Genomic DNA, 56643 nt, shown 5'->3' on the forward strand with positions numbered 1-56643 from the left:
CCTCCTCGGACACCTTGAATCAGCCAACAGCCTCCCGCGCAACCTTATTGAGTACGGACCCTAGCCCGAAAGGCTTCCCGCGCGCCCGATTGCTGCTAGGGCGGCTCACGATGACCGCCACTTACGATGCCATAGTGCTGGGCGCCGGCGCCGCCGGGCTGATGTGCGCCGCGCAAGGCGCGCAGCGCGGGCGGCGCGTGCTGGTGCTGGACCATGCCGACGAGCCGGGGCGCAAGATCCTGATCTCGGGCGGCGGGCGGTGCAATTTCACCAACCTCCACACCGCGCCCGAACGGTTCCTTTCGGCCAATCCGCATTTCGCCCGCTCGGCGCTCAGCCGCTATGGGCCGCAGGATTTCCTGGCCCTGGTCGAGGCCCACGGGATCGCCTGGCACGAGAAGACGCTGGGGCAATTGTTCTGCGATGGCTCTGCCCGCCAGATCGTCGACCTCCTGCTGGCAGAGTGCGACAAGGGGGCGGTCACCCTGCGCTGCGGCGAGACGATCCGCGCGGTCAGCCATGCCGATGGCCGCTTCACCGTCCGCACCGACAGCGGCGAGGCCAGCGCCCCCGCGCTGGTGCTGGCGACCGGCGGCCCGTCCATTCCCAAGCTCGGCGCGACGGGCCTGGCTTATGATCTCGCCCGCCAGTTCGGCCTCAAGGTCGTCGAACCGCGCCCGGCGCTGGTCCCGCTGACCCTCTCCGGCGAGGATGCGCTGTTCCGCGAGCTTTCAGGCGTGGCGACCGAGGTGGTGGCGGGCTGCGGCAAGGCTGCCTTCCGCGAGGCGGCTCTGTTCACGCACCGCGGGCTTTCCGGGCCGGCGATCCTCCAGGTCTCGTCGCACTGGCGGCGCGGCGAGGAGGTGGCGGTGGATTTCCTCCCCGATGCCGCGCCCGGGTGGCTGCTGGCGGCCAAGCAGGAGCGGCCGCGCACCAGCCTTCAGGCGGTGCTGCGCGGCCTGCTGCCCACGCGGCTGGCCGATGCCCTGGCCGAGCGCCTGGGCCTGTCCGGGGTGCTGGGCGAAACCACCGACAAGGCCTTGCGCGCGGCCGAGGCGCGGCTGGCGGGCTGGACCTTCCGCCCCACCGGCAGCGAAGGTTTCGCCAAGGCGGAAGTGACGGTCGGCGGGATCAGCACGGCCGAACTGTCCTCCAAGACCATGGAGGCGCGCAAGATGCCGGGGCTTTACGTGATCGGCGAGGCGGTCGACGTGACCGGTTGGCTGGGCGGCTACAACTTCCAGTGGGCCTGGGCCAGCGGCTGGGCGGCGGGGCAGGCGGTCTAGGTGGGGGAGCCAGCGGCCCTGTCCGGAACGGCAGCTTGCGGCCGCAATTCCGGACAATCAGCCCTCCTGACCCGTCGTCGCCCCGTGCTTGACACCGGGCTTGGCTTTTCTTGCGTCCCGACGTTTGGCATGACGCGCAAATGAAGAAGGGCGGCTGGGTCTATATCATGGCGAACCGCTATCGCGGTGGAATGTACGTCGGGGGCACGGCCAATCTGATCCGGCGGGAGTGGCAACACCGCGAAGGACAAGGCTCGATCCATGTCGCCGACTTCTTCAAACAGCGGCTGGTCTATGCTGAACGCCACGAGGACATCGAGCGAGCGATTACCCGCGAGAAGCTGGTCAAGAAGTGGCGCAGGGAATGGAAGTTTGCCCTGATTGAGGCGGACAACCCGGAATGGCTGGACCTGTGGGAGCAGTGGCATCCCGTTGGTCAGGTGTCTGATCCCGGCGCCGCAAGGTAGCCAAGCCCCGTGTTGAGCACGGGGCGACGATAGGTTTTGATTTGACCGGACCGGGTATCGCTTACGCGCCCGCCGTTCTCGCCCCCCCCTAACGAAAAAGGCGCCCCGGTTTCCCGGAGCGCCCCTTTCTTCTAGCCGGTCCCGCAGGATCAGGCCGAGTAGTACATATCGAACTCGACGGCCGACGGCGTGGTTTCCCAGCGCAGCACTTCCGGCCACTTCAGTTCGATGTAGCTCTCGATCTGGTCCTTGGTGAACACGCCGCCCTCGAGCAGGAAGGCGTGGTCGGCTTCGAGCGAGTCCAGGGCTTCGCGCAGCGAACCGCAGACGGTCGGCACGGCGGCGAGTTCGGCCGGCGGCAGGTCGTAGAGGTTCTTGTCCATGGCTTCGCCCGGGTGGATCTTGTTCTTGATCCCGTCGAGGCCGGCCATGAGCAGGGCGGCATAGCACAGGTAGGGGTTGGCCATCGCGTCGGGGAAGCGGAATTCCACGCGCTTGGCCTTCGAACCGGCGCCATAGGGGATGCGGCACGAGGCCGAACGGTTGCGGGCCGAATAGGCCAGCAGCACCGGGGCTTCATAGCCCGGCACCAGGCGCTTGTAGCTGTTGGTGGTCGGGTTGGTGAAGGCGTTCAGCGCCTTGGCGTGCTTGATCACGCCGCCGATGAAGTAGAGGCACATATCGGACAGGCCGGCATAGCCATTGCCGGCGAACAGCGGGTTGCCCTTGTCCCAGATCGAGATGTGGGTGTGCATCCCCGAGCCGTTGTCCTTCATGATCGGCTTGGGCATGAAGGTCGCGGTCTTGCCATAGGCCTGGGCGACCTGGTGGACGACATACTTGTAGACCTGCATCCGGTCGGCGGTCTGCACCAGGGTGCCGAAGGTCAGGCCAAGCTCGTGCTGGGCCGAGGCCACTTCGTGGTGGTGCTTGTCGCAGGGCAGGCCCATCTCGATCATGGTCGAAACCATCTCGCCGCGGATGTCGACGCAGCTATCAACCGGGGCGACCGGGAAGTAGCCGCCCTTGGCGCGCGGACGGTGAGCCAGGTTTCCGGCTTCGTATTCGCGGTTCGAGTTGGTCGGCAGCTCGATGTCGTCGATCTTGAAGCCGTTGCCGTCGTAGCCGTCATAGAAGCGCACGTCGTCGAACAGGAAGAACTCGGCTTCCGGGCCGACATAGACGGTGTCGCCAAAGCCGCCGGCGCGGACATAGGCCTCGGCGCGCTTGGCGCACGAACGCGGATCGCGGCCATAGAGCTCGCCGGTCGACGGCTCGACGATGTCGCAGTTGATGATCAGCATCGGCGTGGCCGAGAACGGATCGACGTAGATCGCATCGAGGTCGGGCTTGAGGATCATGTCCGATTCGTTGATGGCCTTCCAGCCTTCGATCGACGAACCGTCGAACATCAGGCCGTCTTCCAGTTCACCCTCGGTGAGGATGCCGGCGACCATCGTCAGGTGCTGCCACTTGCCCTTCGGGTCGGTGAAGCGCAGGTCGACCCACTCGATTTCCTCGTCCTTGATGCGCTTCAGGACGTCGCTAGCCTTGGTCATTCGTGATCCCTCTTTCTCGGATTTTTTCCGCCGCCCGGGATGGCCCGGTGCGGCGCGAAACTGGTTGGTAATTCAGCCCCTCGATGCCGGGCCGACCCGCGGGTCAGATGGCGGCATCGTCCCGTTCGCCCGTGCGGATACGCAGCGCGCTCTCCACGGGCATGACGAAGATCTTGCCGTCGCCGATGCGGCCGGTCTGCGCGGCGGCGGCGATAGCCTCGACCGTGCGATCAGCCAGGGCGTCGCTGACGACGACCTCGAGCTTCACCTTGGGCAGGAAGTCGACGACATATTCGGCGCCGCGATAAAGCTCGGTGTGGCCCTTCTGGCGGCCAAAGCCCTTGGCTTCGGTGACGGTGATGCCGGAGACGCCGATTTCGTGGAGCGCTTCCTTCACCTCGTCGAGCTTGAACGGCTTGATGATCGCCTCGATCTTTTTCACGTCAGTCAGACCCCTGCGCGTCGTCCCGGTTGGCGCCCGCGCAGCTTGCGTGGGGCCTTGCGGGCCGGATGTCCAAATCGCCTTTGCCCGATGATTATCAAGAATCGTGCCAAGGCGTCCCCTGCTGCCTAGGCCAAGGTTGCGGCCGCGAAAAGACCGGAATCGAACGATTCGCACCATGCTGCACAAGTGGGACGAATTACGGGCAGGGGGATAGTCAAGGCAGTTGCCGCATATTTGTGCAGAACTGCCTGAGTTTTGGGCAGGATGCCGTTTCAGCCGGGCAGGGTCAGCCCGGCGGTCTCGGGCAGGTCGGCCATCAGGTTGAGGCATTGCACCGCCGCCCCGCTGGCGCCCTTGCCGAGATTGTCGAGCACGGCGACGAGGCGCGCCTGGGTGCCGTCCTTGGCGCCGAACACGTGAAGATCGATCCCGTCCCAGGCCGGGGTGGACCGGCGCAGGAGCAGCTCGTCCGGGCTCTCGTCGCGCACGCGGACCAGCGCCGAACCGGCATAGTACCGGGCCAGCGCGGCGCGCAGGGCATCGGGCGTGGCGGCGCCGGGGATGGCGGCCAGCGGCAGCGGCACTTCGACCACCATGCCGCGATGCGCCGGGATCACCGCCGGGGCGAAGACCGGCGGGTGATCAAGCCCGGCATAGCGCTGCATCTCGGGCACGTGCTTGTGGCCCATGGCCAGGCCATAGGCGCGAAAGGCGATGTCGGGATCGGCCTCGAACCGTTCGATCAGCGCCTTGCCGCCGCCTGAATAGCCGGAAACCGCGTTGACCGTGTAGGGCCAGGATGCCGGCAGCAGCCCGTCGCGCACCAGCGGGGCGAGCAGCGCGATGAAGCCGGTGGGATAGCACCCCGGATTGGCCACCCGCATGGCCCCGGCCACGGCCTCGCGGCCGATGATCTCGGGCAGGCCATAGGTCCAGCCCGGCGCCACGCGGTGGGCGGTCGAGGCATCGATCACGCGGGTGCGATCGTTGGCGATCATGCCGACGGCAGCCCGGGCGGCATCGTCTGGCAGGCACAGGATCACGAAATCGGCGGCGTTGAGCGCCTCGCTGCGCGCGGCATCGTCCTTGCGGCGATCCTCGGGCAGGGTGATCAGGCTGAATTCGGCCCGGCCGGCGAGCCGCTCCTTGATTTCGAGGCCGGTCGTGCCGACCGCGCCATCGATGAATACCTGGTGGGTCATGGGCGCCAGCTTACGGCAGCGGGTGGAGCGCGGCCAGCGGAACGTAGCCCACCGGGCCATCCTCGCCAACCTGGCCCCAGGCCCAGGCGTTGGGCGCCACGCCGGCCATGTCGAGCACGTTGAAGACCGTGCCGGTGGCCAGTTGCCCGATCACGTCGGATTCGGCCCGGCCGGCCGCATGGAGCGCAGCGCCGTTGCCGTTTACCGCATGGGCGATCGGCACGACATAGTGCGGCACGAACACCTTGCCGGCGAGGCGGATGTGGGCAAGGTCGCCGCGCACGGGCAGGTGCGCCGCGTCGAGCTTCACGCTCGGCCCGGCGAGGGCGAAACTTGCCCCCGGCGCGATGATCGCAGCCAGTTCGGATGACCCGTCGTGCGGCAACTCTTTGGAGACCCCTTAATCTTCGAAGGCGCGCGCTTAGACAATCGCGCGGCGAAGGGCAAGGCGACAGGCCGTCGGCTTGCCGCAGCCGGGGGTGGCGTGGCCGTTCCCGGCGCGGCCTCAGGCGCCGTAGCGCGCTTTCAGCATATGCCAGGCCGCGCGCAGGCCCAGCGCGTCGCCGCCCTTGGGCCGGCCGGGCTTTCCCGCCGGCCGCCAGGCATAGGTGTCGAAATGCGCCCAGTCGGTGCCCGCCGGCACGAAGCGATCGAGGAATAGCGCGCCCACCGAGGCGCCGGCAAAGCCATTGGTGGAATTGTTGCCCAGATCGGCCACGTCGCTCTTGAGGTATTCGCGGTAGCCGTCCCACAGCGGCAGCCGCCAGCACGGATCGTCGCAGGCCGCGCCGGCCTCGATCAGGGCGTGGGCGGTGGCATCCTCGCGCGCGAACAGGGCCGGGAGATCAGGGCCGACCGCGACTCGCGCCGCGCCGGTCAGCGTGGCGAAATCGATCACCAGGGCAGGAGCCTTCTCGCCGGCCCGGGCCAGCGCATCGCCCAGCACCAGCCGCCCCTCGGCATCGGTATTGCCCACCTCGACCGTGATTCCCGCTCGGCTCCGCAAGACGTCGCCGGGGCGGAACGCATTGCCCGAAACCGCGTTCTCGGCCGCCGCCACCAGGCAGTGGAGGCGCACCGCCAAGCCATGTTCCATCACCAGCCGGGCGAGGGCGAGGGCGTGGGCGCCGCCGCCCATGTCCTTCTTCATCAGCAGCATCGCGCCCGACGGCTTGATATCGAGCCCGCCCGAATCGAAGCAGATCCCCTTGCCGACGATCGCCACGCGCGGGTGGGCTGGATCGCCCCATTCCAGCTCGATCATCCGCGGGGCATGGGCGCGCCCGGCGGCACGGCCGACCATGTGGACCATCGGATAGTCCTGTTCGAGCGCATCGCCCTTGGTCACGTGGAGTTCGGCCCCGTGCCGTCCGCCATGGGCCTTGGCCAGGGCGGCGGCGACCGCTTCCAGTTCCGCCGGCCCCATGTCTTCGGCGGGCGTGTTGACCAGATCGCGCACCAGTTCGACCGCGCCGGCCTCGCGCAGGGCTGGATCGATCGCCCTGGCGTCCTTGGTCAGCAGGATTCGCGGCTCCTCGTCCTTCGCCTCGCTGCGATAGCGGTCGAACCGGTATTGCCCGCTGACCCAGCCGAACAGCGCGCGGCCCGTTTCGTGCTCCGCCAGTCGATAGGTTCCGCCGGGCAGGACATCGGCCAGCCTGGCGAGGCACCACGAGGAAAGCGCCGACGGATCGGCTACGCCCGCCACCGCGAACCAGCCATCGCCATCGGGCACGATCGCGTGTTCGTAGCCGGCGCCCTCGAACTTCTGCGCGGCGATCGCGGCGCGCTGGCCGGCGGAAAGGCGCTTCGTCCACTCGGCCAGGCTGTCCTTGGTCACCAGATGGATGGCAATGGCATTCTGGCCACGGTCGGCCTGGATCAGGGCGTGTCTGTCGGTCATGTTCCATCAATCTTGGCGCGCGATAAGGCACGGGTCGAGAGGAAATGACGATGAAGCCCACGCTGGCCCTACTGGCCGCCCTGATCTCCATGCCGGCCCTGGCCGCCAGCCCCGGCGAATGGACAGCCCCGGCCAACCGGCTTTATGCCTTTGACTACACCATTCCCCCGCCGGTCGCGGCCATTCCCGCGCTTCGCGCCCGGCTGGAGGCGGACCGGGCGCGGCAATTGGCCAGGGTTCGCCGCGAGGCCGCCGCCGATGCGGCCGAAGCGCGGCGCGGCGGCTTTCCGGTCCGCAAGCACGATTACAGCCAGACCTGGCAGGTTGTCGCCAGCCTGCCGGGCTGGCTCAGCCTGTCCGCCGCCTATGACACCTATTCCGGCGGCGCTCACGGGATGCGCTGGTCGGGGGCGATGCTGTGGGATCGCAAGGCGTCCCGCCCCCGCAATCCGCTGGACCTGTTCACTTCGCGCGCGGCCCTTTCGGCGGCGATCCGCAAGGACTTCTGCGCCGCGCTGGATCGCCAGCGGGCGGAGCGGCGCGGTGAACCGGTGAAGCCCGGCGGCACGGCGCCTTTCGAGGAATGCATCGATCCGGTGAAGCAGACAGTCCTGCTCGGTTCGCGCTCGCACCGCCTGTTCGACCGGATCGGCATCCTGGTCGCGCCCTACGAAGCCGGCCCCTATGCCGAAGGCAGCTACGAGGTGACCGTGCCGGTGAGCGCGGCCGTGCTGGCGGCGGTCCGGCTTCAATTCCGGGCCAGCTTTGCGGCGGGCAATTAAACCTGCCTCGCAAAAGCGGGCGGCCTTCGCTATGGAAGCGGGATGAATCAATACCAGACTGTCACCGGTGACGAGACCCTGCTGCGCGACGGCACGATCAAGCTGCATGGCCCCGCGGCCTTTGAAGGGATGCGCCGGGCCGGGCGGCTCGCGGCGGAAATCCTCGACGCGCTGGCCCCGCTGGTAAAGCCGGGCGTGACCACCGGGGCGATTGACGACCTGGTGCGCCAGATGACGCTGGATGGCGGCGCGGTGCCGGCAACGCTGGGCTATCGCGGCTATGCCCATTCGTGCTGCACCTCGATCAACAACGTGATCTGCCACGGTATTCCGGGCGACAAGGTCCTGCGCGACGGGGATATCGTCAACATCGACGTGACCCCGCTGCTCGATGGCTGGCATGGCGATTCGAGCCGGATGTTCCTGGTGGGCGACGTTCCGCTCAAGGCCCGCCGGCTGGTGGACGTCACCTACGAGTGCCTGATGATCGGGATCGAGCAGGCCAGGCCGGGCAGGCGGCTGGGCGATATCGGCGCGGCGATCCAGGCCCATGCCGAGGGCAACCGCTACGGCGTGGTGCGCGAATTCTGCGGCCATGGCCTTGGCCGGCTGTTCCACGATGCCCCCGAAGTGATCCACGCCGCGCGGCCCGGCACCGGCCCGGAACTGCGGCCCGGAATGTTCTTCACCATCGAGCCGATGATCAACCTCGGCAAGCCGGGCGTGAAGATGCTGGACGACGGCTGGACCGCGGTCACCCGCGACCGTTCGCTCTCGGCCCAGTTCGAGCATTCCATCGGCATCACCGAAGACGGCTGCGAAATTTTCACGCTCAGCCCCAAGGGCTTGCACAAGCCGCCGTATTGAATTGCAGGTTGCAGGCGCTAGCTACCGAGTGCCTTGCGAATAGCTCGCGGAATTCGCAGTCGCGCGAGAATCATGTTTATTCCGTAGAGCCACGCAAAAGCGAATGTTCCGATTTTTGCTCCATACGCCAAACTAGAACCGGCTGACGCGAACGCGAAAAATACACACGCGCCCAGCAGACAGAATAGAAAATCGGTGAGGCTGCTTAGGTCATATTGAACAATCTTGCCCGCTCCCCTGTCGTCGATCTGGAACCTTCCTTGGTCGTACACCGCCATTGCCAAGCCCCGGTTGCTGGGGCCAAACCAGAAGCGCCAAGAATCGCCAAACTCTATGAAGTCTTCTCCTGCGCTTGAGATGACTTTCATTTGTCCAGAAAGCAGCGATTCTATCTGCGTGAGTGCATCTTCATTGGTCGTTTCTGGTTCAAGTTCAACTGAGCCGCGCAGGTGCCAGATTGAATTCCACATCTGATTATCCCCTTGCAGCGCGAACCGCAGCGCCGCCGGCAAAGGGCGCCATCGCCAGCAGCACCAGGCTGACCGCCCCGGTCAGCGCCACGCCGGTTTCGCCGCCGGGCGCCAGGCTGCCCGCGCCGAAGACCAGCAGCGGCACGGCCAGCGGGATCACCAGCAGGCCGGCCAGCGCCGCCCCGCCGCGCAGGCCCGCCGTCAAGGCCGCCACGGTAACGCCAACCGCCGCCAGCCCCGGCGTTCCCGCCAGCAAGCCCAGCTCCAGCACCCGCACCGTCGCCCCGTCCAGCCCCAGCAGGGCGGCAGCGGGCAAGGCGGCCAGCATCAGCAGCGGGCCGAAGCTCAGCCAGTGGGCCAGCACGCGCACGGCCACGATCCATTCCTCGCCGATCCCGCGCAAGGCCCACTGGTCGAACAGGCCCAGTTCCACGTCGGGTTCGATCAGCCGGTCAAGCGGGAGGATCGCGGCGAGCAGCGCGGCGACCCAGATCACCCCGCCGCCGGTGCGCGCGAGCAATCTGGGATCTGGGCCGACACCGAAGGGAAACAGCGTGGCGACCGCCAGGAAGAACACCAGCGGCAGCATGGCCCCGCCGCGCCGTCCACCCAGCAGGAGCAGCGCGAGATCGCGGCGCAGGAGCGTGCCGAGCTGCCGGATCACGCGGCAAAGTCCGCGATGGCCAGCCGCATGGCGCCGGGCAGCGCGATCGGCTGGTGCGAGGCGACGACGGCCAGGCCGCCGGCGGCGCAATGCTCGGCCACCAGCCCTTCGATCAGGGTGACGGCGGCCGAATCGAGGCCGTTGAGCGGCTCGTCCAGCAGCCAGACCGGCGCGCCCTGCGCGATCAGCCGGGCCATGGCGGCGCGCTTCTTCTGGCCGGTGGACAGGAAGCGCACCGGCACGTCGCCCAGATCGGCCAGGCCGAGCCGCGCGACCGCAGCGGCCGCCGCCTCGGGCGCAGGGCCATCCATCCGCTGCCAGAAGGCAAGCGCGCGGGCGAGCGGCAGGTGGGGATCGAGCGCGGGGCGTTCATCCACCAGGCCGGCGCCGCCGTGCAGCTCCACTTCGCCGGCAAAGGCCGGAAGCAGGCCGGCCAGCACGCGGATCAGGCTGGACTTGCCCACCCCGTTGGGGCCGGTGACATGAAGCGCCTCGCCCGCGCCGAGCGCCAGCGACAGCCGGGCGAACAGCACGCGCTCGCCCCGGCGGCAGGCGATGTTCGTCGCGCGGATGTGGCCCTGGTCCATGGGCGCGCGGTCTAGGGCAAGCGCGTCCCCGCGCCAAGGCGAAGGTCGCGGATCTCCCCCCATTGCGGCGGCCGCGAATGTTGCTATGGAGCCCAGCATACGTATGCGCCCGCCGGGAATCGGCCTCGGCGCGTTGGGCTCAAGATCATCAGGGAAAAGGGCAAGAACCTCATGCAGACTTCCGAAATGACCGCCAAGATGGCCGCCGGCCAGGGTTTCATCGCCGCGCTTGACCAGTCGGGCGGCTCCACCCCCAAGGCGCTCGCCGGCTATGGCGTCACGGAAGATGCCTGGGGCACCGAAGAGGAAATGTTCGGCCTGATCCACGAAATGCGCTGCCGGATCATCCGGTCTTCCGCCTTCAGCGGCAACAAGGTGATCGGCGCGATCCTGTTCGAGCGCACGATGGACGGCACGGTGGATGGCAAGAGCGTTCCCGCAGCCCTGATCGAGCGGGGCGTGGTGCCCTTCATCAAGATCGACAAGGGCCTGGAAGACGAAGCCAATGGCGTCCAGCTGATGAAGCCGATGCCCGAGCTTGATGCCCTGCTCACCAAGGCCAGTGCGCTGGGCGTCTATGGCACCAAGGAGCGTTCGGTGATCAATTCGGCCAATGCCGAAGGGATCGCCGCCGTGGTGAAGCAGCAGTTCGCGGTCGGCAAGCAGGTCCTGGCCCACGGGATGATGCCGATCATCGAGCCGGAAGTGAACATCAAGAGCGAAACCCGCGCCGAGTGCGATGCGATCCTGCTCACCGAAATCCTCAAGAACCTGGATGAACTGCCCGAAGGCCAGCAGGTCATGCTCAAGCTGTCGCTCCCCGTGGTGGCCGGCACCTTCGATCCGCTGGTCAAGCACCCCAAGGTGCTGCGCGTGGTCGCGCTGTCGGGCGGCTACAAGCGCCCCGAAGCCTGCGTGGAACTGGCAAAGAACGCCGGGATCATCGCCAGCTTCAGCCGCGCCCTGCTGGAAGACCTGCGCGCGCACATGAGCGACGATGAATTCGACGCCTCGCTGGCCGGCGCGATCGACGAGATCCACGCCGGATCGACCAGGAAGACGGCCGCCATCGCCGCCTGATTCGATCCCTCGCCCCTCCCGGATCAGGAAGGGCGCCATTTACCCCCTCCCGGGTCGGGAGGGGGTAGGGGAGGGCCGCCACCTCTCGACCGGAACGCAAGATGCCGGGCAGGGCCACCTGTCCGGCGTCTTGCGTTGGGGCTTGTCGCCCGGTCTGTGCCGTTCCGGGATGGTGGGCAAATCGGGGCGGCGCGGCTCTGGAACAAAGTTAGCGCCGCGTTAATTCTTTCCGGCATGAGTACCGCGACCTTCGGCACCGCCCGCCATCCGTTCCGCGCCACGCTGCCCTTGCGGACCCTGCGCCGCCTGCCGCGCCACGAACCGGAAGTGCAGGCGCGGATCGATGCCTTCCGGCCGCCGGAAGCGGATGCGGAGGCGCCGCCGCGCCGTTCGGGCCTGACCGCGCAGGACGTGAAGGACTTCCTGATCGCCTATGTCGCCTGCTTCATGGCGGTGAGTGCCTTCCTGAGCTGATCGCGGCTATCGGGTCGCCGCGCAGTGGCGGCATTCCGCACGGTAGAGCCGCCAGCCCAGCCAGGCCGAGACCAGGCACAGCATCGCGCTCAGCAGCAATTGGCGCACGATGCCCATGCCAGCCGCGCTCAGCCCCATGGCCAGCAGCGCGCCGCCGACCATCGCCACGGAATTGACGATGTTGTTGGCCGCCACGGTCCGCGCGGTCTGGTCCTTGTCGACGCAGGTGGTCATGAAGGCATAGAGCGGGACCACGAACATCCCGCCGCACACCGCGATCCCGAGCAGGCTGGCGAGGAGCGGCACGGCGAGCGGGTGAAGGAGGAACTGCGCCGCATCCATCAGCCGGCCGCCGGGCGGCGTGGTCCAGCGCGCGCAGACCGCCCAGAACGCCACCACGCACAGGGCCATGGCCAGCACGGCGGGCGGGGCATAGCGCGCCGAGACCGTGCCCTTGAGCAGGGCATTGATCGAGACCGAGCCGAGCGCCACCCCGATCGAGAAGACCACCAGGAACAGGCTGGCCACTTCCTTGCTGGCCATCAGCACGTTCTTGGCCAGCGGCGGGAACTGGATGAACAGGATCGTGCCCACCGCCCAGAAGAAGCTGATCGCGCCGATGGCAAGGAACACCCGGCGATCGTGGGCGGTCTGGCGAATGAGGGTGATCGAGGCGCGGATGAAGTGGAAATCGAGCGGCACGACCTCGCCCTGGGCCGGGGCGGGGGGCACGAAGCGCGCGGTCACCCAGCCAGCCAGCGCGGTGATCACCACGCCGACCGCGGCCCATTCCACCGGGATCCAGCCCGCCAGGATCGTTCCGGCAAGGATTGCCACATAGGTTCCGGCCTCGACCAGCCCGGTGCCGGCCAGCACCTCGTCGGCCCTGAGGTGCTGGGGCAGGATCGCGTACTTGATCGGGCCGAAGAAGGTGGAATGCAGGCCCATCGCGAATAGCGCGGCCAGCATCAGCGGGATTGCCAGGGTGCCCACCGCCACGCCCTTCCAGGCCAGCAGCAGGCCGGCGGCGCCGATCATCATGATCCCGATCTCGGCCAGCTTCACCAGCCGGATGATCCGCGCCTTGTCGCGCATATCGGCAAGCTGGCCGGACAGGGCGGAGAAGACCACGAAGGGAATGATGAACAGCGCCGAGGCCACCCCGCTGAACGCGGCTTCCGCGCTCTCGGAATTGTAGAGGCTGTACACCACGTAGAGGACCATGGCGTTCTTGAAGAGGTTGTCGTTGAAGGCACCGAGCAGTTGGGTGACGAACAGCGGCAGAAAGCGGCGCCGCCGCAGCAGGTGGGTCGAGGTTGTCATGCATTCCTTCGGCGGCAGCCAGTCCCGGCGCGGACCCTAGCGGGACTTGGCTCATGGGCAAGACATTTGCGTGACGGTTGCTGGCGCCATGCAAGGCCGTTGCACCCGGATCGAATCCAAGCCCCCTCGACAGGCGCCGTGCCTTGCGGCTAGCCATGCGGCCGATGCTGACCCTGCCCAACCTGCTCACCCTGTCGCGGATCGTTACCGTGCCCGTGCTGGTCGCGCTGCTGTGGTGGCCGCGCTGGGAAGCCGGCTATCTCGCCGCTTTCGCGGTCTACTGCCTGATGGGCATCACCGACTATTTCGACGGCTATCTGGCCCGCGCGCAAGGCGCGGTGAGCAAGCTGGGCGTGTTCCTCGATCCCATCGCCGACAAGATCATGGTGGCCGCGGTGATCCTCGTGCTCAGCGCCCAGGGCGTGCTGACCGGGCCTTACGTGGGCGATCTCCACGTGATCGCCGGCCTCATCATCCTGATCCGCGAGATCGCGGTTTCGGGCCTGCGCGAATTCCTTGGCGGCATCCAGGTGTCGATCCCGGTCAGCCGGCTGGCCAAGTGGAAGACCACCCTGCAACTGATCTGCCTGGGCGCGCTGATCCTGGGCCGGGGTACGCCGTGGTGGACGGTGAACCTGGGCGGGCTGGCCATCAACCTGCCGCACACCGTGGGCCTGACCACGCTGTGGGCCGCCGCCGGGCTGACCGTGATCACCGGCTGGGATTACCTGCGGGTCGGCCTCAAGCACATGGATTGAGGGCGCGGGATTGAGGGCGCGGGTAATTCGTGTTGCACCTGCGAAGACCTGTCGCCAATCGCGCAACTTGCTGCTAGGGGGCAGCGCAGACGGTCCTGTCGTCCGGTTGGTGGGCGCGCTTTTCCGTCGTGCCCCGTTGCGCCGCGTGGATGCGGCCGCAAACCCCGAAAACCGCCGCCTGCGTCAAGCGGGCCAGTGACGAGTCCTGTTCCCATGCCGTTTACCCAGCTTCCCCGCGCCCTTGCCGGCGCGCTTGCCGACCGTGGCTATGCCCAGCCCACCGCCGTCCAGGCCGCCGTTCTCGAACCCGGGGCCGTGGGCCGCGACCTGCTGGTTTCGGCCCAGACCGGCTCGGGCAAGACCGTGGCCTTCGGCCTCGCCTTCGCCGCCGACCTGCTGGGCGATGCCGACCGGCTTGGCCAGCCCGGCGCCCCGCTGGCGCTGGTGATCGCCCCCACCCGCGAACTGGCCCTGCAGGTCGCCACCGAACTGGCCTGGCTCTATGCCCCGGCCGGCGCGCGCATCGCCACCTGCGTGGGCGGCATGAATCCCACGGTCGAACGCCGGGCACTGTATCAGGGCACCCATATCGTGGTGGGCACGCCAGGGCGCCTGCGCGATCACCTCGAACGCGGCGCGCTTGACCTTTCGGCCCTGCGCTGCGCCGTGCTCGACGAGGCCGACGAGATGCTCGACATGGGCTTCCGCGAGGAGCTCGAGGAAATCCTCGACGCCACCCCGGATGGCCGCCGCTCGCTGCTGTTCTCGGCCACCATGCCCCGCCCGATCGCCGCGCTTGCCAAGCGTTACCAGCGCGATGCGCTGCGGATCGAGACGGTGGGCGAGGAGCGCGGCCATGGCGACATCGCCTACCAGGCGGTGGCCGTTGCCCCGGCCGAGATCGAGAATGCCGTGGTCAACCTGCTGCGCTTCCACGAGGCGCAGACCGCGATCCTGTTCTGCGCCACGCGCGACAATGTGCGCCACCTGCACGCCACCCTGACCGAGCGCGGCTTCACGGCCGTGGCGCTTTCGGGCGAGCACAGCCAGAACGAGCGCAACCACGCCCTCCAGGCGCTGCGCGATGGCCGCGCCCGCATTTGCGTGGCGACCGACGTGGCCGCGCGCGGGATCGACATCCCCTCGCTCAGCCTCGTCGTCCATGTCGAGGTGCCGCGCGATGCCGAAGTGCTCCAGCACCGCTCGGGCCGCACCGGCCGCGCGGGCCGCAAGGGCACGGCCGTGCTGGTCGTCCCCTATCCGCGCCGCCGCCGGGTCGAGATGATGCTTCGCAGCGCGCAGGTGGAGGCGCAATGGGTGCCGGTGCCCACCGCCGAGGCCATTCGCGCGCAGGACAACGAGCGCCTGCTGGAGGAACTGCTCAAGCCGATCGAGCCGATCGAGGCCGACGAGGCGCTGGCCGCGACCCTGCTGGAGAAGCGTTCGCCCCAGGACCTCGCCCTGGCGCTGGTCCAGGCCTATCGCGCCAAGCTGCCCGAGCCGGAAGACCTGGCCGAGCAGGATCCGCGCGCGGCCCCGGTGCGGCGCGAAGGCTTCGATGACGTGCAGTGGTTCCGCATGGACATCGGCCGCCGCCAGAACGCCGATCCGCGCTGGCTGTTGCCGCTGCTGTGCCGGCGTGGGCACATCACCCGCAACGAGATCGGCGCGATCCGCATCGGCCAGTTCGAAACCTATTTCCAGGTGCCCAGCGCCATTGCCCGCAAGTTTGCCGACGCGGTCAAGCGCACCGGGGTTGTCGATGCCGAGGACGAACGCGGCATCCGCATCGAGGCTTCGGCCGAAGCCCCGCGCGAGGTGGCCAAGGGCCGGCGGCGTGAAAATGCGGGCGGCGGCGGGGCCGGCGGACCGGGCGGGGCGCCCTATGCCAGTTCCTCGCAGGGTGGCCACGGCCACGGCGCGCCGCGCCCGCACCGCAAGGGTCCGCCGCGCGGGCCGAAGCCGCCGCGGGGTTGAGCGCAAGCTCGTCAACCAGCACCCCGTCGCCCCGGGCCTGACCCGGGGCCGGGCTGCCTTTTGCGACGTTGCGAAAGAAAGCTGGACCCCGGATCAAGTCCGGGGTGACGGGTATTCTGGCTGGCTTGGCGTGTGGCGCTATCCCGCCCGCAGTTCTTCCGCCAGCATCCGGAATTCCTCGCCGCGCGGGCTGTTGCGGCGCCAGACCAGCGCGATCTCGCGGTTGGCCATGGGGCTGGAGAGCGGGCGGGCGACCACGTCGGTGCCGTTGAGGATGCCGGCGTCCACCGCCATTTCGGGGAGCATGGTCAGCCCCAGGCCATTGTCGACCATCTGCACCAGGGTGTGCAGCGAGGTGCCGATCATCGTGGCCGAGGCGCGCAGTTCCGGGCGGTTGCAGGCGGCCAGCGCGTGTTCCTTCAGGCAGTGCCCGTCTTCCAGCAACAGCAGGCGGTGTTCGTCGATCAGCTCGGGCAGGATTTCGTCGGGGAGGCCGCGCGGCCAGAGACCGTCATCCTCCTTGGGGAAGGCGACGAACAGGGCATCGAGCTCGATGGTTTCCTTCTCCACCTCGCCGGTGGGGTAGGGCAGGGCCAGCAGCACGCAATCGGCCCGGCCGTGCTGGAGTGATTCCATCGCCGCCGCGCTGGTTTCCTCGCGCAGGTAGAGCTTGAGGCTGGGGCGCTCGCGGCGCAGGCGCGGGAGCATCCGGGGCAGCAGGAACGGCGCGATCGTGGGGATCACGCTCATCCGCATCTCGCCGGCCAACGGCTGGCCGCTGGACTGGACAAGGTCCGACAGTTCCTCGGCCTCGCGCAGGATGCGATGGGCCTTGGCGACCACCGCATTGCCCAGGGGCGTGAAGCGCACGGTGCGTTTGGTGCGTTCCACCAGGGTCACGCCGAGCAGGGTTTCCAGGTCGCGCAGCCCTGCCGAGAGCGTGGACTGCGAAACGAAGCTGGCCTCCGCCGCGCGGCCGAAGTGCCCATGCTCGTGCAGCGCCACCAGATACTGGAGTTGCTTGAGCGTGGGCTGGAAGACGCTCATTCCTCGATCGAGACCGCGATCCCCGGGCCGCGGTGTTCGTCGGCCGGGTCGGCATCGACTTCGGCCGCATCATCGGCGGCCCTTCTTGCGCCCATTTCCTCGTGGATTTCGTCGATGTGGGTCATCTTGAGGCGTCCGCCGAGCACGGCGAAGGCCAACTTTCCCTCCACCAGCTCCAGCGCGTCGCGGCCGAATTGCTCGAAGCGCCAGCCTTCGAGCAGGGCCAGGTTCTTGCGGACCCCGGCGGCGAGCAGTTCGAGGTCGTCGCTGCGGGCCAGCAGGCGGGAGGCGACGTCGATCTCGCGGGCGCGGATCTTGAGCAGCAGCTTGAGCAGATCGGCCACCAGCGCGCCTTCCTTGCCGAGCGGGGCGCCGCGCGGGGTGCGGGGTGGCAGTTCCTCGTCGGTCAGGGGCTTGGCATTGGCCAGCGTGGCCATCATGCGGCGGCCGATCTCGTTTTCCTTCCAGCCGGCGGACAGGCCGCGCACCTTGCCGAGATCGGCCTGGGCCTTGGGCGGGTGGCTGGCGATATCGGCCAGCGTTTCATCGCGGGCGATGCGGCCGCGCGGGATGTTCTTGTCCTGGGCTTCATATTCGCGCCAGGCGGCCAGCGCCCTCAGGCGGCCGAGCATGGCGGGATTGCGGCCGGAGGCGCGGATGCGTTCCCACGCCTTGTTGGGATCGTTGCGGTAATTCTCGGGATCGGCGAGCTTTTCCATCTCGGCATCGAGCCATTCGCCGCGCCCGGTCTTGATCAGGCGCTTGAGCAGGCGGGGGAAGATTTTCGCCAAGTGGGTGACGTCGCCGATGGCATATTCAAGCTGGCGGGCATCGAGCGGCCGGCGCGACCAGTCGGTAAAGCGGGCACCCTTGTCGATCGAGAAGCCGAGCCACGATTCGACCAGGTTGGAATAGCCGATCTGCTCCGACTGGCTGACCGCCATCATCGCGATCTGGGTGTCGAAGATCGGGTGCGGGGTCTTTCCGGTCAGGTTGTAGATGATTTCCACGTCCTGTCCGCCGGCGTGGAACACCTTGAGCACGTCCTCATTGTCGACCAGCAGGTCGAGCAGGGGGGACAGGTCGAGGCCGGACGCCATCGGATCGACCGCGGCGGCTTCATGCTCGTCGGCGATCTGGATCAGGCACAGCTCGGGCCAATAGGTACTCTCGCGCATGAACTCGGTGTCCACGCAGATGAAATCGGCCTTGGCCAGCCGATCGCACAGCTCGGCGAGGGCATCGGTGGTGGTGATCAGCGGATGTATCTTCATCGGACTTTTCTGTAGAGGGCCACTGTGGGCCTGTGAGCGAGCCCGTGCGGACCCTCGGCTTGACAAAAGGGCGGCCATCGCCTGTTAGCCGCCCCTGATCCGTCCCCCTGCCCGAACGCGGGCCGAATGGAAAGAGTTGTCATGAATCGAGTTGGGCATCCCTACCGATCCCACACCTGCGGCGCCCTGTCCAAGGCGAACGAAGGCGAGACGGTCCGGCTTTCGGGCTGGGTGCACCGCAAGCGCGACCATGGCGGCGTGCTATTCGTGGACCTGCGCGATCACTATGGCATCACCCAGGTCGTCGCCGATGCCGACAGCGCGGCCCTGCCGCTGCTGGAATCGGTGCGCGTGGAAAGCGTGGTCACGATCAACGGCACGGTCAAGGCGCGCGGGGCGGGGACGGTGAACCCCAACCTGCCGACCGGCGCGATCGAGGTCTTCGCCCGCGAGGCCGAGGTGCTGAGCCGCGCCGAGGAACTGCCGATGCCGGTGGCCGGCGAGCAGGACTATCCCGAGGACATCCGCCTGCGCTACCGCTTTTTGGACCTGCGCCGCGAGACGCTGCACGCCAACATCGTCAAGCGCACCAAGGTGATTTCCGATATGCGCCGGCGCATGGAAGCGGCCGGCTTCACCGAATATTCGACCCCGATCCTCACCGCCTCCAGCCCGGAAGGCGCGCGCGATTTCCTCGTGCCCAGCCGCATCCATGCCGGCAAGTTCTATGCGCTGCCCCAAGCGCCGCAGCAGTACAAGCAGCTGCTGATGGTGGCCGGCTTCGACCGCTACTTCCAGATCGCCCCCTGCTTCCGCGACGAGGACCCCCGCGCCGACCGCCTGCCCGGCGAATTCTACCAGCTCGATCTCGAAATGAGCTTCGTCACCCAGGAGGAAATCTGGGAAACGATGGAGCCGGTGATCGGCGGCGTGTTCGAGGCCTTCGCCGATGGCAAGAAGGTCACGCCGAGCGGCAGCTTCCCGCGCATTCCCTATTCGGAATCGATGCTCAAGTACGGGTCCGACAAGCCCGACCTGCGAAATCCGCTGATCATCTCCGACGTTTCGGCGCACTTCACCCAGAGCGGCTTTGGCCTGTTCGAGAAGATCGTCGGCTCGGGCGGGGTGGTGCGCGCCATTCCGGCGCCCGCCACGGCCGACAAGAGCCGCAAGTTCTTCGACGACATGAACGACTGGGCGCGTTCCGAAGGTCATGCGGGCCTCGGCTATGTCACCCGCAAGGGCGGCGAGTTTGGCGGGCCGATCGCCAAGAACCACGGGGCCGAAGGCATGGAGAAGCTCTATGCCGAGCTGGGCCTCGGGGCGGACGACGGCCTGTTCTTCGCCGCCGGCAAGGAAGGCCAGGCCGCCAAGCTGGCCGGCGCGGCGCGCACCCGGGTGGGCGAGCAGCTTGGCCTGATCGACCAGGACCGCTTCGAGCTGTGCTGGATCGTCGACTTCCCGTTCTACGAATGGGATGAGGACAACAAGAAAGTCGAGTTCAGCCACAACCCGTTCTCGATGCCGCAGGGCGGGATGGAGGCCTTGCAAACGCAGGACCCGCTGACCATCAACGCCTACCAATACGACCTCGTCTGCAACGGCTTCGAGATCGCCTCCGGCTCGATCCGCAACCAGGACCCGGCCACCATGGTCAAGGCCTTCGAGATCGTGGGCCTCAGCCAGGCCGACGTGGAGGAACGTTTCGGCGGGCTTTACCGCGCCTTCCAGTATGGCGCCCCGCCGCACGGCGGCATGGCCGCGGGCGTGGACCGCGTGGTCATGCTGATCTGCGGCGCGCAGAACCTGCGCGAGATCACCCTGTTCCCGATGAACCAGCGCGCCGAGGACCTCCTCATGGGCGCACCTTCGCCGGCCGAGCCCAAGCAGCTGCGCGAACTGCATATGCGGGTGGTCGAACCGCCGAAGGGGTGATAGCCTCCCCGGCGCCTTAAATGGATCAGGCCGGCTCCGGGTTGGGCCGGCCCCGGCGGCGATGCCGGTCCTGGCAATGGCAGAGCGCCGAGGCGTTGGCGGGCGCCGAGGCTATGGCCGTGAAGCCCCCTGGCTTGGATCCGGCGCATGGCGTGCCGGGAGAGCAGGAGTGCACCTGATGCAGCAGCAGATTTCGCTGATCACCCTTGGCGTTGCCGATCTGGCGCGCGCGAAGCGATTCTACACTGAGGGCTTCGGCTGGGCGCCAGTCTTCGAGGCGGCCGACATCGCCTTTTTCCAGATGAACGGGCTGATGCTGGGGCTGTGGGATCGGGCGGCGTTGGCCGAAGATTCGGCCCGAACGGGAGCGGCGGGCTCGGGCTCCGTGGCCCTGGCGCACAATGTCGGAAACCGCGAGGCGGTCGATGCGGCCATCGACCAACTGGTCGCCGCCGGGGCGAGCCTGCTTCGCGCACCCGATGCGCCGCTCCATGGCGGATACCGCGGCTATGTCGCCGATCCCGATGGCCATGTTTGGGAAATCGCGTGGAATCCCTCCTGGCGGGTCGATGGGGACGGGCGCGTCACATTCGGGGTGTGAGTTGGGGCGCGGGCGGGGACAGGCGTCTGACGCCCCCGCTTTTCCACACCCCGCCGCCTCAGGCGGCATCCGTGCCGCGCTGGCTCTTGCCAGCACGGAATCTCGGCATTAGGGCGGCTGCCAACTGTTTCATCTCCCGTTCACGAGAGGACTATCCATGAGCGACACCGCCGACCGCGTTAAGAAGATCGTTGTCGAGCACCTCGGCGTCGAAGCCGACAAGGTCACCGAAGACGCGAGCTTCATCGACGACCTGGGTGCCGACAGCCTCGACATCGTTGAGCTGGTGATGGCCTTCGAGGAAGAATTCGGCGTGGAAATCCCCGACGATGCCGCCGAGAAGATCAGCACCGTCTCGGATGCGATCAAGTACATCAACGACAACAAGGGCTGAGGCCCTTACGTCCCATGCCCGTGGCGGGTGGCCGGATCGCGAAGCGCGGTTCGCCCGCGCCGCAGGGCAGCCAGCAGGCCCGTCCCGTCAGGGTCTGGGCCTGTTGCCTTTTCTCGCCAGCCGTTTAACCCGCGCGGCCAAGAGAATATTTCGGAGCAGCCTATGCGTCGCGTCGTCGTTACCGGTCTTGGCCTTGTCACCCCGCTCGGGGCTGATGTCGAAACAGTCTGGGCCAACCTGATCGCCGGAAAGTCCGGCGCCGGCCCGATCACCCGGTTCGATGCGAGCGACCAGAAGTGCCGCATCGCCTGCGAGGTCAAGCCGGCCGACCATGAATATGGCTTCGATCCGAACAAGCGCGTGGATCACAAGGTCCAGCGCCAGGTCGATCCGTTCATCGTCTATGGCATCGATGCCGCAGGCCAGGCGATCGAGGATGCCGGCCTCACCGACATGGACGAAGCCATGCGGCTGCGCGCCGGCTGCTCGATCGGTTCGGGAATCGGCGGCCTGCCGGGGATCGAGAGCGAATCGCTCGTGCTCCACGAAAAGGGGCCGAGCCGGGTTTCCCCGCACTTCGTCCACGGCCGCCTGATCAACCTGATCTCGGGCCAGGTCTCGATCAAGTATGGCCTGATGGGGCCGAATCACGCGGTGGTCACCGCCTGCTCCACTGGCGCCCACTCGATCGGCGATGCCGCGCGGATGATCCGCGACGACGATGCCGACATCATGCTGGCCGGCGGCGCGGAAGGCACCATCTGCCCGATCGGCATCGCCGGCTTCGCCCAGGCCCGCGCTCTCTCCACTGCCTTCAACGACGAGCCGACGCGCGCCAGCCGCCCCTATGACCAGGCCCGCGATGGCTTCGTCATGGGCGAAGGCGCCGGCGTGGTCGTGCTGGAAGAATATGAACACGCCAAGGCGCGCGGCGCGAAGATCTATGCCGAAGTGGTCGGCTATGGCCTCTCGGGCGATGCCTATCACGTGACCGCGCCCCACCCGGAAGGCTCGGGCGCGTTCCGTTCGATGCAGATGGCGCTCAAGAAGGCGGGCATGACCCCGGCCGACATCGACTACATCAACGCCCACGGCACCTCGACTCCGCTGGGCGACGAGCTGGAACTGGGCGCGGTGCGCCGCCTGTTCGGCGATGCGATCCAGACCGTTTCGATGTCGTCGACCAAGTCGGCTATCGGCCACCTGCTGGGCGGAGCCGGCGCGGTGGAATCGATCTTCTGCATCCTCGCGCTGCGCGACCAGGTCGTGCCCCCCACGCTCAACCTCGACAATCCGAGCGAGAGCTGCGTGGGCGTCGACCTCGTGCCGCACACCGCGAAGAAGCGCGAAGTGCGCGCCGTGCTGAACAATTCGTTCGGCTTCGGCGGCACCAATGCCAGCCTGGTGATGAAGAAGATCTGAGCTCATGGGCCGCCGCGGCAAGCTGTTGGTGCTGGTCGCGGCGGCGCTTGCTCTGGCCTGGGGGCTGGGCGGCTGGTTCGTGCCCGGGCCACTGGGCAAGGACGCCGAGTTCGTTGTCCGCAGCGGCGACAGTTTTGGGACGGTGGTCGAGAACCTGAGTGATGCCGGGGCCATTTCCTCGCCGCTCGCCTTCAAGCTGCGCGCGCGCCTGCTGGGTGGCGGCGCGCCGATCAAGGCGGGAACCTTCCTCCTGCCGAGCGGCGCCAGCCAGCGCACGCTGGTGGACATTCTCCAGGGCGGCAGGATCATCCGCCGCTTCGTAACGGTGCCAGAAGGTATGCCGTCGATCATGGTGGCCGAACGCCTGGCCGCGCAGCCCAACCTCACCGGTGATGTCGCCACGCCGCCGGAAGGCTCGGTCCTGCCCGATACCTACGAGATTGGCATGGGCGAGAGCCGGCAGGCGGTGGTTCTGCGGATGCAGGCGGCCATGCAGCGCGAGTTGAAGGCGCTGTGGGTGCGGCGCTCGCCGTCCACCGTGGCGAAAAGCCCCGAGGAGGCACTGGTTCTGGCCTCGATCGTCGAGAAGGAAACCGGCAAGCCGGCCGAGCGGGCAATGGTCGCCGGGCTCTATTCCAACCGGCTGCGCCAGGGCATGATGCTCCAGGCCGATCCCACGATCATCTATCCGATCACCAGGGGCAAGCCGCTGGGGCGCCGCATCCGCCAATCGGAAATCGCGGCGGTGAACGGCTACAACACCTATTCGATGGTCGGCCTGCCGGAAGGGCCGATCACCAATCCCGGGCGCGCGTCTATCGAGGCCGTGCTCGATCCGGCGCCGACCGACGCGCTCTACATGGTGGCCGACGGCACCGGCGGCCACGCCTTTGCCGCCACGCTGGAAGAGCACAACCGCAACGTGGCGAAGTGGTTCGCCCTGCGCCGCGCGCGCGGGGAATTGTAGGCCGGAACCGGCCCTTTGGAACCGGCAGCCTCCGGCGCGGGTTCTCCCCTCAGCACAGAGGAGGCGCCCATGTTCCGTCGCGAGATTCCCGATGTCACCCTCAAGACCCGCGTCCGCGACGATGCGCTCGGCGGCGACAATCCGTTCCGCTGGCAGGACCTGAAGCTGCGCGACGAATTTGCCGGCCGGCGGGTGATCGTCTTCTCGCTGCCCGGCGCCTTCACCCCGACCTGCTCGAACGAGCAGTGCCCGGCCTTCGAGCGGCTGCACGATGAATTCGCCAAGGTCGGGATCGACGGGGTCTATTGCATCGCGGTCAACGATGCCTTCGTCATGTACCAGTGGGGGCTGAAGCTGGGGGTGAACAAGGTCCGCCTCCTGCCGGACGGATCGGGCCACTTCACCCGCCGGATGGGGATGCTGATCGACAAGGATCACCTTGGCTTCGGCCTGCGTTCGTGGCGTTATGCGATGGTGGTGGACGACAACCGCATCACCCACTGGTTCGAGGAGCCCGGGATCAATGACACTGGGGCCGATAGTGATCCCTATGGCGAGACCGCGCCCGAGCACATCCTGCGCGCCTTGCAAGACCCGGCGCCGGCCATGGGCGCCGAGGAGCTGGCCGCGACCTGACCGGCGGGCGGCGGGCACCGAGTCATGAGCGGACCGGGCGAACGGGCCGGGCCGTTCATCGTCACGGCGGAACTGCCGGCGCCGGTCCTCGCCTGGGCCGATGGCCTGCGCCGCGCCCATTTCCCGCCCGAACGCAATCACCTGGCCGCCCATGTCACGCTGTTCCACGCCTTCGCGCCCTCGCTGCGCGAAGAGCTGCGGCCGCTGCTCGCCGGCATGGCGGCTGACCACGCGCCCGTTCCGGCGCGGGTCAGCGGCCTGATGAACCTGGGGCGGGGGACAGCCATCGCGCTCCACAGCCCGGCCATGCTGGCCCTGCGCGCGGCCATCGCCGACCATTTCCACGGCGCACTGACCGCCCAGGACCAGCACCCGCCGCGCCTGCACATCACCGTGCAGAACAAGGTCAGCCCGGCCGAGGCGAGGGCGCTCCAGCAGGCGCTCGCCGGGCTGGTGCCCGACCGCGAATTCGCCTTCGCTGGCCTTGGCCTGCACCGCTATCTCGGCCCCGAATGGGAGACGGTCGGGCGCTGGCCATTCCGGGGTGCAAGAGGTGTTGACCAGCCCGCGCGGCGCGGCTAGGAGCGCGGCCTGCCCGGCTTGCGCCGGGGGCCTGATGGGGCGGAGTAGCTCAGCCGGTTAGAGCAGCGGAATCATAATCCGCGTGTCGGGGGTTCGAGTCCCTCCTCCGCTACCATCCATATCCTTGAATTTTCGATGGCTTTTCAAGCGAGGCGAGTGGTTGGCGCGGCTGGCCATTTGGCATCGTGTTGCGCCGATTTCCGGCGGTTTCCTACGTTTCCATCCGATCGCTCGCAACTCCGTGCAACACCTTTGCGACAAGGATTCTTGGCGGGGGAGGGGTGGTCTGCATCCTTGGGTCATCGATCGGCGGGACCGCAATGGATCGTATTCGCGTGCATCCGCAGTTCAGACTTTGACCCTAGCCGTGCGGCGGGGGGAGGGCAGAATCTGATGGGCCAGGTTCATGTGGACCGCCCTGTGTCCCGCATGAAAACGCAAACAAAGTTGTTCGCCCGCGTGGGCGCGCGCGAGGCTTTGGTCAGTCGCAGCTGAAGTTTGCAGATGATCTAGGAAAATCCTGGCGGCTGGGCGCAAGGCCTCTAGCGCACCTTCCAGACTTGTTTGGGGGTAGCCCCTTGGCCGCGATATGGTAATCCGGGCCTTGTCGCCAACCCGGCACAGCCCATGCGTTCGGAGTCCCATGCGCTATTTCCGTCTTCGTTCGGCCCTGGTGGCGCTTACCTTCCTCTCGGTCCCGGTTGCCCATGCACAGCAGGCGGAGACCGCCGCCAGCGCTACCACGACAGACAGCGCTGCGGATTTGGGCGATGGTTTTCGGTCCCCACCCGGCAGCGCTCATCCGCGGGTCTGGTGGCACTGGTTGTCAGGCAACGTCAGCCAGGATGGAATCACCAAGGATTTTGAATGGATGAAGCGCGTCGGCATTGCCGGTGCGATGATGTTTGACGGGAATCTCGGCGGCGCCAAGATCGTTCCCCACCCCGTCACGGTCCTCAGTCCTGCGTGGTACGACAACCTCCGTTTTGCCGCCGGGGAAGCAGAGCGGCTCGGGCTGGAATTTACCATGGCGGCAGCGCCCGGCTGGAGCGAGACGGGTGGCCCCTGGGTAAAGCCGGAACAGGCCATGAAGAAATTCGTCTGGTCCGAGACGCGCGTTTCCGGTCGGCAACGCGCTGGCCAGCTTGCGCCCCTGCCCAGCGCGGTGGGGCCGTTTCAGGGCATCAAGCGGCCGGGGGCCAAGACGCCGGCGATGGCGCGTGACGTGGCGGTACTCGCCTTCCGCGCGCCGAAGGGCGAAAAGCTGCTCGCGGCCTTGAACCCCACGATCTCAACCAGCGTGGCGGGGGTCGATGCCCGACGGTTTGCCGACGGCGATCTGAACACCCTGACAAGGATCCCGAACCCGACACCGGGCCAGCCCCAATGGGTCCGCTATGATTTTGCGAAGCCGCAGACGATCCGCGCGCTGACCTATGTCGGTATGTTGGGCGGCCAGTTCGCGGAAGGCCCGGCCGGGCGGATCGAGGCAAGCGACGACGGCGCCAATTGGCGGACGATCCGCACGCTGGTGGGGGCCGTGCATCATCCTGCGCCGCAGCGCACCCTGGCCTTCCCGGCCACGACAGCCAGGCATTTCCGCGTCGTGTTCGATCGCGGGGTGCTGTCGCGCGAGTCCTACAAGCCGTCGAAAATCGAACTGGCCGAACTCGCCCTGGTGCCCGGGGCGCGGGTTGATCTCTTCGAGGATCGCGCCGGATTCGGCGTCCTCGCGGAAGTCGACCAGCAGCCGACGCCCGAGGTCGCGCCCGCCGCCGCCATCCGTGCATCCGGCATCCTCGACCTGACCGACCGCCTGCGTCCCGATGGCACGCTGGACTGGACCGCGCCTGCGGGCCAATGGATCGTATTGCGTACCGGCTGGTCGCTGACGGGAGAGATCAATCATCCGGCGACGCCGGAAGGCACCGGGCTGGAAGTTGACAAACTCAATGCGGACCATGTCCGCGCGCATCTTGATGGCTATGTCACCCCGGTCATCCAGCGACTGAACGGATTGGTCGGCGAGCGCGGACTGCGCTATTTGCTGACCGATAGCTGGGAAGCCGGCCAGGAAAACTGGACGGAGCCGATGCCGGCCGAGTTCAGCCGCCGGCGCGGCTACGACCTCATGCGAATGTTGCCGGTCCTGGCCGGCTACGTTGTGGACAGCGCCGAGAAGAGCGATGCCTTCCTGTGGGATTTCCGCCGAACGCTGGCCGATCTCGTCGCGGAAAACCACTACGGAACGATCACCCGTTTCGCCAAGGAACACAAGCTGGGCTACTATGGGGAAGCGACAGGCACGGCATGGCCGACGGTCGCGGACGGGATGCTGGCCAAGAGTCAGACGGACATTCCCATGGGCGAGTTCTGGACGTTTCCCGTGGGCGGCAAACCATTCTCCTATCATCGGGTCCCCACTGATGAATTCCCGGCCGACATCATCGAGACCCGTTCGACGGCCCATGTCTACGGCAAGCCCCTGGTCGCCGCGGAGGCGCTGACTTCGGCGTTGCCGCTGTGGATCTCGACGCCGTGGAGGCTCAAATGGATTGCCGACCGCTACATGGCGATGGGCGTCAATCGCCTTGTCATTCACACATCGGTGCACCAGCCGACCGATGATCGCAGGCCCGGACTGTCATTGGGGCCATTCGGCCAGACCTTCACCCGTCACGAAACCTGGGGCGAGATGGCGAAGCCGTGGATCGATTATCTGTCGCGTGGCTCCTACCTGCTGCAACAGGGCGCCCCCATCGCCGATGTCCTCTATTTCTATGGGGAGGGCGCGCCCTCGGGCGTCCCCTATGACCGCGAGGGCGAGCCGGCGGATCTGCGCCAGTTCGGTTTCGACTATGTCAACGCGGATGCGCTGACCCGTCTGGCCAAGGTGGAAGACGGGCGCATCGCCTTTCCGGGCGGAGCCTCCTACAAGGTGCTCGTCCTGCCCGGGTCCACCACCCGCATGACGCTCCCGATGGTGACACGGTTGCGCGACCTCGTCGCGGCGGGCGCGGTTCTGGTCGGTCCCCGGCCCATGGCCTCGCCCAGCCTGTCATCCGACAGCGCGGCGGTCCGCATGATCGCGGATCAACTCTGGGGCAAGGCTGATGACGGCACGCCGGCGCCGCGCAGCTTCGGCAAGGGCCGGGTCTATGCACAGGCCGACGTGCTCCAGGTGCTGGCGGCGGAACGGGTGTTGCCCGATTTCGAGGCGCGGCCAGCCGATCCGGCAATGGATTTGCGGTTCGCCCATCGTCGGATCGCCGATGGCGACATCTATTTCGTCACCAACCAGAGCGGTGTGGCGGCGACCGTTCCGATACGGTTTCGCGTAACCGGCAAGCAGCCCGAGCGGTGGGACGCGACCGATGGGAGCAAGCGTGCCCTCAGCTATCGCGGCATGGGCGATTACACCGAAGTGCCCTTGGCGCTGGGCGCGTATGAATCGGTATTCGTGGTTTTCCGCAGGCCGGCGACATCGCCCGCGCTGGACGTTGCATCGCCCGTCGAGCACACGGTGATGACGCTCGACAATGGCTGGACGCTGTCCATCCCTGCGCCTTCCGGGGGCGCGCCGATCAGGACATCCGCCGCCGTCGGATCCTGGACCGAGAGCGATCGTGCGGACCAGCGCTATTTCTCCGGCGTTGCCACCTATGCGCGTGAATTGCGGGTCGGGTCGGACCCGCGCCCGAAGGGGAGCCGCACCCTTCTTGATCTGGGGCAGGTGGGCGACGTGGCGGAGGTCTACATCAATGGCACCCTGGCAGGCACCGCCTGGAAACCGCCCTATCGCGTGGACATAACCGATTGGCTGGTATCGGGACGCAACCGGATCGAGGTCAAGGTTGCCAACACATGGCAAAATCGCATTGTCGGCGACCTCCAGCCAAACGCCGAAACGCGGACGTGGACCAATATGGGGGCCGGATCGCTTACCGCATCGACCCCGCTTACCCCTTCCGGACTGATCGGTCCGGTCAGGCTGATCCGTTCCGATGCCGTCGAGCCATGAACGGTCTCGTCAGGCCCGGTTCGCGCTCGGCGATCCACAAGTCGTGGCCCGGACAATGACCGGCGCCTGATTGCGGCCTGCCGCGCATCCCGGTCGGATTCCGGCGGCCGGTGCGCGAAGGGCGCGAACCGCAATGCGACGACCGACTGGGGGGCGTTTCGGCGGTGTGTCCCACGGTCTTCGGGATCCGGCATTCCCTTACTCGATCACCAGGACTTCGTGGATCAGGATCGAGGGGATCCGGGCTGAGGCCCAGCCATCCGCTATGCTCAACGCGACGGGCTTGTCGGCGACGAGCAGGCGCGCCGTGGCAGGTTTGATACCGGCCGCCAGTCGCACCCGCACATCGAGCGGTCCCACCGCGACCGGATCCTCGATCGGCTTGCGCCAGGCGCCGGCATTGTTGAGGTTTGTTACGTGAAGGATCATTCGCGTAGGCTGGCGATAGAGATTGCAGTCGAATAACCCGTGCCCTTCGACGGTGACCGGCAGGCTGTCTCGCGCGATCCAGCGTACGAGATTGGCGAGGAGATCCGCGTGGTCGGGGTGATTGTGCCGTTCGTATTGGCGGTCAATGTCCGCAGGCAGGAACGCGGTGCGGCCGCCGTCGGCGCGCTCGTGGACGACCAGGCCCGGCAGGTCCGTGGGGGCGGACTGGAGGACTGCGTCTTCGGGCGGATTGGTTGCGACGGGCGGGACGTAGGTCAGGAGCACGGTGGCGTTGGAATCCACCCGCAGGGATCCCAGGTTGCCGCCGAAATATATCAGGTCGGTTGCATCGAAGCCGGCAAGTGCGGGATGTCGGGCGATGCCCGGGGCGACGGGTGGCTCATCAGCGCGGTGCGGACCGGCAGCGTTGCGGCGCAGGCTCGGATTCAGGCGCAGGAGCGATTGGGGGCTTGAGTTTTCGGCGATCAGCGATTTGGGCACATAGCTTCCCGCACCCTGAAGCATACTTGTCTGGATATAGCCGAGGACGTCCTCGGTCAGCCCCTTCGCTGGAGGCGGTGCCGGTTTCGCGCCATCGACGTGCGCTCCGAAGATATCGGCAAGGGCGAAGTCGGCTCGGGCCGAGCCGTATCGATCGAGCCGTGACGTGTTGCCGGTTGCCAGGATTCCTCCACCGCGGGCGGCGAAGCGCTGGACGGACTGGATCTGCTCGTCGGTCATGGCCGCGAGGTTGGGGAGGACGATGCCGGTCAGTGCGGCCGCATCCCGGTCAAGATTGTCGGCGTGAACGACCACGAAAGGAATGCGCGCCCGGATCAATGCGTTGACCATGCCCTGGAACGGGGATCGGACGAGATCGCCGACGGCGTCGCGTCCATGGAAAATGTTGTTGGTATCGCTCCAGACGAGACCGACGGTGGCGACCGGACGGCGATCGAAAAGGTATTCCTGATTGCGCTCATGCCATTGCAGGATCGGGGGAAGCATCGGAAAACGGCGTTTGTCCTGCGAGTAACCGCCGATGCCGTTCCACCAGGGCCGCGCCCCGCCAGCCATTCCTTCGTACATCCAGGCGGACAATTCGTCTTGATGGGGCGAAGTCAATCGCGGCGCGTAGAGCGCGGAGGCGATGGTAATCGGCTTCTTCCAGTCGACCAGGCCGTTGAGCGTTCGGGCGAAGACGCTGTTGTCGGCCAGGCCCGATTCGTCTTCCGGCGCCTGGTGATCGATCATCATCAGCGGCGCGCGCTCAGCGATGCGCTTGAGATTGCGCGTCAGCATCGAGCCGATCAACTGGCCCAGCCACAGGCAATCGGGACCGCCGGCGTCCTGCGCTACCTTGTTGCTGTAGTCCCACAAGGCCAGCACGCGCTCGCCATTCCATTCGATCCAGCGGCGAAACAGGGGATCATCCCAGTTCCGGGCGCGCGGGAGAGCCTCGCCCACGTCCTGCTTGAACAACGAAGTGCAACGCTCGCAGTAGCAGAGGGCATAGTTCGGACCCCAGCCGCTGAGCGTGAAACCCGACGGGCGATAGCGATGGGCCACTTCGCGAACGATATCGGCGCCGTAGGTGTAGAAGTACCCGCCATTCATGCAGGGCGTGGCCAGCCGCTTGCCCTTGGCGTCGACGTTCGCCCAATCCGGATACTTCGCGACCAGTTCCGGCGAACCGCGCAGCGACAGGCGGGCAAGGACCTCGAGCCCATCGTCGCGGCTCGCCTTGACGAGATCGCCAAAGAAGTCCCTGCCGCCCAATTGCGGCGCGATCCGCTGGTCGGGAATCCTGGATGGGTAGAACGCGACATGGCCCCCCGCGCTCAGCATGACGCCCTGCGAACGGGTGGCGCGCCAGTATTCGCGCCAGAATGCGAGGTCCGGTTGAGCGACATCGTCGGTCGTGAAATTGACCTGGGCCCAGCGCCGGACCCGCTGATACCACGGCGTGGCCGAGGTGCGTGCTGCCGCCCGTGCGCCCGTCGAGGTGGCAAGGCCGGTGGCGCTGGCAATTGCTCCGAATTGCCGACGGGTAACTTTGATGGCGGCCTCCTCAACCCGGTCTTACAGTTCCGGTTCGCCGGCAAAACTAGTGCACCAGTGATCTCCCGTATAGGGCGGGCTTGAACTGCCGGGATGATCATGAACCGGGCAACTGTTTCCTGGCCGGAGGTGTCACCTTCGGTCGGGATGCCCCGTGCCGGATTTCTCGGGGTCCATCTGGAATGCGTTTCGCGGCCGCAGGGGGCGATCATGCCGCCACGCGCTCCTTGGCTGCAGGTCGGGCGCGCCATGCAGGCTCATCATTCCCATCCTTGAAATTGCGATTGCCTTGAAGCCGATCCCGGGGCCGGCGCCATGTGACGGGTATGCGGCGAGTCAGGCTGGCTTCCGGCGGCTCCGCCGGGCGATGCGGCGCAAGCGGGGGAGGCAACTGCCGGCGTTGCAATATTCGCGCCGGCCGCTAGGGCACGGTCCGGATTCGCGACCAGACCTGCCGCGGGCGGGCTGGCGCGTCAGGGAGTGCCGGTGACTTGACCGAGCGATATGTTCACACGCCCCCCGAGGGCAACTTCTTCGAGGACTTCGCGATCGGGCGGCAGTTCCTTCACCCAACGCCGCGCACGATCACCGAGGGCGACGCCAGCCTCTACATCGCGCTGACCGGGGCGCGCCAGCCGCTGCCCTGTTCGCAGCCGCTGGCCATGGCGATGGGCTATCGCGCCGCGCCGCTGGATGATGGACTGCTGTTCAACATGGCCTTCGGCAAGACCGTTTCGGACATTTCGGCCAATGCCGTGGCCAATCTCGGCTATGCCGACCTGCGCTTCCTCGAGCCGGTTCACGCCGGCGACACGCTGACCGCGCGCAGCGAGGTGATCGGGCTGCGCCCGACCTCGAGCGGCGACAATGGCGTGGTCTACGTGCGTTCGAGCGCCTTCAACCAGCACGGCCGCCCGGTGCTCACCTGGATCCGCTGGGTGCTGGTCCACGCGCGGGCCAGGGGCGGCGCGGTGGGCGAGGCGGTGGTGCCCGACCTGCCCGAGCGGGTCGAGCCGGCTGACCTGCGCGTTCCGGCGATCACGGTCGACGTGGCGGCGCTGGTGCGCGCCAGCGGCGCGGCGCGTTTGTGGGACGACTATGCGATCGGCCAACGGATCGACCATGCCGCCGGCATGACCCTCGACGAAACCGACCATACCCTGGCGACCAGGCTCTACCAGAACGGCGCCAAGGTCCATTTCGACGCGCAGATGATGGCCTCGACCCCGCATGGCCGCCGGTTGGTCTATGGCGGCCATGTGATCTCGGTGTGCCGGGCGCTGGCCTTCGAGGGACTGGAGAACGTGATCGGGATGCTGGCGATCAACGGCGGCTCGCACCGCGCGCCGACCTTTGCCGGCGACACGCTCTATTGCTTCACCGAGGTGCTCGACAAGTTCGCCCTGCCCGGCCGCGCCGACCTTGGCGGGCTGCGCTTGCGGCTGGTGGGGATCAAGAACAGGCCCGCCGCCGGTTTCCTGGCCGAAGTGGAGGAAGGCGGCAAGGTCCGCTTCGATCCTGCGGTGGTGCTCGACCTTGATTACACTGTGATGATTCCGCGCGGCTGAGCCCGCGCCCACGAGGAATGGAGAGACAATGAGCGTGAAAGTTCATCCGGCCGATGCCCTGTTCGACGGCGAGAAGGCCTTCCCCAACATCCCGAGCTGCGAACACTTCGCCGGCAGCGAGAAGCTGATCCTCAAGGCGCTGGCCTTGCAGGACCAGTATGGCCCGGTGTTCGACATCACCTGCGACTGCGAGGACGGCGCCGCCGCCGGGCAGGAGCGGGCGCACGCCGAAATGGTCGCGCGGGTGATCGCCTCGCCGGACAACAAGCATCGCCAGGCGGGCGTGCGGATCCATGATCCGGCCCATCCGCACTGGAAGGCGGACGTGGACATCATCCTCGAAGGCTGCGGCGAGCAGGTGGCCTATATCACCATCCCCAAGTCGACCTCGGCGGCGCAGACCCGCGAAGTGATCGAATATGTCCGCGCCGATTGCGCCCGCCGCGGGATCAAGCGCGAAATCCCGATCCACGTCCTGATCGAAACCCACGGCGCCCTGGCCGACGTGCGCGAGATCGCGGCGCTCCCCTGGGTCCAGGTGCTGGATTTCGGGCAGATGGATTTCGTGAGCGCGCACAACGGGGCCATTCCCGCCTCGGCCATGCGGACGCCCGGCCAGTTCGAGCACAAGCTGCTGGTGCGCGCCAAGACGGAGCTGGTCGCCGCCGCGCTGCGGAACGGGGTGGTTCCCGCGCACAACGTCTGCCTCGATCTCAAGAACACCGACGTGGTGTTCGGCGATGCCAGCCGGGCGCGCAACGAATTCGGCTTCCTGCGGATGTGGAGCATCTATCCCGCCCAGATCGAGCCGATCGTCAAGGCGATGCAGCCCGACTTCTCCGAGGTGGAGGACGGCGCGGCGATCCTGCTGGCGGCCCAGGCGGCCGACTGGGGACCGATCCAGTACAAGGGTGAGCTGCACGACCGCGCGACCTACCGCTATTTCTGGAGCTGCCTCCAGCGCGCCAACGTGACCGGGGTACCGATCCCCGATGAGGCCCGCGCGGCCTTCTTCTGAACGAAATGGGGCGGGTCTGCGGATCCGCCCTTTTTCGTTGGGAACCGGCCGGGCGGCACCGGGCCTTCGCGCGGCTCAGTGCACCTCGGACAGGAGTGCCTGGAACCGGGCGATGAGTTGGTTGGCGAGGCCGCTACGCTCGCGCCCCTGAAGCTCGATCGCGCCCAGGTGCGAGATCCAGTTGCGGGTGAGCGCGAGCGGGACGGGGACGAGCAGGCCCGCCGACAGTTCCGGCTCCAGCCCCAGCCGGGTGCCCAGCAGCACCGCGTCGCTGGCCAGAGTCGCGGCCTTGAGCGCGCGCACGTCGTCGCACACGATCACCGCGCGGTGGATGCTGCCGGGCAGGTCGAGGCCGCGATTGACGTCGCGGGCATCGAGCGAGGCATGGGGAAAGGCCAGCAGGTCCTGGACCTGGACATTGGGCAGGGCCAGCAGCGGGTGGCCGGCACGGACATAGTAGCTGGCCGACATGACCGCGAGGCTGGTGGTGCGAAGCCCTTCGACATGGAGCGCCATGCCGGTATCGCCGATGAAGAAATCGATCTGCTGTTCGAGCAGCATCTCGAGCAGTCGCCGGATCGGCTGCACGTAGATGTGCAGCTGGATCGCTCCGCCCGAGCGCGCAGCCTCGCTGAGCCAGGGTTCGAGCAGCGGCGCCAGCATCGGATCGACCCCGGCGCTCAGGCGCCCGCTGCGCCCGTCGCGCATATCGCGCGCCTCGCGGGCGAGGCTGGTGGCGTGGGACAGGAGCAGTTGCGCCCGCTCCACGAAGGCCGCGCCCGAGGCGGTCAGGCGGATGCCGGTGCCGTGGCGCTCGAACAGGACCATCCCGAGCGAATCCTCCAGCGCGCGGATGCTGCGCGAGAGGGCGGGCTGGGTCAGGTTGAGCGCCTTGCTGGCGCGGGCGAACGAGCCTTCGGCGGCGAGGGTCACGGCATGGCGCAGCTTGCGGAGATCATCCATGCCGTGGCTCTCAGCTCCTGTCAGTCCGGTCAGTCCGATCAGGCCGGGGTCGGCGGGGTCCAGGCGAGCGGCTTGGCGCCCACGTCGAGCTGGCGGGCCGGGGGATCGCGCGGTTCGGGGCCGCCTTCGGCCTGGACCTGCGCCCACATCCGGCCGATCGTCGACTGGATGATCGAGGTCTTGGGCCAGCCAAGATAGACCGCGAAGTGCAGCGCGAACTCGTTGATCTCGTCAAGCGTGACATCGCCGCTCTTGAGCGCGGCATAGATGTGGCTCTCGATCGGCTGCACGGTATCGGCGGCGCAGACGCAGGCCAGCGTGACCCAGCGGCGCGCCCGCATATCCAGGCCGGGGCGGCTCCACATCTCGGAGAAGACGAAGTCGAGGATGCCATTGGCGAGGAAGGTGGTCGCCGGCGGCGGCGGCGGGGTCCGCATCACGAATTCGTACCATTCGTGGCCCTGCTGGCGGCGGTCGGCATGGGCAATGCCCGTGCGGTCTGGATCGAATGCCATTGTTCTTGTCCTCTCCTCTTGATCGGGTTCGGCAGGCCGGGCCGGGGGCCGGGCGTCGCGGCGCTGGCGCGCGGCGGCCCGACCTCCGGCCTCAGGGAATCAGGAAATCAGGGGCGCAGGACCCAGCCGCCGTCGACGTGGATGACCTGGCCGGTGATCCAGCTGCCTGCGTCCGAGCAGAGCAGCAGCAGCGTGCCGACCAGTTCATCGGGCTCGCCGCGCACGCGCATGGCGACGTTCATTTCGAGGAACTTGATGAACGGCGAATCGTCCGGGGTCATCGACTTGCCGGCATCGCTGGTCACGTTGCCCGGGGCGATCGCGTTGACCGCGATGTTCTGGCGGCCGAGCATCCGGGCGAAGGTGGTGGTGAGGCCCACCAGCGCCAGCTTGCTGATCCCGTAGACCGAAGCCGCCGGGAAGGCGCCGCCCGAGACCTGGTTGACGATCCGCCCGCCGCCGCGCGCGCGCATCGCGGGGATGACCGCCTGGCTGCAGATCAGCGGGCCGGTGACGTTGACGTTCATCGTGCGGTTCCACTCGTCGAGCGGAACGTCGACCGGCGAGGGCGAGCTCAGCTCGGCCATCAGCGCGGCGTTGTTGACCAGGATGTCGACCCCGCCGAAGGCTTCGGTGGCGGCGGCAACCATCCTGGCGGCGTCTTGCGCGCTGGTGATGTCAACGCCGACCGAGATGGCCTTGCCGCCGGCGGCGACGATTTCGTCGGCCACGGCCTTGGCGCCTTCGGCGTTGATGTCGGTGACGACGACCGAAGCACCGGCCTTGGCGAGGCCCAGCGCATAGGCGCGGCCGATGCTGTTGCCGCGGCCGCCCGCGCCGGTCACGATGGCGACCTTGCCGTCGAGGCGGAACTGATCAATCGAGAAAGTCATCTTGGTGTCCAGTCTGGAAGGGGAGTTGCTGGGGAAGGCGGCTCAGCCCGCCGTGATGCCCTGGTCCATGGTGATGCAGGTGCCGTGCAGCCCGCGCCCGGCCTCGGAGGCGAGGTAGAGGATCATGTCGGCCACGTCGTCAACCTCGACCAGGCCGCGCACCGGCATGAAGCGCTTGAGTAGCTCCATGTCGGCGCCCTCGGGCATCTTCAGGCCCGCGCTGATGCTGGTGGCCATGCCGCCGGGCGCGACCGCGTTGATGCGGATCGGCTTCTTGATGTATTCCATCGCCATGGCCTTGGTGAGATTGGCCAGGCCCGCCTTGCTGGCGCAATAGGCGGCGGCATAGGCTTCACCGATGAAGGCCGCGCTGGAGGTGACGTTGACGATCGCCCCCTTGCGCTCCAGCAGGTGCGGGATCGCCGCCTTGCTGAGCAGGAACGGCGCGGTGAGGTTCACCGCGATGGTCCGGTTCCACAGCACCGGGTCCATCTCGTCGGAATGGGCGAAATAGATCACGCCCGCCACGTTGCACAGCGCATCCAGCCCGCCGAACGCAGCCACCGCCGCCGCGACCGCGGCTGCGGCGTTTTCGGCGACCGAAAGATCGGTCGGGTGGACCAGCGCCTTGCGGCCCGCCGCCTCGACCGCCCTGGCCGTTTCCGCCAGGCCGTCGGCGTTGAGATCGACCAGCGCGACATCGGCGCCGGCCTCGGCCAGCCTGATCGCGGCGGCCCGGCCGAGGCCCGAGGCCGCGCCCGTCACCAGCGCGGCCTTGCCGCTCATGTCGGTTGCATTAGCCATGATCGGGCGCTCCTCAGGCGGGCTTGTTCATGTTGATCCAGACGTTCTTGACCCGCAGGAATTCGTGCAGGCCTTCCTCGCCGCCAAGCCGGCCGAAGCCGCTCTGCTTCATGCCGCCGAACGGGCAGCACGGGGTCATCCCTTCGCCCGAGCCGTTGACGTGGATCATGCCCGAATCGACCTGGCTGGCCACGAAATGGGCGCGGCGCAGGTTTTCGGTGAAGATGTAGCCGCCCAGGCCGTATTCGGTGTCGTTGGCCAGCGCGATCGCCTCGTCCTCGCCGTCGAACGGGGTGACGGTCAGCACCGGGCCGAAGGCCTCGTGCTGGGCCAGGCTGCTGTCATGGGCGACATCGGCCACCACGGTGACGGGCAGGAAGAAGCCGTTGGCGGCATCGCCGCCCGCACGCTCGCCGCCGCACAGCAGGCGGTGGCCTTCCTCGTGGACCGACTTGTTGACCATGCCGAGGATGCGGTCGAGCGACTGCTCGGAGATCACCGGGCCAAGCCGGGTGCCGGGGTTGAGCGGATCGCCGACCGGGAAGTAGCCGGCCATGGTCTTGAGCGTTTCGAGATACTGGTCGTAGATCGGGCGCTCGACCAGCAGGCGGGTGCCGTTGGAGCAGCCCTGGCCGTTGGCAAGCACCGCACCCATCAGGCCGCGCTGGCTGGCGATCTGCATATTGGCATCGGCAAAGACGATCACCGGCGACTTGCCGCCCAGCTCCAGCCCGCAGGGCTTGAGCGTTTCGGCGGCGGTCCGCAGCACCTTCTTGGCCGTGGGGCCGGAGCCGACGAACTGGATCTTGTCGATCCCGGGGTGGGCCACCATGGCCTCGCCCACGTCGCCGCCGCCCATGACCACGTTGAACACGCCTTCGGGGAAGCCAGCCTCGATGAACATCTCGCCCAGCTTCAGCACCGAGAACGGCGCGAGATCGGGCGACTTGACGACGACGCAGTTGCCGGCGGCAAGCGCGGGCGCGGTGGCCATGGTCGTGGCGAAGAGCGGGCCGTTCCACGGAATGATCGCGCCGATCACGCCATAGGGCTCATACGACACATAGTCGTGCGCGGGGCCGGTGAAGGGGCTGATCGTGCGGCCCTGGATCTTGTCGGCCCAGCCGCCGAAATAGCGGAACTTCTGGGCGCCGTCGGCAGGCGCGCTGCCGGTGCCGCCAATCGGGTTGCCGGTCTCGATCGTGGTCAGCTCGGCGAGCAGCGGGGCGTACTTCTCGAACAGCTCGGCCAGCTTGAACATCAGGTTGCGGCGCTTGTCACCGGGCAGGGCGCGCCAGGCGGGGAAGGCCTTGCGGGCGGCGGCCACGGCGGCATCGACGTCGGCGGCGGTGCCCGAACGCAATTCAGTCGTCACCTCGCCGGTGCCGGCATAGACGTGGGCCAGCTCGGCTCCCGAGCCGAAACCGACCTGGCCGTTGATGATGGTGGTGTGGCGCGGCAAGATGTCGCGGTTGGGGGTCTGGAAGGTCACGGTCATCCTTTCCTGCGGCGCGCCGGTTCAACAGGCAGCGTCCAGCCTTGGGCATCGATCAGGCGGGGAACCTTGCACCTCGCGTACTTGTCGTCAAATGCATTAATAGTCACGATCCTATGACTTTTATGCATGGATTTAGCCCATGGCGCGAGCCGGCGGCGGGGCGGCGATGGCCGGGGTCCAGCCGTAGATCCGCTGAAGCGTGCCGCCCATCAGTTGGGCGAGTTCCTCGCCGGCCAGCCCGGCGTGGTCGCGGAACATGGCCACCGCCTGGGCATAGGACAGGAAATGGATCGTGCGGGTCCAGTCGCTGCCCCACATACAGCGCGCCAGGCCATAGGCCGCGAACACGCGGGCCAGGGGCGGCCAGATGTCGGCGAAGGGCCAGGCCTGGCGCGAGAGCGTGCCCACGCCCGAAACCTTGATCGCGATATTGTCGTGCGCGGCCAGGGCCAGCACATTGGCCAGATCGGCGAAAGGCTCGGCCAGGGGCGGCGGCTCCAGCGGCTGGCGCAGGCCGAGATGGTCGAGCACGAACCGGGCCGAAGGGTGGCGGCTCGCGAGGTGCCCGGCCAGTGGCATCTGGTCCACGCAGGCCATGTTGATCGCCAACCCGGCCCGCTTGGCGGCAAGGATCGCGGTATGCAGGCGTGCATCGTCCGGATCGAGCCGGGTGGTCGATGGCAGCAGCAGGCGGATGGCGATCGCGCCCGGGGTGGCGCCCCAGGCGGCGACCGTTTCGGCCAGCGCCGGGTCGTCAAGGTCCACCGGGTTCACCAGGGCGAAGCGCTCGGGCCACTGGTTGCGAACCGAAACGGCATAGCGCGCATCGTAGCGATAGTAGGCCCAGGCCGAGACAAGGATTGCCGCGTCCACCCCGGCGGCGGCCATGGCGGCAAGGATTTCCTCGCCGGTCGCGCTAGGCGGGCCGGGCAGGTGGCTGCCTCCGGGGGCCAGGTTGGCACCGGGGCCATAGGGATGGATCTGGGAATCGATGATCAGCATGGGCATCCTCGCAGGCCTGACGCCGTGCACCCTAGGCGCGCCGGTCGCCCGCGCCCAGCCGGGACATTGCGCGCGCCACTCGCGGCGGCTGGCAAGGTTGCCCGATCAGGCCAGCGGGATCAGGCCAGCGGGATCAGGCCAGAGGGATCAGGCCAGCGGGACCGGCTGGCCGATGGCGCCGCCGGCCTGGGCGCAGGCCTGGCGCGGCGCGGGCTCGGCCGGCTGCGGCCCGGCGGCGGGCGGATCGGCCAGCCGGTAGCCCAGCCCGCGCACCGTGGCGATGCGCCCGGTCCCCAGCTTCTGGCGCAGGCGGGCCACCAGCACCTCGATGGCATTGCCGCTGACATTGCGGTTGCCGGCCCACAGCGCCGTGGCGATCTGGTCCTTGGTCAGCACGTGTTCGGGGGCCAGCAGGAAGCGCTGCAGCAGACGGAATTCGTTGCGGGTGAGCGCCAGGCACGCTTGGCCGCGCCAGGCGCAGCGCGCGATGAGGTCCAGCTCGATGTCGCCCACCGCGATCCGCGGCGAGGCGCAGCCGGCCCCGCGCCGGATCGCGGCGCGCAGGCGCGCGGCCACTTCCTCGGAATGGGCCGGAACCAGCAGGAAATCGTCGGCCCCGGCATCGAAGGCGGCCACCCGTTCGCGCCATTCGTCGCGGGTGGAGAGCACCACCAGCGGCTGGGCCAGCCCGGCGTGGCGCAACCGGGCGATGATCTCGCCGGCCGGCGGGGCGCCGCCGCCCAGGGCAAGCAGCAGCGCCTGGGCGCTTGCCCTCAGCGGGCTGGCGGCGGCATCGGCCACCGCGCCGAACACTTCGGGGGCGAAGCCGGCCTGGGCCAGGCGCTGGGCCAGCAGATCGATGGCCGGGCCTTGCTGGTCGATCAGGATCACCAGCACGGGCCGGCCTCCCGGCCATTGGCTGCGCCCGGCCCGCTCATGCCACGCCGAACTTGGTTTCGACCGCGATCCCGGTCGCCTGCAGGAACTGGGTCGGCAGGACCCCGCCGGCGCAGACGATTACCGTGTCGTTGGCGATCCGACGGGTCTCGCCGCCCACGGCCAGATCCACGTGGCCGGGCGCGATGCGCTGCACCGCGCTGCCCAGCACCTGCGCGATCGCGCCGGAGCCGACCGCCTCGGCCATCCGCTCGCGGTTGCGGCTGCGCGCGCGGGCATAGCTGGCCCCGCGATAGGACAGGGTGACCTCGGTCCCCGGCTGGTCGGCCAGTTGCAGCGCGGCCTCCAGCGCGCTGTCGCCGCCGCCCACCACCAGCACCCGGCGCCCGGCATATTGTTCGGCATCGATCAGCCGGTAGACCACCTTGGCCAGGTCTTCGCCCGGCACGTCGAGCGTGCGCGGAGTGCCGCGCCGGCCGATCGCCAGCAGCACGGTGCGCGCCCGGTAGCGGCCCTCGCCGGTTTCCACGATGAAAGCGGCGCCCTCGGCCTCGTCCTCGCGCCGCACGGCGAGCACCTGTTCCTCGAAGCGGGGGGCAAGGCCGGTATCGGCCAGCACCTGTTCCCAGAAGGCGAGCAGCTTCTCCTTGCTGACCTCGCCAAAGCGCACCTTGCCGACCAGCGGCAGCGTGGCGGGCTGGGTCATCACCAGCTTGCCGCGCGGGAAATGGGCGACCGTGCCGCCCAGCGTGGCCTGGTCGAGCGTGACGAAGGCCAGCCCGCGCTCCAGCGCGCCAAGGCTGGCGGCAAGCCCCGCCGGGCCGCAGCCCACGATCACTACGTCCAGCAGGTCGCTCCCTTGCGCCCTGCTGCGCCGCGCCGCCGTTGCCGCATGGCCGATCGCCTGGCGGCCCTGTTCGATGGCGTTCTTGATCAGGCCCATCCCGCCCAGTTCGCCGGCGATGAACAGGCCGGGCACGCTGGTTTCGAACTCGGGGCTGAGCAGGGGAATATCGACCCCGCGGGTCGCGCTGCCGAAAACCAGGGTGATCGCTCCGGTCGGGCAGGCGGTGGCGCAGGCGCCGTGGCCCACGCACATGGTCGGCTCGATCAGCGCGGCCTTGCCGTCGATGATCCCGAGCACGGTCTGTTCGGGGCAGGCGCGGGCGCAGGCGGCACAGCCCAGACACCGCGCCGGATCGATTACCGGGTGGAGCGTATTGGGCTCCATCAGCCCGGCCTCGCGGTTTTCCTCGAGGATCGCGCGCGCCCGGCGCGAGCGCAGCTTGCCCAGCACGATCCAAGCCAGCCACAGCACGGCCAGCGGCAGGGCATAGACCAGGGTGAGCGGATCAGTCGTCATCAGGCGCCCGGAACCTCCAGATCGCGCGCGGCGGCATCGACCTTGCCGAGGCCGGCCGGATCGCGGGCCAGCGCGCGGCGCGCGGCGGCCAGGTCCTGCCGGGCCTGTTCGCCCTGCTTGAGCACCATGCGCGAGCGCAGCAGCAGCACCCAGCGCTCGGGATCGGCGGGATTGGCCTTGAGCTTGGCGGCAAGGCCGCCAACCATGCCATCGATCATCGTCTGGCGCTGGGCCTCGGGCAGGGCGCTGGCGGCCTGGACCGCGCCGGGATCGAGCGGGGGCGGGCTGGCCCCGGACAGGGCGGCTGAGGGCGGGCCGGCGGCGGGCGCGGACGCTTTCAGGCGGCCGGAAACGTCGATCCCCAGCTTGCCCGAAACCGCGGTGATCTGCCGGCGCACGTCGGCCTGCCACGGCGCATCGGCGGGGCCGGAATTGGCCAGCGCGATCCACTTGTCGAGCGCGGCCTTGCCCTCGCCGTGCTGGGCCTGCCACAGGGCGAGGAAATAGCGGGCGCGCGGTTCGTTCGGATCAAGCGCAATGGCCTGCTCGAACAGGGCACGCGCCTCGGCGCTGACCGTGCCCCCGGCAACGCCCGTCAGCGCCTCGCCATAGCCCGAGGCGACCAGGGCCGAACGGGGCAGCAGGGCAAGCGCCCGCTTGTAGGGTTCGATCGCGCGGTCGGGGTGCCCGGTCATCGCCTGCGACCAGCCGAGCATCCGCCAGCCCTCGCCATCGCCCGGGGTCTGTTCGAGCCGCTTGGCCAGGCGGCCGATGGCGGTGTCCACATCGTCAAGCGGCTTCTGGCCGGCTGGCCCGGCAAGCCCGTCGGCCAGGGCCGCGTTCCCCGCGTCGCCGGTAGCCTCGTCCTCGCCGCGCAGGGCGATCACCGCCAGGCCCGCCGCGGCCAGCGCGCCGGCGCCGAGCAGCAGGTGGCGCGCCGTGAGTCGGCGGGGATTGCCGGCCGGAGCAGGGGCAGCCCCGGCCGGCACGGCGTTCGTCGCAGGTGGGGCAAGCGCGTCCGTAGGGGCGGACTCGCGCGCCTGCCAGACCCGCATGGCGACGACGCCGAAAACGAGGCCGGCAAGACCTGTCAGGATGTATTGCAGCATAGTTGCTCCCTCTTGGCGGGGATGATGCAGACCCGTTCCACGCGCAGCCTTGCCTCGCCGGCACTGGCGCCGAACACCTGTTTCCTGACACCAAGCTGACAATCGGCCCAATCGTCGTCATGACGAGGCGGGCAAGCGGCGGGCCGATGGAATAAATCGCGGACCGCCGGCAACCAATCGCTAAGCAGACTTTGGCATGGAAGGGCTTGCATTCACCCGAAACTAACCACGGATATATGGCGACAAGAGCAGAACACCTCCCAGCATCGGGTCAACAGCCACGGTTAACCGCCAGCGCGGTGGAACGGACGATTTCGCTGCTGGTCGTCGTCCTGGTGGCCGGCGCGATCCTTTACGGCTGGCTCCACCGCCATGATCCGTGGATCAATCCCGAACATGGCCTGGGCTATGCGCTGGGCATCGTCGGCGGCTCGCTGATGCTGATTCTGCTGGCCTATCCGGTCCGCAAGCGGGTGCGTCCGGCCTCGCGGGCGATGGGCAGCGTGGGCTTCTGGTTCCGCCTGCATATGCTGCTCGGCCTGATCGGGCCGCTTGCCATCCTCTATCATGCCCGGTTCAGCTGGGGCGCGCTCAACAGCGCCTTTGCCCTGGGCGCGATGATCGTGGTCTCGGGCAGCGGGCTGATCGGGCGCTATTTCTATTCGCGGGTCCATCGCGGCTATTCCGGGCGCAAGCTCGAACTGCGGTCCCTGCGCGAGGAAATGGACGACAAGCTTGCCGCCCTGGCGGCGCGCGGGGTGCCGGCCGAGGCGATCATGCAGCGGCTGCGCCCGTTCGAGGCCGATGCGATCGCCGCCGGGGCCAGCTTCCGCGCCGGCGCCTGGGCGATAATCGGGCTGGGGTTTCGCACCCGGCGCGCCAGGGCGGGGCTGCGCCACGAGCTGGGCGGGGCCGAGCGCGGGCGGATTGCAGTGCGCGCGCTGGTCGACGACTATTTCGAGGCCGTGCGCCGCGCCGCCGAATTCGCCTTCTACGATCGCCTGCTGCGCCTGTGGCACCTGCTGCACCTGCCGCTGTTCATCCTGCTGGTGGCCGCCGCCGTGCTCCACATCGTTGCCGTGCATATGTACTGATGGGCCTGTGGCGGCGCCTGGCATGGATCGTGGCGGTGCTGGTGGCTTCACTGGCGCCGGTGGCCGTGCCGGCATCCGGCCAGTCGATCATGGAGCGCCTGATCACGCCGGGACTACTGAGCGCCGGCCATGCCCGGCTCGAAAGCCAGTGCGACAGCTGCCACTCCTCGTTCCGCAAGGAGGCGCAGAACGGCAAGTGCCTGGCCTGCCACAAGGGGATCGCCACCGATCTGGCCACCGGCAGCCACTTCCACGGCAAGTTCGCGCCGGCGCGGGGCACCTGCAAGGCTTGCCATTCCGAGCACAAGGGCCGCGCCGCGGGGCTGATCCGGTTCAGCCGGATCGGCTTCAACCACGCCTTCACCGACTTCGCGCTGACCGGCGCCCACGCGCGGGTCGATTGCGCCGGCTGCCATGGCACGGTCCACAACTATCGCGGCGTCCCGCGTGACTGCGCCTCGTGCCACGCCCGCAAGGATCCGCATCGCGGCCAGTTGGGCCGGGCCTGCCAGACCTGCCACACCAGCGCCGCGTGGAAGCCGGTCCAGGGGTTCAACCATGCCGCCACCGGCTTTGCCCTGACCGGGCAGCACCGCGCGGCCGCCTGCCTCTCGTGCCATGCCGGGCAGCGCTGGAAGGGACTGGGGACGGGCTGCGCGGCCTGTCATGCCAGGGACGATGCCCATCGCGGCAGCCGGGGCGCCAATTGCGCGCAATGCCACACTACCGCCGGGTGGAAGCAGGCCAGCTTCGACCATGCGAGTACCGGCTTTCCCCTGCTGGGCGGCCATGCCGAGGCGGCCTGCGCGGCGTGCCACGGGGCGGGCAATGCGAACAGGCACCCCGCGCGCACCTGCATTTCGTGCCATGCCCGCGACGATGCCCACAAGGGCCAGAACGGGACCGACTGCGCCTCGTGCCACAATCCGCGCTCGTGGAAGCAGACCAGCTTCGATCATGACCGGATGACCGGCTTCGCCCTGCGCGGGGTTCATCGCACCACCCGGTGCGAGGCCTGCCATGTCCAGCCGCCCAAGGTCGCCAGCCCGCCGGTCACCTGTTTTGGCTGCCACGCGCGCGACGACGTGCACAAGGGCGCCAACGGCATGGACTGTGGCCGCTGCCACACGGCGGTGAGCTGGAAGAGTTCCAGCTTCAACCACGACACGATGACCGGCTTCCCGCTGGCCGGCGCCCATGCCCGTGCCAGGTGCGAGGATTGCCACGGGACCAGCGGCCTGCGCTCGGCCACGGCGGTGGAATGCGTCTCGTGCCATGCGAAGGACGATGTCCACGCCGGTCGCCTCGGCAAGGATTGCGCCCGTTGCCACGACAGCACGGCGTGGAAAGGCCGGGTGCGCTTCGACCACGATCTCACCCGCTTCCCGCTGCTGGGCCGGCACGCCGCCCAGCCATGCACGGTCTGCCATGCCGACCGGACCTTTGCGAGCAAGGGCACCGCCTGCCAGGATTGCCATGCCGACCTGCACCATGCCGGCACGCTTGGCCAGCCGGCGCAGTGCCGGACCTGCCACACCGCGTCGGATTGGCGGGCCTGGCGGTTCGACCACGACCAGGCGACCAGCTTCAAGCTGACCGGCAAGCACCAGGGGCTGATCTGTTCGGCCTGCCACAAGCGGCCGGGCGATCCCGCGCAACTGGGCGCGCGCTGCGTCGATTGCCACCGCCGCAACGACCCCCATCGCGGCGGCTTCGGCGAGGATTGCGAACGGTGCCACGTGACCACCGGGTTCCGCGAGATCCTGATGAACAGCAAGCGATGAAGTGCTGACGGTTACCTGACGTTAATCTTACAAGTCTTTGTTTTTTCCGATGAACGGAATCGGATCGACGATGATCCGAGGCCGGTGCTTTACGCTTTTCCTTCGGTAAGTGGTTAAGCCTTCCCGGCAAGGTCGAATGCCATCGAACGGTTCGGTGGGCTGGCTCGGGAAGGGTGGACGTACTTGCGCGGGGAACGGCTGTGGGCGGTTCTGGCCTTGGTGGTGGCGCTGCTGATCGCAGCGCTGCCCGCTGGCGCGCGCGTGAACGGCCCGGCGCTGGTTCCCGCGCCCGTCGCGGCGCCGGCTCCGGTTGCAGCAGCGGCCTCGGCCGCGCCGCCCGCCAGCTTCGACCACTTCCGCACCGGCTTCCCGCTGACCGGCGCCCATGCCGCGGTCCGCTGCGAATCCTGCCATCGCGGCGGGGTGTTCGCCGGCACGCCGACCGATTGCGCTTCGTGCCACAACGACGTGATCGCCAGCGGCAAGCCGAGCCGCCATGTCCGCACCCAGGGCCGGTGCGACACGTGCCACACGGTCAAGACCTGGCAGATCGCCCGGTTCGACCATTCGGGCACCAGTGCCTCGTGCAAGAGCTGCCACGATGGCGTCCAGGCCGCCGGCAAGCCGGCCGGGCACATCGCCACGGCGCAGGATTGCGCGGCTTGCCACACCAGCGCCAGCTGGTCGGCGCTGCATTTCGACCATGCGGCCGTGAGCGGAACCTGCGCCTCCTGCCACAACGGCACGCGGGCCACCGGCAAGGGCGCGGCGCACCTTGCCACCGCCAAGGATTGCGGCGCCTGCCACACCACCCAGAACTGGGCCGGCGCCCGGTTCGACCACGCCGGGGTGGCCGGCAATTGCGCCTCTTGCCACAACGGGACCACGGCCACCGGCAAGGCCGCATCGCACCTGCCGACCGGCAATGCCTGCGAGGATTGCCACAAGACCGCAGCCTGGTCGCCGGCATCGTTCAACCATGCTGATACCACGGCGGCCTGCACCACCTGCCACAACGGCACGCGGGCCGCCGGCAAGCCGGCCAACCACGTGCCCACCGCCGCCGAATGCAGCGATTGCCACAAGACTGCCGCCTGGACCCCGGCCGCGTTCAGCCACGCCGCGGTCGGCAGCGATTGCGCGTCCTGCCACAACGGGACGAGCGCCGCCGGCAGAAGCGCGACCCACATCGCCACCAACACCAATTGCGCCGATTGCCACACCACGGCCGCCTGGGCGCCGGCCCGGGCGGTGAACCACGCCGACGTGATCGGCACCTGTTCCTCGTGCCACAACGGCACTCGGGCCAGTGGCAAGGCCAACACCCACCTGCCGACCACGGGCGAATGCAGCGATTGCCACCGGACCTCGGCCTGGACCCCGGCCACTTTCAGCCACGCCAACGTGACCGCGGCCTGTTCCTCTTGCCACAACGGCACGACCGCCACCGGCAAGAGCGCCACCCATATTGCCACCAACAGCAATTGCGCCGATTGCCACACGACCACGCTGTGGTCGCCGGCCAAGGCCGTGAACCATGCAGACGTGATCGGCAGCTGTGCCTCGTGCCACAACGGAACCAAGGCCAGCGGCAAGCCGGCAACCCACCTGCCCACCACGGGCGAATGCAGCGATTGCCATCGGACCTCGGCCTGGAGCCCGGCCTCGTTCAGCCACGCCAACGTGACCGCGACCTGCTCGTCCTGCCACAACGGCACCACGGCCACCGGCAAGAGCGCGACGCACATCGCCACCAACAGCAATTGCGCCGATTGCCACACGACCACGCTGTGGTCGCCGGTCAAGGCGGTGAACCATGTTGACGTGATCGGCAGCTGTGCCTCGTGCCACAACGGAACCAAGGCCAGCGGCAAGCCGGCAACCCACCTGCCGACCACGGCGGATTGCAGCGATTGCCACCGCACCTCGGCCTGGACCCCAGCCTCGTTCAGCCACGCCAATGTGACCGCAGCCTGTTCGTCGTGCCACAACGGCACCACGGCCGCCGGCAAGAGCCCCACCCACATCACCACGAACAGCATCTGCGGCGATTGCCACACGACCACCGTGTGGTCGCCGGTCAAGACGGTGAACCATGCCGACGTGATCGGCACCTGCGCCTCGTGCCACAATGGCAGCGCGGCCGAGGGCAAGTCCGCCACCCACATCGCCACCACGGCCGATTGCGCGGACTGCCATCGCACCAGCGGGTGGACCCCGGCCAATTTCAGCCACGCGAGCATCACCGGCACCTGCTCGTCCTGCCACAACGGCACCTCGGCCACGGGCAAGAACGCGACCCACGTGGCCACCACCAACACCTGCGAGGATTGCCACTCGACCGCCGCCTGGTCGCCCGCGCGCACCTTCAACCATGCAGATGCGATCGGCACCTGCGCCAGCTGCCACAACGGCACCTCGGCGCCGGGCAAGACCGCGACCCACATCGCCAGCACCGGCTCCTGCGACTTCTGCCACAAGACGACCACCTGGACCGACGTGGTGGTGGACCATACCCAGGTGATCGGCACCTGCGCCTCGTGCCACAACGGCAGCACCGCCACCGGCAAGACCGCAACCCACATTCCGACCACGGCAGCCTGCAGCGATTGCCACCGCACCACCCAGTGGCTGCCCGCGACCTTCAGCCATTCCGGCATCTCGAGCGGCTGCGCCACCTGCCACAACGGCACGACCGCGCCCGGCAAGAACGCCACTCACATGGCCACCAACAACCTGTGCGAGGACTGTCACTACACCACGGCCTGGTCGCCCGAGCGGCGGGTCAACCACAATGACGTGATCGGCACCTGCACCTCCTGCCACAACGGGGTCATCGCACGGGGCAAGCCGCGCGAGCACCCGACGACCAGCCAGGACTGCGGCTCGTGCCACCGCACGACCACCTGGGATATGTGAGTGGCGGGATCGCAAGACTATCGGGACGCTGACGGGATCGCCAAGCGAGAGGGGTTTTTGACTTGAAGCAGATGACCAGGATCGGCGGGCTTGCGCTCGCCATCGGCGGCGCGCTGGCCACCGGCGCCGCCCTGACCGCGCCGGCCGCGGCCCAGACCGTGGCCGACCGGGCGCTGTCCGACATCAAGGCCGAAACCGCCGGCGGCTGTTCCGCGCTCACGGTGAACTTCAACATCCGGGTGCAGATCGTCAGCTGGTTTCCGGAAACCGCCGGGCGCGAACTGCACGTGCGGCTCCTCCCGCTCGACGGGACCAGTCCCACCCAGCTGCGCGATTCGCTGCGGACGCCCGGGGCCGTGCCGGCGCTGCGTTCGGTCCAGTACGAGGGCGACAATCCGGCCGGCCCCATCCTCTCGCTGTTCTTCACCCGTGATATGCAGTTCGGCGTGGAAGCCGGGGCTACGCCGCAGCAACTGGTGATCCGGGTGAGCAATCCCGGTTCCGCGGCTTGCACCGCGCCGGCCGCGCCCGTGGCGGGCGCGCCCGCGGCGGCGCCCCTGTCCGGCTCGCAGGCCGACCAGGCCGAGGCCGCCCGTCTGATCGGCGAGGCCGAGCAGGCGATCCGCGAGAGCAACCTCGACCGGGCGATCCCGCTCCTCACCAATGCCGCCGCCCTGCCGGAGACCGCCAGCACCCCGCGCGCGCTGGAGCTGCTTGGCCTGGCGCGCGAGCGCAAGGGGCAGGCAGCCCATGCCACCGCGATCTACGAGGAATACCTGCGCCGTTTCCCCGAGGGCGAGGCGGCCGAGCGGGTGCGCCAGCGGCTGGCCTCACTGGCCCCGGCGCCCGGCGCCTCGCAGCAATTGCACGCCGGCAACGGCGGGGCGGGCACGGCCAAGGCCTGGACCTTCGGCCTGCGCGGCAGCTTCTCGCAGTTCTATTTCCGCGACCAGGGGCGCACCAGCACCTTCACCACCAGTTCCACGCTGGGCACCGAGGTGGACAATTCGGTCAACGTCAACCAGCTGCTCACCGCCGGCGACGTGACCCTGACCGCCGGCAACGACCGCCGCCAGTTCCAGCTGCGCGCGGCCGGGTCCTATACCAAGAACTTCGGCACCAGCGCGTCGGTTTCGACCATCAACAACGGCAACCAGACCCTGACCTTCCGCTCCCGCCCGGGCGGGGGGATCGAGGCGCTGACCGCGCTCTATCTCGACTATGCCGATGCCGATCTCGATACCTCGCTGCGGATCGGCCGGCAGACCCGCAATTCAGCCGGCGTGCTGGGCCGTTATGACGGCGCGCTGCTGGGCTTCCAGGCCAATCCCCACCTCAAGGTCAATGCCGTGGCGGGCTTCCCGGTCCTCTCATCGCACCAGATGTCGGTGCTCAAGGAGCGGCCGTTCTATGGGCTGAGCGTGGATTTCGGCGCCAAGCGCAGCCCGTTGCAGGCCTCGGTCTACTGGTTCGACCAGCGGGCGAAGGGGGGCTTCATCGATCGCCGTTCGCTGGGCGTGGAGGCGCGGCTGCTCAAGAAGCGGTTCAACGCCTATGCCATGGCCGATTATGACGTGAAATTCGGCCGGCTGAACCTGGGGCTGATGTCGTTCAACTACAATTTCCCCGATGCCTCGAGCCTGAGCCTCACGGCCGACTATCGCCAGTCGCCCCTGCTGACCACGACCAATGCCCTGATCGCCCAGATCGACCTCGTCACCAACCTGCCGATCCTGACCTTGGGCGGGCTGCGGCCGTTCTTCACCGACGACCAGATCTACCAGCTGGCCAGGGACCGCACGCTGACCTCGAAATCGATGACCCTGACCTATTCGCGCCCGATCACCAGCAAACTCCAGATCAGCGCCGATTTCAACATGACCGATACCGGCGGCACCCCGCCGACCCCGGCCAGCGCGGGGACCATGGCGGTGGGGGCGCTGCCCGCCACCGGCAAGGAATTCTACTATGGCACCCAGCTGATCGGTTCGGGCCTGTTGTGGGACAACGACATCTACATCCTGGCCGGGCGCTATTCGAACACGGCCATGGCCCGCGTCTGGACCGCCGATTTCAACGCCCGCGTGCCGATCACCGGCAAGTTCCGCGTCAGCCCGCGCCTGCGCTATGGCTACCGCGACAACAAGCCCAGCGCGGCAACGCCGGTTCCGGGCACTTACCGGCAGTTCCAGCCGACCCTGCGGATGAATTACTACCCGATCCGCCATTCGGAGATCGAAGTGGAACTGGGCGGCAATTTCACCAGCCAGAGCCAGTACAACGGCGCCTCGTGGGACCGGATCCGGGAACAGGGCTGGGTGCTCTCCTCCGGCTACCGGCTGGACTTCTGAGCATGACCGGCGCGGGCGCGATGCGCGGCGGGGCCGGGCGATGATCGCCGAGGCGGGATTGGCCGCGCTGTGGCTGGGCGCGGCCATGGCCCTGTTGCAACTGGTGCTGGGCGCGCTGGCGCTGGGGGCGGGGCGGGCTTCGCTGGGCGAAGCGATCGGCCCGGTCGCGGTGGTCCAGGCGGCGCTGGCGGGCACGGCCTTCGCCTGCCTGGTCGCGGTCTTCGCACGGTCGGATATGTCGGTGCTGCTGGTGGCGGCCAACAGCCATTCGGCCAAGCCGATGCTCTACAAGGTGGCCGGCGCCTGGGGCAATCACGAAGGCTCGATGCTGCTTTGGGTGACGATCCTGGCCCTGGCCGGGGCGACCATCGCCCTGTTCGAGCGCCGCCTGCGCGCCGATACCCGCCTTGCCACCCTCGCCGCGCAAGGGGCGATCGCGCTGGGCTTCTATGCCTTCCTGCTGTTCGCCTCCAACCCTTTCGCGCGGATTTCTGGGGTGAGCGAGGGGCAGGGGCTGAACCCGCTGTTGCAGGACCCCGGCCTCGCCTTCCATCCGCCCACGCTATACCTCGGCTATGTCGGGATGTCGGCGGCCTTTTCCTTCGCGGTGGGGGCGCTGGTCACCCGCAATGTCGGGCCGGACTTCGCCCGCGCCATGCGGCCCTGGGTGCTGGGCGCCTGGGTGTTCCTGACCATCGGCATAACCGCCGGTTCCTACTGGGCCTATTACACGCTCGGCTGGGGCGGTTGGTGGTTCTGGGATCCGGTGGAGAACGCCTCGCTGATGCCCTGGCTGGCGGCCACCGCGCTGCTCCATTCGGTTACCGTGCTGGCAACGCGCGACGGACTGCGCGCCTGGACGATCATGCTTTCGGTGCTGGCCTTCTCGATGTCGATGGTGGGCACTTTCCTGGTGCGCTCGGGCATTCTCACCAGCGTCCACTCCTTCGCGGTCGATCCGGAGCGCGGGGTGTTCATCCTTGCCCTGCTCGCGCTCTACATCGGCGGTGCAATGGCCCTGTTCGCGGCACGCATCGCCACGGTGAGCGAGGGGAGCCGGTTCGATCCGGTCAGCCGCGAGGCGGCGCTGGTGATCAACAACCTGGTCCTCTGCGTGATCCTGGTGGTGGTCATGGCCGGCACGCTCTACCCGCTGGTGCTGGAGGCGACGACGGGGGCGAAGATCTCGGTCGGCGCGCCCTATTACAACAGCGTGGCCGGGCCGCTGGCGCTGGTGCTGATGGTGCTGCTGGCGGCCGGGCCGCTGCTGCGCTGGCGCTCGGACCGGGCGCGGCTGGTGGTGGACCGGATGGCGCTGGCGCTGGTGGCGGGCGCGGCGGCCCTGCTGCTGCTGGCGCTGTTCGCCCGCCGCATCGGCGCCCTGCCGCTGCTGGGGCTGGTGGCCGCCGCGATTGTTGGCGTGGCCAGCCTTGCGCCGCTGTGGAAGCGCCGGCTGGGGCGCACGCCGCTGTTTACCTGGGGCATGGTGCTGGCGCACCTGGGCTGCGCGGTGAGCCTGGCGGGCATGGCCTGCGACAGCGCCTTCACGGTGGAGAACATGGCCGCGGTGCGCGCCGGCGAGACCCGCATGGTCGGCCCCTTCGCGGTGCGGCTGGAAGGTGTGCGCGAGAAGCCGGGGCCGAACTACCAGGCGCTGGAGGCGGTGCTGGCGGTGACACGCGGTGGCGGCGAGGGCTTTGCCATGCGCCCGCAGCTGCACCAGTTCACCGACCCGCCGATGACCACCAACCAGGCCGCGATCGCCACCTTCTGGAACGGCCAGCTCTACATCACGCTGGGCGAAAACAGCGACGGCACCAATTTCCTGCTGCGGATGTGGTGGAAGCCGTTCGTTACCCTGATCTGGCTGGGCGGGGCGCTGATCGCGCTGGGCGGGGCGCTCTCGCTGCTGGGCCGGGTGCGGCGCGACTGGTGGGGCCATCGCTGGCCGTGGCAGCGCGGCTTCGGCGCGGGGGCGGGGGCGGCGGCATGAGGCGCCGGCTGCTCCTGTGGCTGCCCTTCGCGCTGGTGGCGGGGCTGTTTGCCGTGTTCTACGCGGGCCTGCGCCATCCGGATGACCATGTCATCGCCTCGCGCATGGTCGGCCAGCCTTTGCCGCAATTCGCCGCCGCTCCGGCCTTTCCCGGCCGGCCCGGCGCGGCCACGGGTGACTTTGCCGACGGCAAGCCGCGCCTGCTCAACATCTTCGCCTCGTGGTGCGTGCCCTGCCGTGACGAGGTGCCGATGCTGGCGCGCCTCCAGGCGATGGGCGCCGAGGTCGACGGGATCGCGGTTCATGACAGCGCGCCCGATCTCCAGCAGTTCCTCGCGCAATATGGCGATCCCTATGCCCGTATCGGGCTGGACGCCGGCGGCCGCGCCCAGATGGCCTTCGGCTCGGCCGGGGTGCCGGAAACCTTCGTGGTCGATGGCCGGGGGCGCATCCTTTACCAGCACGTCGGCGTGGTGACCGAGGCCGACGTGCCCAAATTGCTGGCCATGCTGGGGGGCGGGAGGTGATGCGTTCGATCATGCTGGCGGTCCTGCTTGCCGCCGCCCCCGCCGCCGCCCAGCAGGGCGCCGCGCCGGATTATGCGGAAGTCTCGCTGTCCGACCCTGCGCGCGAGGCCCAGGCGCTGGCGCTGATGGATGCGATCCGCTGCGTGGTCTGCCAGGGCCAGCCGATCTCGGGCAGCAATGCCGACCTTGCCGGCGATATGCGCCGGATGATCCGCGAACGCATCGCGGCGGGCGAAAGCCCGGACCAGGTGCGAGCCTGGCTGGTGGGCAAATATGGTGACTGGGTGAGCTTCCGGCCCGAGGTCAGGGGGCAGACCGCGCCGCTGTGGCTGGTGCCCTTGCTGGCCCTGGCCGGCGGCGGCTGGCTGGTTTCGCGGCGGTTGCGGACCGGCCGGCGTGGATCGCGCAAGCAGGAGACGGGCTGATGGGCTGGCTGTTTGCCGTGGGGCTGGCCGCGCTGGCCCTTGGCGGGCTGTGGCAGGGCGGGCGGGTCAACCGGCTGGCGCTGGAACTGGCCGGCGCCGCGCTGCTGGCGGCGCTGGCCGGCTATGCCTGGCAGGGCAGCCCCGGCCAGCCGGGCCAGCCGGTGGCCGCGCCGGCCCCGCGCGGTTAGCGCCGCTGGCGCCGGTTCAGCTTCGCAGGCGCCAGCCGGTGCGGAAGATCCAGGTCACGATGCCCACGCAGATCACCAGGAAGGCAACCGTCAGCCCGGCGGCCAGCGCGATGTTGACATCGGCGCGGCCATAGAAGGTCCAGCGCAGGCCGTTGACGAGGTAGACCACCGGATTGGCCAGCGCGACCGTGCGCCACGGCGGGGCGAGCATCTCGATCGAATAGAACGTGCCGCCCAGGAAGGTCAGCGGGGTGAGGACCAGCATCGGCACGACCTGGAGCTTCTCGAACCCGTCGGCCCAGCAGCCCAGGATGAAGCCGAACAGCGAGAAGGCCAGCGCGATGAGCACGATGAACCCGGCGGCCAGCACCGGGTGGAGGATCGTGTAATCGACGAAGAACCGCGCGGTCACCAGGATGATCGCGGCCAGGATGACCGACTTGGTCGCCGCCGCCCCGACATAGCCCAGCAGGGTTTCGGCCACGCCGACCGGGGCGGAGAGCAGCTCGTAGATCGTTCCGGTGAAGCGCGGCAGATAGATCCCGAAGCTGGCATTGGCGGTGCTTTCGGCCAGGATGGTGAGCAGCAGCAGGCCCGGGATGATGAAGGCGCCATAGGGCACCCCGCCAACCTCGCTCATCCGCCCGCCGATCGCCGAGCCGAAGACCACGAAATAGAGCGAGGTGGTCAGCACGGGCGTGAAGATCGACTGGAACAGGGTGCGCCAGGTGCGGGCCAGCTCGAACTTGTAGATGGTCCAGGTGCCGCGCAGGTTCATCCCGCCTTCCTTCCGACGAGTTCGACGAAAATGTCTTCCAGGCTCGACTGGTGGACGTCGAGGGCGGTGAAGGCGATGTCGGCCCCGACCAGCGCCTTGACCAGGCTGGCGATGGTGCGTTCGTGGCCCTGCGCGCCGGTGGTCCGCAGGATCAGCGTGAGCCGGTCATCGCCCACCTGCACCGGGAAGGGGGCCAGGGCTGCGGGGATCGCGCCCAGCGGCTCGGCCAGGCCCACGCGCACCTCGGTGCGGCCGAGCCGGGCCATCAGGGCGGCCTTTTCCTCCACCACGATCAGCTTGCCGCGATGGATCACGCCCACCCGGTCGGCCATTTCCTCGGCCTCCTCGATGTAATGGGTGGTGAGCACGATGGTCACCCCCTGATCGCGCAGCTGGCCGATGAGCTGCCACATATCGCGCCGCAGCTCCACGTCGACCCCGGCGGTCGGCTCGTCGAGGAACAGGAGGGCGGGGTCGTGGGCCAGCGCCTTGGCGATCAGCACGCGGCGCTTCATGCCGCCCGAAAGCTCGCCGATCCGGGCGCCGCGCTTGTCCCACAGCGAGAGCGCGCGCAGGATCTGCTCGATCCGCGCCGGGTCGGGCGCGAGGCCGAACAGCCCGCGCGAATGGCTGACCGAGAGCAGCACCGGCTCGAACATATCGACGCTCAATTCCTGCGGCACCAGCCCGATCCGGGCGCGGGCCGCGCGCCAGTCCCGGGCCATGTCGAGGCCGAAGGCGTGGATCGTGCCACTGCCGGGGCGCACCAGCCCGCAGACCGCGCCGATCAGCGTGGTCTTGCCCGCGCCATTGGGGCCGAGCAGGGCGAAGATCTCGCCCCGCCGGATCTCGAGATCAACCCCGTCGAGCGCGGTGGTGGCCGGGGTGTTCGCCCGGGCCGGATAGGTCTTGCCCAGGCCGCGGATGGCGAGGATCGGATCGCTGGTCATGGGGCCGACCATAGCGCGAATGGCGCCGGCTCCAATGGGGCTTGTGGTTACCCGTCCCAGCCGTCGCGGGGGCGGGCCTGCTTGCGGGCGCGCGGCGGCGTGCCGAGGATGCGCTGGAACGAGCGGCGCATCCGGTTGGTGTTGCCAAAGCCCGCCACCAGCGCCGCATCATCCAGCGAAAGGCCGCTCTCGATCGCCACGCAGGCCGCATCCACCCGCAGCTTCTCGATCGCCTTGGCCGGGCCGATGCCGAACACCTCGGTGAAGGCGCGGGTGAAGTGGCGGACGCTGAGCGCGGCCTGTTCGGCCAGCCGTTCGACCGGGAGCGGTTCGTCGAGCCGTTCGCGCGCCCAGATCACCAGATCGCCGAAGCGGTGGCTGCGATCGGGCAGGTCGAGCAGGGGCGAACGCTGGTTGCCGCCGCTGCCGCGGTGCGCGGTCAGCACCAGAGCGCGGGCGGTTTCGCGGGCGCGGCGGCTGCCATGGTCCTCGGCAACGACGGCCAGCGCCACGTCGGTCCCGGCGCTGACCCCAGCCGAGGTCCAGATGTTGCCGTCCTTCAGGTAGAGGTGCTGGGCATCGACGATGACCTCGGGATAGTCCCTGGCGAGGCGCGCCGCCGGTGCCCAGTGCGAGACCACCTTGCGGCCCGCCAGCAGCCCGGTGCGCGCCAGGATCCGCACGCCCGCGCCAACCGCGATGACCCGCTGGCCCGAGCGGATCGCCCGGGTGATCAGCGGCAAGAGCGGTTCGACCGCTGCCGGATCATAGCCGCCGAAGCCGCCGGGGAC

The 56643-nt window shown here is 68.4% G+C and carries 50 protein-coding genes and 1 tRNA gene (1 of these 51 only partly in view); 27 read left to right on the forward strand and 24 right to left on the reverse strand.

Going from position 1 to position 56643, the window contains the following annotated elements:
* The first annotated feature begins 110 nt into the window (after window positions 1-110).
* Both ACFOD9_RS05115 and ACFOD9_RS05120 read left to right on the forward strand, forming a co-directional pair.
* Window positions 111-1286, forward strand: coding sequence for a BaiN/RdsA family NAD(P)/FAD-dependent oxidoreductase (locus tag ACFOD9_RS05115; RefSeq protein ID WP_379509015.1), 1176 nt, complete (start codon window positions 111-113; stop codon window positions 1284-1286).
* A gap of 140 nt (window positions 1287-1426) precedes the next feature.
* Window positions 1427-1753: a GIY-YIG nuclease family protein gene (locus tag ACFOD9_RS05120; RefSeq protein WP_379509016.1), complete on the forward strand. Its 327-nt coding sequence runs from the start codon at window positions 1427-1429 to the stop codon at window positions 1751-1753.
* A gap of 149 nt (window positions 1754-1902) precedes the next feature.
* Here the strand turns inward: ACFOD9_RS05120 and glnA are convergent, their stop codons facing one another.
* From glnA to ACFOD9_RS05145, 5 genes are all read right to left on the reverse strand, one after another.
* The gene (gene glnA / locus ACFOD9_RS05125; RefSeq protein ID WP_379509017.1) at window positions 1903-3312 is read right to left on the reverse strand and encodes a type I glutamate--ammonia ligase; all 1410 of its coding nucleotides are present in this window, start codon (window positions 3310-3312) and stop codon (window positions 1903-1905) included.
* A gap of 103 nt (window positions 3313-3415) precedes the next feature.
* Window positions 3416-3754: a P-II family nitrogen regulator gene (locus ACFOD9_RS05130; RefSeq protein WP_379509018.1), complete on the reverse strand. Its 339-nt coding sequence runs from the start codon at window positions 3752-3754 to the stop codon at window positions 3416-3418.
* A gap of 275 nt (window positions 3755-4029) precedes the next feature.
* On the reverse strand, window positions 4030-4959 hold the full coding sequence (argC, locus tag ACFOD9_RS05135; RefSeq protein ID WP_379509019.1) for an N-acetyl-gamma-glutamyl-phosphate reductase: 930 nt from the start codon (window positions 4957-4959) through the stop codon (window positions 4030-4032).
* Between the two features lie 10 nt (window positions 4960-4969).
* Window positions 4970-5344 carry an SH3 domain-containing protein gene (locus ACFOD9_RS05140; RefSeq protein WP_379509020.1) on the reverse strand — a complete coding sequence of 125 codons (375 nt, stop codon included), beginning with the start codon at window positions 5342-5344 and terminating at the stop codon, window positions 4970-4972.
* A 120-nt stretch (window positions 5345-5464) separates the two neighbouring features.
* Window positions 5465-6862, reverse strand: coding sequence for a leucyl aminopeptidase family protein (locus tag ACFOD9_RS05145; protein WP_379509021.1), 1398 nt, complete (start codon window positions 6860-6862; stop codon window positions 5465-5467).
* A gap of 50 nt (window positions 6863-6912) precedes the next feature.
* Here ACFOD9_RS05145 and ACFOD9_RS05150 point away from each other — a divergent pair, with 50 nt between their 5' ends.
* Both ACFOD9_RS05150 and map read left to right on the forward strand, forming a co-directional pair.
* Window positions 6913-7644 carry a DUF3298 and DUF4163 domain-containing protein gene (locus ACFOD9_RS05150; RefSeq protein WP_379509022.1) on the forward strand — a complete coding sequence of 244 codons (732 nt, stop codon included), beginning with the start codon at window positions 6913-6915 and terminating at the stop codon, window positions 7642-7644.
* 42 nt (window positions 7645-7686) lie between these two features.
* Complete coding sequence (gene map, locus ACFOD9_RS05155) at window positions 7687-8511, forward strand: type I methionyl aminopeptidase (RefSeq protein WP_379509023.1); 825 nt, start codon at window positions 7687-7689, stop codon at window positions 8509-8511.
* A gap of 17 nt (window positions 8512-8528) precedes the next feature.
* On the opposite strand, the gene ACFOD9_RS05160 is transcribed toward map, so the two are convergent.
* Genes ACFOD9_RS05160 through ccmA form a run of 3 tightly spaced genes read right to left on the reverse strand, consistent with a single transcriptional unit; the run spans window position 8529 to window position 10232 of the window.
* Window positions 8529-8981 (reverse strand): hypothetical protein, encoded by a 453-nt coding sequence (locus tag ACFOD9_RS05160; protein WP_379509024.1) that lies wholly within the window; start codon window positions 8979-8981, stop codon window positions 8529-8531.
* Window positions 8982-8985: 4 nt separating this feature from the next.
* Window positions 8986-9642 (reverse strand): heme exporter protein CcmB, encoded by a 657-nt coding sequence (locus ACFOD9_RS05165; RefSeq protein WP_379509130.1) that lies wholly within the window; start codon window positions 9640-9642, stop codon window positions 8986-8988.
* Window positions 9642-10232, reverse strand: a complete 591-nt coding sequence (ccmA, locus tag ACFOD9_RS05170; RefSeq protein WP_379509025.1) for a heme ABC exporter ATP-binding protein CcmA — start codon at window positions 10230-10232, stop codon at window positions 9642-9644. The genes ACFOD9_RS05165 and ccmA overlap by 1 nt, the downstream gene beginning before the upstream one ends.
* A 171-nt stretch (window positions 10233-10403) precedes the next feature.
* Between ccmA and ACFOD9_RS05175 the strand changes: the two genes are divergently transcribed.
* Together ACFOD9_RS05175 and ACFOD9_RS05180 are read left to right on the forward strand one after the other, a co-directional pair.
* Entirely contained in the window at window positions 10404-11312 is a 909-nt protein-coding gene (locus ACFOD9_RS05175) for a fructose bisphosphate aldolase (protein ID WP_379509026.1), read from the forward strand.
* Window positions 11313-11546: 234 nt separating this feature from the next.
* Window positions 11547-11786 (forward strand): hypothetical protein, encoded by a 240-nt coding sequence (locus ACFOD9_RS05180; RefSeq protein ID WP_379509027.1) that lies wholly within the window; start codon window positions 11547-11549, stop codon window positions 11784-11786.
* Between the two features lie 6 nt (window positions 11787-11792).
* Here ACFOD9_RS05180 and ACFOD9_RS05185 read toward each other — a convergent pair whose 3' ends face one another.
* Entirely contained in the window at window positions 11793-13109 is a 1317-nt protein-coding gene (locus ACFOD9_RS05185) for an MFS transporter (protein ID WP_379509028.1), read from the reverse strand.
* A 164-nt stretch (window positions 13110-13273) separates the two neighbouring features.
* Between ACFOD9_RS05185 and pgsA the strand changes: the two genes are divergently transcribed.
* A complete protein-coding gene (gene pgsA, locus ACFOD9_RS05190) occupies window positions 13274-13867 on the forward strand; it encodes a CDP-diacylglycerol--glycerol-3-phosphate 3-phosphatidyltransferase (protein ID WP_379509131.1) in 594 nt (197 codons plus the stop codon).
* A gap of 213 nt (window positions 13868-14080) precedes the next feature.
* A complete protein-coding gene (locus tag ACFOD9_RS05195; protein ID WP_379509029.1) occupies window positions 14081-15844 on the forward strand; it encodes a DEAD/DEAH box helicase in 1764 nt (587 codons plus the stop codon).
* A 138-nt stretch (window positions 15845-15982) separates the two neighbouring features.
* On the opposite strand, the gene ACFOD9_RS05200 is transcribed toward ACFOD9_RS05195, so the two are convergent.
* Entirely contained in the window at window positions 15983-16891 is a 909-nt protein-coding gene (locus tag ACFOD9_RS05200) for a hydrogen peroxide-inducible genes activator (protein WP_379509030.1), read from the reverse strand.
* Entirely contained in the window at window positions 16888-18165 is a 1278-nt protein-coding gene (gene rnd, locus ACFOD9_RS05205) for a ribonuclease D (protein WP_379509031.1), read from the reverse strand. The genes ACFOD9_RS05200 and rnd overlap by 4 nt, the downstream gene beginning before the upstream one ends.
* A 141-nt stretch (window positions 18166-18306) precedes the next feature.
* Here rnd and aspS point away from each other — a divergent pair, with 141 nt between their 5' ends.
* From aspS to ACFOD9_RS05250, 9 genes are all read left to right on the forward strand, one after another.
* The gene (gene aspS / locus ACFOD9_RS05210; RefSeq protein WP_379509032.1) at window positions 18307-20100 is read left to right on the forward strand and encodes an aspartate--tRNA ligase; all 1794 of its coding nucleotides are present in this window, start codon (window positions 18307-18309) and stop codon (window positions 20098-20100) included.
* Between the two features lie 178 nt (window positions 20101-20278).
* Window positions 20279-20701, forward strand: coding sequence for a VOC family protein (locus ACFOD9_RS05215; RefSeq protein ID WP_379509033.1), 423 nt, complete (start codon window positions 20279-20281; stop codon window positions 20699-20701).
* 157 nt (window positions 20702-20858) lie between these two features.
* The gene (locus ACFOD9_RS05220; protein ID WP_185664839.1) at window positions 20859-21095 is read left to right on the forward strand and encodes an acyl carrier protein; all 237 of its coding nucleotides are present in this window, start codon (window positions 20859-20861) and stop codon (window positions 21093-21095) included.
* A 162-nt stretch (window positions 21096-21257) separates the two neighbouring features.
* Window positions 21258-22517 (forward strand): beta-ketoacyl-ACP synthase II, encoded by a 1260-nt coding sequence (fabF, locus tag ACFOD9_RS05225; RefSeq protein ID WP_379509034.1) that lies wholly within the window; start codon window positions 21258-21260, stop codon window positions 22515-22517.
* A gap of 4 nt (window positions 22518-22521) precedes the next feature.
* On the forward strand, window positions 22522-23484 hold the full coding sequence (mltG, locus tag ACFOD9_RS05230; RefSeq protein ID WP_379509035.1) for an endolytic transglycosylase MltG: 963 nt from the start codon (window positions 22522-22524) through the stop codon (window positions 23482-23484).
* A 69-nt stretch (window positions 23485-23553) separates the two neighbouring features.
* The gene (locus ACFOD9_RS05235) at window positions 23554-24120 is read left to right on the forward strand and encodes a peroxiredoxin (protein WP_379509036.1); all 567 of its coding nucleotides are present in this window, start codon (window positions 23554-23556) and stop codon (window positions 24118-24120) included.
* Window positions 24121-24144: 24 nt separating this feature from the next.
* The gene (locus tag ACFOD9_RS05240) at window positions 24145-24702 is read left to right on the forward strand and encodes a 2'-5' RNA ligase family protein (RefSeq protein ID WP_379509037.1); all 558 of its coding nucleotides are present in this window, start codon (window positions 24145-24147) and stop codon (window positions 24700-24702) included.
* A 38-nt stretch (window positions 24703-24740) separates the two neighbouring features.
* Window positions 24741-24817 (forward strand) — tRNA-Met (locus ACFOD9_RS05245).
* Window positions 24818-25345: 528 nt separating this feature from the next.
* Entirely contained in the window at window positions 25346-28723 is a 3378-nt protein-coding gene (locus ACFOD9_RS05250; protein WP_379509038.1) for a glycosyl hydrolase, read from the forward strand.
* A 198-nt stretch (window positions 28724-28921) separates the two neighbouring features.
* Here ACFOD9_RS05250 and ACFOD9_RS05255 read toward each other — a convergent pair whose 3' ends face one another.
* Window positions 28922-31000, reverse strand: a complete 2079-nt coding sequence (locus ACFOD9_RS05255) for an alpha-amylase family protein (protein ID WP_379509039.1) — start codon at window positions 30998-31000, stop codon at window positions 28922-28924.
* A 704-nt stretch (window positions 31001-31704) separates the two neighbouring features.
* Between ACFOD9_RS05255 and ACFOD9_RS05260 the strand changes: the two genes are divergently transcribed.
* Window positions 31705-32781, forward strand: coding sequence for a MaoC family dehydratase (locus tag ACFOD9_RS05260; protein WP_379509040.1), 1077 nt, complete (start codon window positions 31705-31707; stop codon window positions 32779-32781).
* Between the two features lie 28 nt (window positions 32782-32809).
* Window positions 32810-33799: an HpcH/HpaI aldolase/citrate lyase family protein gene (locus ACFOD9_RS05265; protein ID WP_379509041.1), complete on the forward strand. Its 990-nt coding sequence runs from the start codon at window positions 32810-32812 to the stop codon at window positions 33797-33799.
* A gap of 75 nt (window positions 33800-33874) precedes the next feature.
* Here ACFOD9_RS05265 and ACFOD9_RS05270 read toward each other — a convergent pair whose 3' ends face one another.
* From ACFOD9_RS05270 to ACFOD9_RS05310, 9 genes are all read right to left on the reverse strand, one after another.
* Window positions 33875-34762 (reverse strand): LysR family transcriptional regulator, encoded by an 888-nt coding sequence (locus ACFOD9_RS05270; RefSeq protein ID WP_379509042.1) that lies wholly within the window; start codon window positions 34760-34762, stop codon window positions 33875-33877.
* Between the two features lie 38 nt (window positions 34763-34800).
* Window positions 34801-35277, reverse strand: coding sequence for a carboxymuconolactone decarboxylase family protein (locus tag ACFOD9_RS05275; protein WP_379509043.1), 477 nt, complete (start codon window positions 35275-35277; stop codon window positions 34801-34803).
* 107 nt (window positions 35278-35384) lie between these two features.
* Window positions 35385-36170, reverse strand: a complete 786-nt coding sequence (locus ACFOD9_RS05280) for an SDR family oxidoreductase (RefSeq protein ID WP_379509044.1) — start codon at window positions 36168-36170, stop codon at window positions 35385-35387.
* A 42-nt stretch (window positions 36171-36212) separates the two neighbouring features.
* A complete protein-coding gene (locus ACFOD9_RS05285; RefSeq protein WP_379509045.1) occupies window positions 36213-36974 on the reverse strand; it encodes an SDR family NAD(P)-dependent oxidoreductase in 762 nt (253 codons plus the stop codon).
* A gap of 13 nt (window positions 36975-36987) precedes the next feature.
* Entirely contained in the window at window positions 36988-38472 is a 1485-nt protein-coding gene (locus ACFOD9_RS05290; RefSeq protein WP_379509046.1) for an aldehyde dehydrogenase family protein, read from the reverse strand.
* Window positions 38473-38604: 132 nt separating this feature from the next.
* Window positions 38605-39474 carry an amidohydrolase family protein gene (locus ACFOD9_RS05295; protein WP_379509047.1) on the reverse strand — a complete coding sequence of 290 codons (870 nt, stop codon included), beginning with the start codon at window positions 39472-39474 and terminating at the stop codon, window positions 38605-38607.
* Between the two features lie 147 nt (window positions 39475-39621).
* Window positions 39622-40371, reverse strand: coding sequence for a response regulator transcription factor (locus tag ACFOD9_RS05300; protein ID WP_379509048.1), 750 nt, complete (start codon window positions 40369-40371; stop codon window positions 39622-39624).
* A 37-nt stretch (window positions 40372-40408) separates the two neighbouring features.
* A complete protein-coding gene (locus ACFOD9_RS05305) occupies window positions 40409-41734 on the reverse strand; it encodes an NAD(P)-binding domain-containing protein (protein ID WP_379509049.1) in 1326 nt (441 codons plus the stop codon).
* Window positions 41734-42843 (reverse strand): tetratricopeptide repeat protein, encoded by a 1110-nt coding sequence (locus tag ACFOD9_RS05310; protein ID WP_379509050.1) that lies wholly within the window; start codon window positions 42841-42843, stop codon window positions 41734-41736. The genes ACFOD9_RS05305 and ACFOD9_RS05310 overlap by 1 nt, the downstream gene beginning before the upstream one ends.
* A 299-nt stretch (window positions 42844-43142) precedes the next feature.
* On the opposite strand from ACFOD9_RS05310, the gene ACFOD9_RS05315 reads away from it, so the two are divergent.
* From ACFOD9_RS05315 to ACFOD9_RS05350, 8 genes are all read left to right on the forward strand, one after another.
* A complete protein-coding gene (locus ACFOD9_RS05315; RefSeq protein ID WP_379509051.1) occupies window positions 43143-43937 on the forward strand; it encodes a hypothetical protein in 795 nt (264 codons plus the stop codon).
* Window positions 43937-45721: a cytochrome C gene (locus ACFOD9_RS05320; protein ID WP_379509052.1), complete on the forward strand. Its 1785-nt coding sequence runs from the start codon at window positions 43937-43939 to the stop codon at window positions 45719-45721. Before ACFOD9_RS05315 ends, ACFOD9_RS05320 begins: the two co-directional genes overlap by 1 nt.
* A gap of 183 nt (window positions 45722-45904) precedes the next feature.
* Entirely contained in the window at window positions 45905-48640 is a 2736-nt protein-coding gene (locus ACFOD9_RS05325) for a cytochrome c3 family protein (protein WP_379509053.1), read from the forward strand.
* Between the two features lie 71 nt (window positions 48641-48711).
* Window positions 48712-50991, forward strand: coding sequence for a tetratricopeptide repeat protein (locus ACFOD9_RS05330; RefSeq protein WP_379509054.1), 2280 nt, complete (start codon window positions 48712-48714; stop codon window positions 50989-50991).
* 40 nt (window positions 50992-51031) lie between these two features.
* Window positions 51032-52984, forward strand: coding sequence for a heme lyase CcmF/NrfE family subunit (locus ACFOD9_RS05335; RefSeq protein ID WP_379509055.1), 1953 nt, complete (start codon window positions 51032-51034; stop codon window positions 52982-52984).
* A complete protein-coding gene (locus ACFOD9_RS05340; RefSeq protein WP_379509056.1) occupies window positions 52981-53511 on the forward strand; it encodes a redoxin family protein in 531 nt (176 codons plus the stop codon). Before ACFOD9_RS05335 ends, ACFOD9_RS05340 begins: the two co-directional genes overlap by 4 nt.
* Window positions 53511-53936 (forward strand): cytochrome c-type biogenesis protein, encoded by a 426-nt coding sequence (locus ACFOD9_RS05345; protein ID WP_379509057.1) that lies wholly within the window; start codon window positions 53511-53513, stop codon window positions 53934-53936. Before ACFOD9_RS05340 ends, ACFOD9_RS05345 begins: the two co-directional genes overlap by 1 nt.
* The gene (locus ACFOD9_RS05350; RefSeq protein ID WP_379509058.1) at window positions 53936-54124 is read left to right on the forward strand and encodes a hypothetical protein; all 189 of its coding nucleotides are present in this window, start codon (window positions 53936-53938) and stop codon (window positions 54122-54124) included. Before ACFOD9_RS05345 ends, ACFOD9_RS05350 begins: the two co-directional genes overlap by 1 nt.
* A 16-nt stretch (window positions 54125-54140) precedes the next feature.
* Here ACFOD9_RS05350 and ACFOD9_RS05355 read toward each other — a convergent pair whose 3' ends face one another.
* The 3 genes in view from ACFOD9_RS05355 to ACFOD9_RS05365 are tightly spaced (at most 47 nt apart) and all read right to left on the reverse strand, a layout consistent with a single transcriptional unit that may run on beyond the window.
* A complete protein-coding gene (locus ACFOD9_RS05355; RefSeq protein WP_379509059.1) occupies window positions 54141-54902 on the reverse strand; it encodes an ABC transporter permease in 762 nt (253 codons plus the stop codon).
* Window positions 54899-55852 (reverse strand): ABC transporter ATP-binding protein, encoded by a 954-nt coding sequence (locus tag ACFOD9_RS05360; protein WP_379509060.1) that lies wholly within the window; start codon window positions 55850-55852, stop codon window positions 54899-54901. The genes ACFOD9_RS05355 and ACFOD9_RS05360 overlap by 4 nt, the downstream gene beginning before the upstream one ends.
* Window positions 55853-55899: 47 nt before the next feature.
* Window positions 55900-56643 carry the 3' portion of a GlxA family transcriptional regulator gene (locus ACFOD9_RS05365; RefSeq protein WP_379509061.1) on the reverse strand. 213 nt of this gene lie beyond the right edge of the window, so 744 of the gene's 957 nt are visible here — the last part of the coding sequence; its start codon lies beyond the right edge, outside the window — the gene reads right to left on this strand; it ends in the stop codon at window positions 55900-55902.

It is taken from the genome of Novosphingobium bradum, assembly GCF_042646485.1.
GTDB classification, from domain to species: domain Bacteria; phylum Pseudomonadota; class Alphaproteobacteria; order Sphingomonadales; family Sphingomonadaceae; genus Novosphingobium; species Novosphingobium bradum.

Excerpts from the sequence above, each read along its gene's own strand:
- ACFOD9_RS05115 (WP_379509015.1), top strand. The coding sequence starts at position 111 with ATGACCGCCACTTACGATGCCATAGTGCTGGGCGCCGGCGCCGCCGGG.
- pgsA (WP_379509131.1), top strand. The coding sequence starts at position 13,274 with ATGCTGACCCTGCCCAACCTGCTCACCCTGTCGCGGATCGTTACCGTG.
- ACFOD9_RS05220 (WP_185664839.1), top strand. The coding sequence starts at position 20,859 with ATGAGCGACACCGCCGACCGCGTTAAGAAGATCGTTGTCGAGCACCTC.
- ACFOD9_RS05175 (WP_379509026.1), top strand. The coding sequence starts at position 10,404 with ATGCAGACTTCCGAAATGACCGCCAAGATGGCCGCCGGCCAGGGTTTC.
- ACFOD9_RS05275 (WP_379509043.1), bottom strand. The coding sequence starts at position 35,277 with ATGGCATTCGATCCAGACCGCACGGGCATTGCCCATGCCGACCGCCGC.
- ACFOD9_RS05180 (WP_379509027.1), top strand. The coding sequence starts at position 11,547 with ATGAGTACCGCGACCTTCGGCACCGCCCGCCATCCGTTCCGCGCCACG.
- argC (WP_379509019.1), bottom strand. The coding sequence starts at position 4,959 with ATGACCCACCAGGTATTCATCGATGGCGCGGTCGGCACGACCGGCCTC.
- ACFOD9_RS05160 (WP_379509024.1), bottom strand. The coding sequence starts at position 8,981 with ATGTGGAATTCAATCTGGCACCTGCGCGGCTCAGTTGAACTTGAACCA.
- ACFOD9_RS05120 (WP_379509016.1), top strand. The coding sequence starts at position 1,427 with ATGAAGAAGGGCGGCTGGGTCTATATCATGGCGAACCGCTATCGCGGT.
- ACFOD9_RS05330 (WP_379509054.1), top strand. The coding sequence starts at position 48,712 with ATGACCAGGATCGGCGGGCTTGCGCTCGCCATCGGCGGCGCGCTGGCC.
- ACFOD9_RS05270 (WP_379509042.1), bottom strand. The coding sequence starts at position 34,762 with ATGGATGATCTCCGCAAGCTGCGCCATGCCGTGACCCTCGCCGCCGAA.
- ACFOD9_RS05145 (WP_379509021.1), bottom strand. The coding sequence starts at position 6,862 with ATGACCGACAGACACGCCCTGATCCAGGCCGACCGTGGCCAGAATGCC.
- ACFOD9_RS05215 (WP_379509033.1), top strand. The coding sequence starts at position 20,279 with ATGCAGCAGCAGATTTCGCTGATCACCCTTGGCGTTGCCGATCTGGCG.
- ACFOD9_RS05350 (WP_379509058.1), top strand. The coding sequence starts at position 53,936 with ATGGGCTGGCTGTTTGCCGTGGGGCTGGCCGCGCTGGCCCTTGGCGGG.
- ACFOD9_RS05200 (WP_379509030.1), bottom strand. The coding sequence starts at position 16,891 with ATGAGCGTCTTCCAGCCCACGCTCAAGCAACTCCAGTATCTGGTGGCG.
- ACFOD9_RS05335 (WP_379509055.1), top strand. The coding sequence starts at position 51,032 with ATGATCGCCGAGGCGGGATTGGCCGCGCTGTGGCTGGGCGCGGCCATG.
- ACFOD9_RS05265 (WP_379509041.1), top strand. The coding sequence starts at position 32,810 with ATGAGCGTGAAAGTTCATCCGGCCGATGCCCTGTTCGACGGCGAGAAG.
- ACFOD9_RS05185 (WP_379509028.1), bottom strand. The coding sequence starts at position 13,109 with ATGACAACCTCGACCCACCTGCTGCGGCGGCGCCGCTTTCTGCCGCTG.
- ACFOD9_RS05310 (WP_379509050.1), bottom strand. The coding sequence starts at position 42,843 with ATGCTGCAATACATCCTGACAGGTCTTGCCGGCCTCGTTTTCGGCGTC.
- rnd (WP_379509031.1), bottom strand. The coding sequence starts at position 18,165 with ATGAAGATACATCCGCTGATCACCACCACCGATGCCCTCGCCGAGCTG.
- ACFOD9_RS05290 (WP_379509046.1), bottom strand. The coding sequence starts at position 38,472 with ATGACCGTGACCTTCCAGACCCCCAACCGCGACATCTTGCCGCGCCAC.
- ACFOD9_RS05250 (WP_379509038.1), top strand. The coding sequence starts at position 25,346 with ATGCGCTATTTCCGTCTTCGTTCGGCCCTGGTGGCGCTTACCTTCCTC.
- ACFOD9_RS05280 (WP_379509044.1), bottom strand. The coding sequence starts at position 36,170 with ATGACTTTCTCGATTGATCAGTTCCGCCTCGACGGCAAGGTCGCCATC.
- mltG (WP_379509035.1), top strand. The coding sequence starts at position 22,522 with ATGGGCCGCCGCGGCAAGCTGTTGGTGCTGGTCGCGGCGGCGCTTGCT.
- ACFOD9_RS05320 (WP_379509052.1), top strand. The coding sequence starts at position 43,937 with ATGGGCCTGTGGCGGCGCCTGGCATGGATCGTGGCGGTGCTGGTGGCT.
- ACFOD9_RS05340 (WP_379509056.1), top strand. The coding sequence starts at position 52,981 with ATGAGGCGCCGGCTGCTCCTGTGGCTGCCCTTCGCGCTGGTGGCGGGG.
- ACFOD9_RS05235 (WP_379509036.1), top strand. The coding sequence starts at position 23,554 with ATGTTCCGTCGCGAGATTCCCGATGTCACCCTCAAGACCCGCGTCCGC.
- ACFOD9_RS05295 (WP_379509047.1), bottom strand. The coding sequence starts at position 39,474 with ATGCTGATCATCGATTCCCAGATCCATCCCTATGGCCCCGGTGCCAAC.
- ACFOD9_RS05285 (WP_379509045.1), bottom strand. The coding sequence starts at position 36,974 with ATGGCTAATGCAACCGACATGAGCGGCAAGGCCGCGCTGGTGACGGGC.
- ACFOD9_RS05355 (WP_379509059.1), bottom strand. The coding sequence starts at position 54,902 with ATGAACCTGCGCGGCACCTGGACCATCTACAAGTTCGAGCTGGCCCGC.
- ACFOD9_RS05255 (WP_379509039.1), bottom strand. The coding sequence starts at position 31,000 with ATGCTGAGCGCGGGGGGCCATGTCGCGTTCTACCCATCCAGGATTCCC.
- glnA (WP_379509017.1), bottom strand. The coding sequence starts at position 3,312 with ATGACCAAGGCTAGCGACGTCCTGAAGCGCATCAAGGACGAGGAAATC.
- ACFOD9_RS05345 (WP_379509057.1), top strand. The coding sequence starts at position 53,511 with ATGCGTTCGATCATGCTGGCGGTCCTGCTTGCCGCCGCCCCCGCCGCC.
- ACFOD9_RS05240 (WP_379509037.1), top strand. The coding sequence starts at position 24,145 with ATGAGCGGACCGGGCGAACGGGCCGGGCCGTTCATCGTCACGGCGGAA.
- ACFOD9_RS05305 (WP_379509049.1), bottom strand. The coding sequence starts at position 41,734 with ATGACGACTGATCCGCTCACCCTGGTCTATGCCCTGCCGCTGGCCGTG.
- ACFOD9_RS05195 (WP_379509029.1), top strand. The coding sequence starts at position 14,081 with ATGCCGTTTACCCAGCTTCCCCGCGCCCTTGCCGGCGCGCTTGCCGAC.
- map (WP_379509023.1), top strand. The coding sequence starts at position 7,687 with ATGAATCAATACCAGACTGTCACCGGTGACGAGACCCTGCTGCGCGAC.
- ACFOD9_RS05360 (WP_379509060.1), bottom strand. The coding sequence starts at position 55,852 with ATGACCAGCGATCCGATCCTCGCCATCCGCGGCCTGGGCAAGACCTAT.
- ccmA (WP_379509025.1), bottom strand. The coding sequence starts at position 10,232 with ATGGACCAGGGCCACATCCGCGCGACGAACATCGCCTGCCGCCGGGGC.
- ACFOD9_RS05150 (WP_379509022.1), top strand. The coding sequence starts at position 6,913 with ATGAAGCCCACGCTGGCCCTACTGGCCGCCCTGATCTCCATGCCGGCC.
- fabF (WP_379509034.1), top strand. The coding sequence starts at position 21,258 with ATGCGTCGCGTCGTCGTTACCGGTCTTGGCCTTGTCACCCCGCTCGGG.
- aspS (WP_379509032.1), top strand. The coding sequence starts at position 18,307 with ATGAATCGAGTTGGGCATCCCTACCGATCCCACACCTGCGGCGCCCTG.